Source organism: Microbulbifer discodermiae, from assembly GCF_040742695.1.
Taxonomy (GTDB): domain Bacteria; phylum Pseudomonadota; class Gammaproteobacteria; order Pseudomonadales; family Cellvibrionaceae; genus Microbulbifer.
This window is the reverse complement of the sequence record NZ_JBFLAB010000019.1, coordinates 1-57671: the sequence shown is the minus strand read 5'-3', so window position 1 is coordinate 57671 and position 57671 is coordinate 1. Positions and strand designations below refer to the sequence as shown.

The window sequence follows — 57671 nt, the reverse complement described above, 5'->3', positions numbered from 1 at the left end:
GTGACCAGGCGGAAAAAGCCTCTTCATCACACCACCAGAAATCGGCGCAGTCGGGGTTGATGAATGACGCCGGCGCCCCCGCACCGCGGTTGAGCGGTCGGAACAGGCGGCCGGGCAGCAGTGCCCACTGGCGGTCGATCGCCAACTGGTGGCGGCTGAAAAATCTGTCGGCTGCGCTGTGTCGGGCGACCGGTAACTGGTGCTCCCGCATCCGCTGCAGCTTGGCATCGAGCCGGTCCTGCAGGCCCGGCCCCAGCCAGTGTTCGGTGCTCACCTGCAAGTAGAACTTTACCGCCACCTCCCAGTGCTCTACGGCGTTGTCGGGCAGATATTGCACTACAAAATCCAACTCCCCCAGTGTCTGGCCGCCGACACGCAGAGGCAGGTTGCGATACAGCAATGCGTAGTCCGGGTGATGGCTGAAAGTGAAGGCCCACAGGTGTTCGAAGTAGATACCCAGACGCCGGCTGGGCAAAGCGGCAAGGAAACGCTCCAGCTCAGGCCGGAGGCGCAGGCGGGTTTCCGGTGCGTTGAAATAATGCCAGAGCGCGCGGCGGCGCGAATCCTCGAGCAGTGGCAGACCGCAGTCGCGGACTATGTGCGGTGAGCCCATAGACCAGAGCAGATTGCTCCAGTGGTCCGGCACCGCTTGGGGCAGGTCCGGCGACACCGGCATTTATTTCCCCCGCTCGAACAAGGCGATGGATTCCACATGGGCGGTTTGCGGAAACATGTCCACCGCCCCCGCTTTTGTCAGGCTGTAGCCCAGCTTGCTGAACAGTGCCGCATCGCGTGCCAGCGTGGCCGGATTACAGGATACGTAGACCACCCGGCTCGCTCCGAAACGCGCCAGCTGATCCACTATTTGGTGGGCGCCGGTGCGGGGCGGGTCCAGCAGGATCTTGTCGAACCCCTGTCTGGCCCAGGGTTCCTTCGTAATGTCCCGAGTGAGGTCGGCGGTGTGGAAGTGCGCATTCGCCAGGCCATTGTAGTCAGCGTTGCCAATACCCCTCTGCACCAGAGCATTGGCACCTTCCACACCCACTACTTCCCGGGCGCGGCGCGCCAGCGGCAGGGTAAAATTGCCGAGACCACAGAACAGGTCCAGCAAGCGTTCGTCCGCCTGCGGGTCCAGCAGGGTCAGAGCCAGCCCTACCAGTTTGCGATTGATAGGGAAATTCACCTGGATAAAATCCAGCGGGTGAAAGCGCATCGCCAGATCAAATTGCGGCAGAGTGTACTGCAGCAGCATATCGCCATCCTGGGGCCACAGTTTGCGCACACTCTGGTCGTCGCCGGGTTGAAGATAGATATGAAGCCCGGTATCGCCGCTGAAAGTGCGCCAGCGCTCCAGGTCCGCCTCGGGCAGGGGCTCCAGGTGGCGCAGAACCGCCGCAGCGGTATCCTCACCCAGGGCCAGCTCGATATGGGATATGTGGGACCGCCCCGCGCAGTCTTCCAGTGTGCGGCGCAGTTGCGCCAGATGCCGGTCGAAGTTCTGCGCCAGTATGGGACACTCCTCGATAGGAACCAGTTTATTGGAGCGCTTTTCGCGAAACCCCACAATCACCCCTGTGCGGCGCGAAGCGCGCACGCCCAGTCGCGCCCGGCGCCGGTAGCCAAAATCCTCCCCCACCAGGGGCGGCAGTATCTCCGTCACCTCCAGTCCGCCGATGCGCCGCAGCTGATCCTGCAGAATTTCCTGCTTCGCGCGGATCTGCGCGTCGGACTGCATATGTTGCAGGGCGCAGCCGCCGCAGACATCTGCATGGCGGCAGAGGGGCTCGCACCGGTGCGGTGACGCCTGCAGGACTTCCACCGCCACTGCTTCATCAAACTTCGAGCGGCTGGAGGTGTACTGAACCTTGACCGTCTCGCCCGGCAGGGCATTGTCGACAAACAGGGTCTTGCCTTCGTGTCGCGCTATGCCGCGCACTTCGTGGCTTAGTTTTTCAATCGTCACACTGGGCTTTCGCACCGGTGGTCGGCGGTTTTTCGGTTTCATTCCTGCTACCGGGAGGATGGGTGCTGCGGGGTGGGGCAATGATAGATAGCCGCGCCGGCGCTGTCATCCAGCTGCGGTTATCGGGGTTCGGTGGCGGGCACCCGCGCCAGCACCACCGCCCCTGCAATGAACAGCACAATCACGGACAGCATCGAGTAGCGCACATCCCCGAACCAGGTACCCATCAGGCCAAACAGCGGCGGCCCGATCAAGGCGGCAAATTTTCCCATCAGATTGTAGAAGCCGAAGAACTCGCCACTTTTTTCCGCCGGGATCAACTGGGCATAGAAGGAGCGGCTCAGTGCCTGCACCCCTCCCTGGACCAGGCCGATCAACACGGCGATGGCGTAAAATTCCCAGGGGGCGCGGATGAAAGCGCCCCAAACGCAGACGATGGTATAGATCGCCAGGCCTATGTAGATACCCCGCTTGGGGCCTATCCACTCGCCCAGGCGGCCGAATAGCACTGCCGCGGGAAAGCCGACAAACTGCACCAGCAGCAGTGCCAGAATCAAATGGGAGCGCTCAAATCCCAGTGCCCGGCCATAGGCCACCGCCATGCGTATGATGGTGCCCACACCGTCGATATACAGCCAATAGGCGATCAGGAACACCAGTACAGTGCGATGGCGGGGCAGCAGTCTGAGGGTGTGGCCCACCTCGCTCAGTACCTGTCGCAGCAGGCCGCCGCTGTTCCCGCTGGTGGACGGCGCTGGTTCCCTCACCCGTCGCAGCAGCGGTATCGAGAAAAACCCCCACCACAGGGCTGTGAGCAGAAATGCAGCCAGTACCGCATTGGTGCTGGTGCTGAAACCAAAAGTGGCGGGATTGAGGGCGGCAATCACACAGATCAGATACAGCAGGCCGCCGCCCAGGTAGCCCAGGCCGAAGCCGAGACCGGACACCCGGTGCCAGAGGTTGCGTGGCGCGACGCTGACCAACAGTGCATCGTAGAGCTGGTTGGCGGCCTGAAAGCCGATAGTGGCGATCACAAACAGGCAGGACGCGTAGAGCCAGGCCCCCTGCGGCACACCCATCATCAGTCCGGTGGCGATCATACCGGGCAGGGCAAAGGCAAACAGCAGGCGCTTGCGGGCCCCCAGACGGTCCGCGAAGGCGCCGATCAATGGCGCGCTCAGCGCTATAACCAGCGAAGCCGCCGCATTGGTCCAGCCGAGGCGCAAATTGGACACTTCCGGCGTCGTGTCCGCACTCCAGAAATCCTGGTACAAGAGCGGGAAGAAACCTGCCAATACCACTGTGGCAAATGCGGAGTTGGCCCAATCGTACAGGGCCCAACTCCAGATTTCGCGCTTGTTGTTTGGTGTGTCCCCGTTTGGGCGGGCTTGTGTCTCGTTTGTCATCTTATTGGGGGTGCTGTCAAAGAGGGCGTTTGCGTACGGCCGGGAGTTGGGCAGCACCGTCGGCGCAAACTGTTACCCGGATCGCTGGAGCCGCGTCGACAGCCGCTGTGGGTTTTGAAATTGCGATGGCGGTTCACGATTATTCCCATTTATCGGGTACACAGAATTAATCAGGGGTTCCCTAGCAGATTGTTGAAAAAGCCTTGCATGGATTTCCACAACCCGGGCTTGCGGTGTATGCCCGCAAACCCTCCACGACAAATGAAGCAGTTACACGCTTGATTTGCGACTCGAACATTCTTGCCCTTGGCAGCGGGCTGTTAGATACATCGCAATCAAACACCAAAACCGCGGGTGAGGACAAGGGGATTGTTCATTAACCGCCCGGTGGGCCAAATGGATGTGAAGGAAGAACTGGTTCCCTGGCAGATTGTTGAAAAGACTTCCCTGCTTTTTCCCCAACCTGGATTTGGGGCGTATGTCCGCAAACCCTCCACGACAAATCAAGCAAATACACACTTGATTTGCGACCTGGACATCCCTGCTAGTCCGCGCTGGATTGCTTCGGGGCAGCACTGTCGGGCTTCGCATCGTTATCCACCTCTGTGCCCTGCCACATGGGGCTCTTCACCCTGAAGGCGGCGCGCGCGATCATATGGGCGCCCAGGGGAACCGTCAGGAGCAGAAACAGGATTGCCGCCAGTGCCCGGGCGGTTACCTGCGGATCCCGGAACAGGGTGGCTACAGCTGCCAGCAGCAAACCGCAGCAGAAGGTTGCCGCCTTGCCCGAAGTGCTCATGCGCGTATAGATATCGGGCATGCGCAGCAGACCGAGGGCCGCGGTAAAACCAAAAAAGCTGCCTCCCAGAACTAGCAACGCCACCAGAGTTTCAGTCATCGGCATCGCCAGTTACCTCCCGTTCCCGGTTCACCTGTACGCCTCCGTACTCGATATACCGCGCAAAGGCCACCGTAACCAGAAAGGCCACCAGTGCCAGAGCGATGGCCACGTCCAGGTAGACGGCGCGCCCGGAGGCGATTGCCAGCAGTGCACAGTAGGCGACTGCGATGATGTTCAGCACATCTAAAGCTACCACCCGGTCTGCCAGTGTGGGACCGCGGGCGACACGGATAAAGGACAGCCCCAGCGCGGTCAGCAGCAACCAGGATGCCGCCTTGACTGCGTATGCTAGCACCAACGGGTTTGTATCTGCGATGGTCATTACGACATCACTTCCCGCACCCTGCGTTCAAACCCCCGCTGCAGTTCCAGCCGGAATGCTTCCGCATCCTGCGCAAACAGCGTGTGAACATAGATGGCATCTTTGCCGCGGGCCACATCCAACACAAGCGTGCCCGGTGTGAGCAGCAATAAATAAGTGAGAGTCAGTATCTGCCGGTTGTCGCGGATTTCCAGGGGCACCCGGATAATGCGCGGCTTGCTGTTGGGGGGTGGCGACAATACTTCGTAGATAGTGCGCAGGCTGGATACCAGCAGTTCGCGCAGAAACAACGCGGCCAGTCCCAGGGCGCGTGGCAAGCGGCGGAAATACTCCCGGTCGCGCCCCTGCCGGTGGGAGATCGCAAGCGCCAGATATCCCAGCAGAAAGCCGGCGACAAAATTCAGCAGGGTCGCGCTGGCGGTCAGCGCCGTCCAGGCGATTGCCAACAGGATATTGAGCAGAAAAAGTCGCATCCCAATGCACCTCCGGATTGTCTGCCGTCGCACCCTGCCTCACATCCATACTTCAGCTGAGTGGGCCGGTTGCAAGGCGGGTGATCACTAGCAGGTTGTTGCAAAAGGCATCCTGCCTTTTGCAACACACGAAAAGCGAAAAATGTGATTTTCACTTTTCTCTCAAAATTAACGACCTAAGCGTCGCCGATTTTGCCGGAACATCCATATTCCGGTAGCAGGTGTCGAAATTCTTCGAATTTCAACAGCCTGCTAGGTTCCCGATGTCAGTACCGCCGTCAGATAGTCACTCGGGTCCAGCAGTTCCTGGGCGGCGGACAGGCAGAAGCGGATAAAAGGCTCTGGTGCCAGACCCAGCAACAGCGTGATCAGGGCCAGGGCGATTGCCGGCGCCAGCCGCTGCACACGCTCCCCAAAGCCCAGTGCGCCAACCCCCTGGCAGTTTCCGGTGGGGTGGCGTTTCCAAAAAGCTTCGGCCCAGATTTTACTCATGGAAAAAAGGGTCAGCGCGCCGGTAACCAGCGCCACTGCCGTCACCCAGTAAGCCGCCTGGTCCAGACTGGCTTTTAGTAACAGAAATTTAGCCCAAAAGCCGGATAGTGGGGGAAAGCCGGCGAGGCTGAAGGCGGCGATAAAAAACAGTGTCGCCAGCAGCGGCGCGGCCTGGTAGAGACCGCCGGTCTGCACCAGTTCGTAACTGCCGCTCAAGCGGCTGGCAGTGCCGCTGATCAGGAACAGATTGGTTTTCGCCACTATGTTGTGAACCATGTAGAAAATTGCCCCCGCCAGAGCCAGGGGACTGTTCAAGGCCAGCCCCAGCACGATAAAACCGATTTGGCTGACAATGTGAAACGATAGAATTTTGCGGAATTCATTCTGCGCCGCGGCGCCCAGGACCCCGGTCAGCATGGTGGCCAGGGCCGCCGCCAGCAGCAGCTGGTGTCCGAAGCCATCCCCCTGGGGAAAAATCAGGGTAAAAGTACGGATAAGCGCATAGACGCCCACTTTGGTCAGTAGGCCGGCAAACACTGCGGTCACCACCAGGGGCGGCGCGTGATAGGAGGCGGGAAGCCAGAAAAACAGCGGGAAGAGTGCCGCTTTGATGCCAAAGGCACAGAGGAACAGCACGCGCAGCAGATCCATGGCCATCGGGTTGTCGGCCCGGGCGAGCTGCAGGTGCAAATCCGCCATATTGAGCGTGCCGGAAATTCCGTAGAGCAGACCTATAGCGGTCAACATCAGTAAGGTGGAGACGAGATTCATCGCCACATACTTGATTCCCCCATCCAGTTGAATGCCCTCGCTGCCCAGTACCAGCAGTGCGAAAGAGGCGATCAACATCACCTCAAACCACACGTACAGATTAAACAGGTCACCGGTGGCGAAGCTGCCGCAAACCCCGGCCAGCAACAGCTGAAAAAAGCAGTGGTAACCGAGTTTTTCCCGGCCAGTGTCGATATCCGATAGTGCGTATATCGCCACCGCCAGGCCCACCACAGCCGTTATCAGCAGCATTGTCGCGCTCAGGCGGTCCACCACCAGGGTGATGCCGAAGGGCGCAGGCCAGTCGCCCGGTTGCGCGGTAAGCACGCCTCCGGATTCCACCAGGGTGAACAGGGTCAGGGTCGTGCCCAGCAGTACAGTGCAGCTGCACACAGACACAACCCGACTCGCACGGGGTTGGCCGCGCGTAAGATAAGTGATCAGCGCGGCGATGATCGGCGCCAAAAATGGCAGAGACAGCAGCCAGCTCACCCGTCCCGATTCTCTTCAGGGGTCACGGGTTCGGCCACTCGTATGCGATCCGAATTCAGGGTGCCGAAGCGGGCGTAGCTCCGTGCGATCAGCGCCAGGGCGAAGGCCAGCAGGCCAAAGCCGATCACAAGGGCAGTAAGGATCAGGGCCTGGGACAGTGGGTTCGCCACCGGTTGCGGTGGTTCCGTCATCCCCGCAGGTACCAGTGGCGGAGTGGCCCGGGTCAGCCGGCCGGCGGCGAATATCGCCAGGTTGGCGGCGTTACTGAGCAACACCAGACCAAACAGGTATTGCAACAGGCAGCGCTCCAGCATCAGGTAGACACCGGTCGCCACCAGGATTCCAATCGCCAGAGCGACTGCCGTTTCCATGGCTAGGACTTCTCCTCCAGAGCAAAAATCAATACCAGGGCCGCTCCCAGTACCGCCAGGTAAATGCCGATGTCGAACACCAGCACGCTGCTCAGGGCCACTTTTTTGTCGCCGTCTGCGCCGCCAAGGAACAACCACTGGCCGGTAAACAGGGGCTCGCCGGCAAGACCTGCCACCATTGCCGAGGCGCCCGCCAGTAAAACGCCCAATGCCGCCAGTGTGCCCGGCTGAACACGCAGTGCGCTGCGTGCGGCGGTTGCCCCCCAGGCCAGGGCGAACAGGGTGAAAGCGGCCGCCGCTATCAGCCCGGCAATGAAGCCTCCACCTGGCTGGTTGTGTCCCCGTATCAACATGTACACGGAAAACATCAGCAACAGTGCCACCAGGGCGCGAGTGGCAGTTTGCAGCACTACGGAATTCATTTGCCCGACTCCCGGTTGCGGGCGGCCACCAGGGTTGCGGCGGCGATCGCGGCAGTGAATACCACCACTACCTCGCCGAAAGTGTCCAGAGCGCGGAAATCCACCAGTATCACATTGACGATATTGCGACCCAGCGCCTCCGGTACCGCCTTGGCGATGAAATACTCGCTCACCTCACTGTGAAAAGGTGCCTGGATCACTGCCAGTGTCGTGATCGTGAATGCCGCCCCCACCGCGGTGGCCAATAATGCGTCAAGTGGGCGCAGGAGTCGCCTGCGGGCACTGGATACCGCCGGCAGCTGGCGCAGGGCCGCCACAGCCAGTATCAGAAACAGGGTCTCCACCAGCAACTGGGTGATGGCCAGGTCCGGTGCGCCAAAAAACAGGTACAGAAGCGCCATGCCCACGCCCAGGGCGCCCAGCGCACAAATGGCCGCCAGCGGTGACCTGGCGGCAGTGGTTAGCACCGCTGCCGCCGCAACCAGTGCCAGGGCCGTCCATTCCTTGACGTTGAGCCCCGGCAGTGCCAATCCTGGGATCAGATCTGCATTGCGCCACAGGGCAAACGCCATGACGGTCGCAATGGCTGCGAAGATCACGAACAGGTAGCGTCGCAGCAGGCCCGATTGCAGCAGCTGTGTCTGTGCCGCAGCACACCACTTCAGTGTCGAGAGCCCCGCATCCCACAGGCGGTCGGATGTTGTCGGCAGCCGCTGCAACAATCGCCCGATACCCGCACGCAGTGGCCCCTGGGCCATAAAGGCAGCGATGCCGAAAACCAGGGTGATCAGGCTTAGCAGGAGCGGCACATTGATGCCATGCCACAGCTTGAACTGCACCACTTCCGGCCGCCCCAGAATGGTGGCCACCGCCGGCTGAACCAGACCCTCGGCAATAAGGGGGGTAAAAAGACCAAATGCCACACCCAGGGCGCTCAGTACCAGCGGCCCCAGCCAGAGTGTTGGAGAGCCGTCGCTGATATGGACCCGCTGTGTGCGGCGCGGACCGAGAAATGGCTTTAGTGCCAGAGTTGCCGCCACCGCCACCATCAGTACATTGGTAAATACCGCCGCCCCCACCACCAAAATGGGTTCCGTGGCGATGGCCAGGGCTCCCTCGTACTTCAGCTCCTTGCCGATGAACCCCAGGAAGGGAGGGAATCCAGCCATCGACAGGGCCGCAGCCATGGCGCAGAACCAGCAGATCGGCATCGCCCGTCCCAGTCCGCCCAGTTTCCTCAGATCCCGGGTGCCGGTCTGGTGATCGATGATGCCCACAACCATAAACAGCCCAGCCTTGTAACAGGAGTGCACCAGAACGAAAGTGATTGCCGCGGCGATAGCCACTGAATCATCGGAGCCGAGAAACATGGTCAGCAGACCCAGGGCCACTACCGTGGAATAAGCCAGGGCCAGTTTCAGGTCTGTCTGGCGCAACGACAGTACTGCAGCTATGACGCCGGTAGCCGAGCCCACCAGGGTCAGTGCCCACTCCCACAATTCTGTCGAGGCCAACAGAGGATGCACTCGGGCCAGCAGGTAAATTCCCGCCTTGACCATGGTCGCAGAATGCAGGTAGGCGCTTACCGGCGTCGGTGCCGCCATTGCATTGGGCAGCCAGAAGTGCCAGGGAAACTGTGCCGACTTGCTGAATGCCCCCAGCAATAATAGAAGCAGAATTGGTGTATAAAGCGGGTGCTGGCTAAGGTGGTCGGTGTTGGCGAGAATTTCCACCCAGTTATAACTGCCGGTCGCACTACCCAGTAATATCAGCCCGGCCAGCAAGCAGAGGCCTCCCAGTGTGGTCAAAAGCAGGGCCTGCAGGGCGGCGCGGCGTGCAGCCTTAGCCTCGTGATTGAAGCCGATCAGCAGGTAACTCGCAATTGTCGTCAGCTCCCAGAACACGAACAGCATGATAAGGTCGGCGGCCAGTACCAGCCCCAGCATGCTCACCATGAACAGCAGTAAATAGAGGTAAAAGCGCCGTAACAGCGGGTGTCCGCGCAGGTAGCCGGCGGCATAAATGGCAACGAAAAAGCCAATCCCGCTGATAAGCAGCGCGAATAACAGATTGAGCCCGTCGATAAAGAAGCTGGCGCTGATCCCCAGACTGGGCACCCACGGGATAGTAAAAGTGATGGTTTCGCCCGCCTCAGTCCGGGGCAGCTGTGACAGCAACCCCAGGAAGGCGCCCGCGGCCAGCGAAGGGACAAGGAACCCCAACCAACTTGTGGTCGGACCGCCTGTGAAACTGGAGCCATCCTCATGTTGAACAGCTGCCATTGACTCCTTTCCTTTATATAGGCTGCAAGACCCACACCTGAACCGGACAGGAGGAGGCTGATTCCCCTGTGTCTTTTTTAGCAGCTGGGTTAGCAGCATCAACTATAAGCGGCTGTTTGCCCGGCGATCACAGGGTTGTGGAGTACCTTTTGGGACTGCGGAAGGGGCAGCAACCTGGATATCGACACCACTCAGCCACAACTATAGTTAGTGCTGTCCACTGCGGGGGCTATTTAAAGGGGAAGAAATCGTCTAGCGGTTGATTCTGGCGCAGCAGTAGCTGCTTCTCCAGGGGGCCGTTGAACCAGCTTTCCCTGGTTTTCTCAATATGGGCTTGCGGCACAAAGCAGATGACAGTGTTTTTACAGAATGAATGGCTGCTAACCTGGCAACCTATTTGGTTGCCAGGTTAATAAAAGGCAGCTGGAGGAGGTGATCCGTTGTCCTAATTTAGCTTAGAGTACTTCCTTGCACACACGATCAAGTAGTTACTGCTTCCGATTCCTGCTGTGATATCTTGGGGAGGCTGAACTGCAAAATCATATAACCCGCCATGGCTGACAAGATGGAACCTATCAATATGCCCAGGCAATCGCGACTAAAGTAGTCGCCACTACCATGCTCAAATGCCAATCCAGCAATAAAGAGGCTCATAGTAAACCCAATGCCACAGGCCATTGCTACGCCCAGTAGCTGTGACCATGTAACTCTGTCGGGTAGTCGGGCAATACCCAGCGCTACCGCAGCTCCGACAAAACCGAGAATTCCGATAGGCTTGCCAACCACCAGGCCCAGAATAATCCCTAGGGTGACCGGGTGTGCTAATTCATCAAGTGAGATACCGCTGAGAGAAAGTCCAGCGTTGGCAAAGGCGAATATTGGCAGAATAACCAAGGCGACAGGAGCATGAAGTCGATGTTCCAGGATTTGCAGAGGTGAATGACCCCGGTCATCACGCATGGGGACACAAAAAGCAATCAATACGCCAGCCAGTGTCGCATGAACGCCAGACTTAAGGACCGCAACCCAGAGTATAACTCCCAACAGAACATAGGCGGAAATGCGTTTCACACCCTGGCGGTTCATTACAATGCCGACCAGCAGTAACATAGCACCCAGTGCGAGCGCCGTCAGGGAAAGGTCTGCGGAGTAAAATATTGCGATAATAGAGATCGCTGCCAAGTCATCAAAAATCGCCAATGTCAATAAAAAAACTTTCAGTGATACAGGCACACGTTGACCGAATACTGTCAATAGCGCCAGAGCGAAGGCGATGTCAGTAGCAACTGGTATCGCCCAGCCATCCAAAGCCACCCCGTCGCCCCAGTTAAGCCAGGCATAGATTGCCGCTGGAATCAGCATGCCGCCCAGGGCGCCTGCCCCTGGTAAAGCAATTTGTGAAAATGAGGACAGTTCTCCTTCGAGTATTTCACGCTTGATTTCCAGCCCAATCAGAAAGAAAAAAACAGCCATTAGCCCATCATTGATCAACAGCAGCAGAGATTTATTGATCTCCAAGGCTCCGATCTGAACGGCAATCGGTGTATCCAAAAAAGCCGCATAAAGCTCGGATAAAGGAGAATTGGCGATGAACAACGCTATAATCGCTGCGCATAGTAGTAGGATTCCCCCGGCGGATTCAAGCCGGATAAACTGTTGAACAGCGTTGGCTAGTGGCGATTTCGGTTGTGTCTGGTCCATTCTCTTTCTCTTAAGATCCCGCTGTTGTATCTCGGGCAGGCTGCACTGGCAGGTTGCCAAAAATGGTTTTGCCAATCACCCGCCATCCCAAATATGGGTGTTTAGGTCGCAAACCAGGGCCTAAAAAGCCGGGAAAGGATTTTTCGGCGACCTGCTAATAGACGGTAAAACTCTATTCCGGTTTGCATGGATAATGCTTTTTCAGCGACGCATAAACAATATCGCGTGCTGAAATGGTTAGGCACGGATCGCCCATTTCCTTCAAATCCCTGACGATATTTGAAATCACCTCTCTGAGTGGTTCAGGGCTCCCAAGGCAGGGTTCAGCATAACGCGCGGCCCGGAGGTAATTACTTCGGCTTGGCAGTCGGGTACGCAATGCGCGCTCGAAGAAATTCTGTTTATGTTGGTAGTCGGTTTCTATGGTGAGCATAAGTAGCATACGGCTATCGATTTGCTGAGTTGCTGCTATGATGTGTGCTCCGCCAGAGCCACGTCAGATTGCAGGCCAGTCACAACCAAAGGAAGCAGGATCAGTGATTGATACAGTCCCCCTGGAAAACTGGATGTAGGTGCGAATCAGTTCGCGAAGGGCGCCGAGTAAAAAGTATGAGCCTTCGATATCAACGGGCATGCGCTATCACCTCTCGCTCGTCAAGTCAGCTTTTTGCGGTTTCTGTGCTATAGGAAGCGCCAGTATGGGTCGCTGTTTCCGTTGTCGCCCTGTATTACGAGCGAGTCCAGCTAACATTGCGATCGCCAAACCCAGACCCGACAGGCTGCTACCAATACTGGCTTCCAAGGTCAGGATGGCTCAAGAGCCGGTAGCGCACCTGTGGCAACCAGGCTGAACGTGAATTGCTTGTCTGTCATGGATTAGGTTCCTGGAACTCGGTCATGGACAAAGCCGGCTGATCTCCCCCTTTGGGGTCGGTGTCTATTATGGGGATATCTGACATAGATTGAAATTGATTTTATCTATATGCAAAATAGACTAATCTCTATATGTGTTGGTAGCAACTGTCGGCTGAAATTGATGGGGGCACTATGAAATCGCGACTCCACGCCCATGTGGGTACCTTGCGGCAGCTGGAAATTTTACTGGCTGTGCACGATAACGGAAGCATCAATGGGGCAGCCAAAGCGTTGCACCTGACACAGCCCACAGTCTCGATGCAAATGAAAAAGCTGGTGCAGGCTATTGGTACTCCACTCTATGATATTTCACATCGGAAGTTGCTATTCAGCGATGCGGGGTTGGAGCTGGTCAAAACGGCTGTGGAGGTACTGGATTGCTTTTCCCGTTTGGACCAGTCCCTGAGTAGCATGCGTGAACTCAAGGCCGGCACTTTGCGATTGGCGGTAGTCAACACCTCACAGTACTTTATTCCACACCTGCTTGGCCCCTTTTGCGAACGCTATTCGGGTATTGATATCCAATTGAAAGTCGGAAACCGTAAACAAACTATTGAGCGCCTGAAGCAGGGAGTCGATGACTTCTATGTGTTCAGCCACCCGCCACAGGATATCGAAACTGAAAGTATTGAGTTTCTGGACAATCCGTTGGTTGCCATTGCCCATGAGGAACATCCACTGGCTAAGCGAAGTCGGCTGACGCTGAAGCATCTGCTCGACGAACCTTTTTTGATTCGCGAGCAAGGATCGGGTACTCGACATGCAATGGAAGAATTTTTACGTCGGCACAAAATACAGCTGAATATAAAAATGACCGTCGAGAGCAATGAAGCTATTAAGCACTTGGTTATGTCGAAATTAGGAATTTCTATCCTTTCCGCCCACACTCTGGCTTACGGTGGGCAAGCGGGTCTGGTAAAATTGCCTGTGCGTGAACTCCCTATCGATTCCCACTGGTTTTTTGTCTGGTCAAAAGCAAAGCGCCAAACCGTGATCGCGGCAGAATTCCTGCGATACGTTGAGGAGGAGGGCAGGAACTTGTTGCACGATGAGCTTGCCAGAAATTGACTATCAAGCGCCTGCGGATTTCGAAGGATTTTTTCCATAGGTGAGAGGTGCTGGGTGAAGGTAAAAACTGCGTGTTAGTAGTGTAAATGTATTGCCACCACTGTGCCAGCGGCACCAAAAGTCCCTACTCCAATACTGATGAGCGGCACTACTTCATCCACCAAAACTGTAATTAAGGTGTCTGGCTTCAAAGAAGCGGGGTCTTTGATCAATCCCGGGTGCATCTATAACCGGGTTAGGGTCAGTTTGATGTTCTTGCCTAAGAACGCTGATGGTGACGTGACTATTGATAGTTTATTAGATATATTTCCAATATATTTAATATAGGAGTTGATTGCAGTAGGAAATACTCATTCTCCTGAAAATAAAATAAGTCCCTTAAGATCTGATTTCCATTTAAGTCAGCTGGTGCTAATTTTATGTGCGGTTGTGAATAATTAACACTTGTGCGAGCTGTTGGGGCGGAGTGCTATATGTCTCATACATTTCGAGAGGTTAAGAGAATAGACCTCATTGTATGAATAAACTATCTGTATATTTTTCTGCCACTCATTGCTATTAATCTGGCAATTCAATCGAAAACCTCCTCTCCATTAATTTGTCGCACATGAATAGCTGGACAATGATACAAAATTACTTATTTTTCAATGAGTTGTATCGGTTTTCTCCGATGATGGCATGTTTTGTACCATATTAAGCGGATAAATTATTTAGTTGTCTGGTCAACAGCTTTTATTCTCGATATGTTTATTTTAATATCCAGTTTCCTTAGATCGTATTCCATTGAGCAGTTTGCTCCCTTTTGGGCGCGTGGGATTCTTTTGCCACGCCCGGGCGACAGCTTTGTCGTTTGTCGGAGAAAAGATCAGATGAAAAAATACAATATAGAGCCCAATAGAACTTCCAAGTTACGGTTGTGGCTTCATCATATTGGCGAATTTCCACTTCAGTCGCGCAATGCTTTGCTGGAGGAATTCAAGCGTTTGGGTATTGTTGTGGAAGACAGTGAAAAGTGTGGTTCCCTACCCGGAGTGCTCCTCTTCAACCAATTGGATTCTGAGGTGCAGGGGTTCCTGAAACAGATGCAGACGCTATACGCGCCGCCAATCCTGGCGGTCTCAGTAAATGCCAATGCCGTAGCAGGAGAATGCTCCTGGACGCTTTTACGTTCAGGTGCCAAAGATATTTTTGCCTGGGATTCCTGCCGTCAAGCTGCTCAGGCCATCGCTTCACGTATGAAACACTGGCTCGAAATAGAGGCATCGCTGAATACTGCCGATGTTAAGGCACGACTGCGCGGCAGGAGCCGCGCTTTACTTAAAGTATTGTATGCTGCCACGGAAGCCGCTGGATTCAGTCGTACAGCCGTTCTGATTTCCGGTGAAACCGGCACCGGTAAGGAGCTTCTTGCACGGATGCTTCACACACTGGATCCAGCGCCAGAAGCACGCCCCTTTGTGGTCTGTGACTGTACAACAATTGTACCCGAACTGTCAGGTAGCGAATTTTTCGGGCATGAGCGCGGTGCCTTCACCGGCGCTGTTCGTGCCCGGGATGGCGCTTTCGCAGAGGCGGATGGCGGCACCTTATTCCTGGATGAAGTGGCTGAGCTGCCACTCAGGTTACAGGCGGAGCTTTTGCGCGTAATCCAGGAAGGTACTTATAAGCGCGTGGGGAGTAACCAGTGGTTGCATACTGATTTTCGTCTTGTTTGTGCATCCCACCGCGACTTGAAAGATGAGATAAAGGCTGGGCATTTTCGAGAGGATCTCTACTACCGTATCGCCGGCTGTGTACTGCGTATGCCATCCCTAGGGGAACGGCGCGAGGATATACCCTGTTTGGTACAAGCGTTTCTTGCAGAAACCATGACGGATGAAACCATCCCTGTATTGGATTCATCGGTACACGATCATTTAATGCAACGCCCGTATCCCGGCAATGTGCGCGAATTGCGCCAATTGGTGCTACTGATGGGGCAACGCTATGTGCCACCAGGACCAATTACCCTGGGCTGCCTGCCTGAAACCGAACTTTCCTCTATCACTGATGGGCAGCCGGTTGACGCTGAGGATGTCTGGGAAAAGGCAGTGCACACGACCTTGACACAAGGCCGTGGGCTCGCCGAACTCCGTACTATTGTTGCCGATACCGCCTACCGTATTGTATTGAGAGAAGAGTGCGGGGACACCAGGCGCTCGGCGCGCCGCTTGCAGGTTTCACAGCGGGCGGTACAGCAATATTTGCGCACTCAGACGGCTTTGCCGTAACTGAATCCGCTGCTGATTTTACCCTGCCCAAAAGACATGATAGGCCTGCCCCCCACTAACTTTTCCCACTTCGCCAGGCTTCCGTAATTGGTTTTCCTGTTCCTATCTTGAAGCCGGGCCCGCCATCCTTGAGTCCCAGCCTGTCGATTGCCCACTGGCCCACATTATACCAGATGTCTGGACCGGGGCAGTTGGCACGGCTCTTACTTGCCTGCCGGTGAGCCAGTACATGAGTCAATCCAATTTTTCTAATCAGGTATTGTATCAGGCAGCGGCCGGACCGAATCTGCGCCTGCGTGAGTTGGTGGCAGCCGTATTTTTCCGCTTTCCAGCATCGTCCCCTGGTGCTGGGGAAGTTTCCGGCAAATTCCACCGCAACACTTTTCTTATTAAATCCATTGGAAGCATATAGGTAGGCGGAAATTGGATGCAATTGCAGAATCTTTCCGTCGGGCAGTATCGCAAAATGGGACTTTACCCGGTTGTAACGGTTTGGGTCGTTTCCACGGCTAAAAGCCATTTGATGCAGTACCAATGCATAAACGGTGGCCGGATCTCTCGAGCGAATTCGGTGCTCTTTCGGACTCAATTTTGTTCGATCTTCAATTCTACAATTGGTCAGCCAGTCCCAGATCACCGGCAAGCTGCCCAAAAACTGCTCTTCACCCCCCTCTTCTGCCGGAGAGTCGAGATCCATACTGTTACTATCAGTTAACATGGCCTCCAGTTCTGGAATCAATCTCGCTTCATTTTCTCTCTTGTGGTATTTCATCATCTACATCACCCCTCTTAAATTGCAAGTGATTGGTAATGGCCGGTGCAGTCGATAATTTGCTGCTTTAACAGGAGAATATTCAGCAGCACCAATAGGTCATACCGTATTTCTTTGTGAGCGTCGCTGCAGCAACTTGCTCGGCTGCATAGCGTTGACACTTGTTCGCTGTCCTGAGCTTGCGGATAGATCAACGCCGGTTACTGTGCGGTACGCTTCTATATAACCCTGTATTTCAGGGCGCCAATATTGAAGCCAGTTATTGGCCTGTTGAGGGTTGCTCGCTTGAGTCCAATTGCCATAGCGAATAGAAAGAAGAATCATTTCACCGAAACGGGCCAGGAGGTCGAAGTAACTGACTGATACATCGGACCAGCTCATTAACTTGTGCATGGCATCCACCTGACCCATCCAGGGTTCCGCGTAAGGCACCATCGCCCGGGAATGCAGAAATTCACGCATCGGTGGCTGAGCGATCAACCACTGAGCCATCATCATCTCCATACGGGCCGTGGAGGACAGCTCTCCGAATTGATTGTTTGCCCCCTTGGCCAGCTGTAAGTGAACTGTGCGGATTTTCTCCAGGATCGGGAAGGGGTCTGGGTTGACCATGGTATTTTGCAGGTCCCGATACCAGACGGCAGCCGCCTGCAGCAATGCATGGAATGATTCCAGGAACTGTCCACGCCGCTCGGCGGGGTGGATTTTTCCCACCGCCTTACCTTCGGTTAGAAGCCCATACTCATGTTCATACTCATAGGCCCGTCGCGCGACGGTGAGGCGTTGACGGCTGTCCTGTACATAACCCCACAACAGGTTATTCAGTGGCCGCAAAGGATCCAGCGCAAGATTAGCCAATGGGTCGATTACTGACCCTGGGTGTACCCGGCGGTTCTGAAAACGCAGAGTTATGGCATTGATCGTCTGGACCAGCCCGCCCTGCTCCTGCCAATAGGACCATATCAGCTCGAACATGCAGGGCTGGCCACGAACGCTCTGGCTGCAAGGATAGTTGGTCGACTCAAGCCCCAGTAGATCGAGGTTTTTTAGAATTTGCCCCAAATAGGGTAGAGTCTGGGGACTGGCGCTGCTACTCAGGTATTGGTTGAGATAATTTTGCATGTCTTCCTGGGTGGCGCTATGGCCCAAACGTGGAGATTCCTCTCTCGAACTGAAATTGTCACCGATGGTGTCAAAGTTACCACAGCAGGCATGGCATAGCAGAAAGGTCTCTGTTGCCGCTTTAAGTAGTTGGTATCCTTGCACCCCGTGTCGATAATTGCAGGAATCCAATCTCTCTCCTGGCGGTTCATAACTATTGCCGCACATGATTTCTGTAACCAGCGAGTCGTACATTTCAAATCGCCTGCCCTCGAGACACTGCCGGAGTTTCACCCATAGTCCCTGGTCGTCGGTGGGCGAGGTCTGACGGGTGGCGATACCAATGCTGTCCTGGCGGAATTGATGTGCCATGGCGGCCAGCGGTGCCTGCTGAACCGTAATCGCCAGCGTTGCCTGCAGTTTTTTGCCGGTTTTTGGGGTGGCATCAACTTTCACCGTATAGGTATCGGGCAGCAGTTCCGTGGTGTCCAAAAACTGCTTATAGTAATTTTTCTCTTTTCCTTCCAGTTTGAACAGACTCGCAGCTTGGTCCGGTACCCCCGTGTCAGACTCCAGTTTCCAGGTGTACTTGTACTCACCGCTATTGCGATCGGGCTTCGTTACCGAAGCCGTTAGCGCAACCGTATCTCCCTGAAAGGGAAGGTTAGGTTTCGCTTCCAGTTGCAGTTTCGGTCCAGTATTCTCATTCATAACTGTTCTCCCGTGATCATCAGTAGTTGTCGGGTGCGCTAAGCGCGTGACGAGTAATCCGAGGGGAGGCTTGGCAGTCGCAAATTGTGGTGCCAGCCGGATGTGTCAGGGTGCGATTTAACGCCCAGTGGCGAAGTAAAGCCGTTAACAGGCTGCTTTCCGCAGCAGGTGACAGCCGGTTATCCGCTGCGGCCTGGCCGATGGCCGCCATCGCGACGGTTGGAGCAACACTGCGCAGTTTGGCGGTATCTCCGGCCCACGAAGCAAACAGCCGGCGCAATCGCGCAGGCGAGCGCGCTGATACCGGCAGCACTTCTCTCAGTGAACGCCAGTGCAATCTGGCCGAGCGATGTTCCAACAACAAACTGACGAACTCGGACAAAGTGTCCAGCATCAGGCGAAGTAACTGGCGGCGGGCTGGACTCTGAGAAGTGGGTGGATAAAACTCTACCCACAGGCGTTCCAGGTGGGTCCACTGTGGATCCTGAAATATCTGACGTCCCATCTCGCAACTCAGAATCACTCTGAGCCATGGAAAGGGATGCGGGTCGTCGAGTCGCATTCTGAACACAAAAGGTTTGGGTAAACTAACGACACCGATCAGGCCATTGGTGGCGGAAATACCCAAAGTGCCGAGTGCCCAGAGGTCCGCTACTATCTCCGAAATCCAGCGCCCCCAGAGTTCCCAGGCCGGTCGGTCCCCTCTTGCCCGGTCCGTACGCTGCTGGATAAGGCTGCGCAAACTGGCCACCAGGTCGAGCAGGGCTGCTGCCTGGTGCCCCACTTCGTGCAGTAGAGAGGAGCCGATACCGCTACCCACCATGCGTTCTCTGGGTACCCGGATCACCGCTACGGGATTCCTGCCACGCCCCGGCAGGCGCGTGCGCGCACGGCGAATCGCAGCGCCGTGGCCACGGTCGAGGTAGGTAACAATAGGCGGGATTGTTGCGATCCGGCTAAGACCGCTCAGGCCATCCGCAGCTACCGCATCCAGCCCTCCCAGCCACAAGCCGGTTCCATGTTCGCTGCGCTGATTGAGCACATCGGCAAAGATATCCAGCGAATCCAGTTCGGCATTGAAGCGCAATTTGAGCAGGGCGAACCGCCGCTGTTGCTCCGCAGGCGAAGCCTGGTGCCCCGGCACGCCCTCACACCAGGTTAAAAAGCCTTGAATGTCACGCTGTAATGCGCATCGCTCCTGCGCAAGGTGTGCCTCTATTGCTCTAATGGCTGCTGGAGAAATACTTGCAGCGGGCACCGCCGGCACACGGAGCGAAAAGGGGCCAAGTTGTTCCAATCGCGCCAGCAGCGCCCGAGCCTCACGTGCCAAAAAGGGTGAGGACCACTTGAGGTTTGCCATGCTTAAACGCCGCTCAGAATAACCTGGCTGCCCCGGCGCACCCAACGACCACTCGCCCCCGCCGCTTGTGCGCGAGACGGGCGGTGATCCCGCAGCAGGCCTGGCGCGTGACGACGCGCTGCCATCACTACACCGCGCCGAAGCGCCCTGGCCGAAGGTATACCGCGCTCAGTGTCCTCGACTGCGGCATTGGCGGCTCCTGCCGTAAAACGTACAACTTGGCGTGCAACTTCAAGCTCCTGGTCCTCGGGGCTCAACCCCTCAAGTTCCAGGCCGAGGGAGCGACCGATACGGTCTGCAACGCCTCCACCAATGGCACCGCCCGCCGGTCCTCCAAAATAGCTGCCCGCCGCGCGGCCGGCCCACCGCAGCCCCCGCTGTGCCACGCCCCTGGCAATCCTCTTCAGCCGACGTCCGGCCCGGCTACGCAAGAATTTTCTGCCTCGCCTTGCCACTTTGCGAACACCGCGCGCTGCTCGTTTAAATAGACGGCCCAAAAATTGTTCCAGTTCCTCGTCGTCGCCTACTTCCAGCAATTCCATGGCAAATTCCATCTCCTCTTCTCCACTCAAGGGGGATGCCACAGATTCGGGGTGTTCATCCAAGTCCTGTTCGAACTCGTATTCTTCTTCGCCCTCCAGCTCGAGGGCTTCCATTTCTTCGGCGCCCCATTCGGCCTCATCATCCTCGGCACTGGCGGAGAAACGCGTCTCCAATTCTCCCTCCATCTCTAATTCATCCAAGGTGCGGTCAATATCGTGGTTCATATTCCCTTCCTCATTCAGTTTTAGTTGGGGTGGGCCCTAGCAAGAGCCGTGCCTGGCCTGTTGTGAAGGATTGCGGACATGCGCCGCATACCCGGGTTGAGAAAAGCCAAGTAGGGCTGTCTCAGCGTGCTACCGGGTAGAGATTTGCAAGTCGCGGGCCAACTTCCGTTAATTCGGTTGTCAACAGGACAATCCAAAAAATGAATAGGCTTTCTATTGATATGTCGCCCCTGTAATTTTGCAGAATTGCCACATTTTCAAGGGCTTGAGTCAGACTGTGTCTTGTGGCGGAACATCCTTCTATCCCATTGACAAGGCGAGTTATAGAGTTCCCTTTGCAATAATTCAGACTACTGGTAGATTGTTGGTGCGAAGCGGACTTCGTTTGCGTCTTAAGAAAGGAAAAGTTGACGAAGGCACCTTCGCTAACCCTCTCTTTTAGGGTGGCGGGCAATGAAACGATTTCACTTTAGATCGCGCGGGCAAAGGTGACCTGAAGCTGCGTTGACCAGGCTCTATCCTGAAGTCTCTGATGAGATAAGCAGTGGGACCACAATATTTCTTCGGCGGTGCCCCAGAAGCCCATCAACTTTTGTGTTTGAACAGTCGCTGGGAGTGACACATTTCCCTATAGCTACATCCTCATAAAACAGGCGGGTGTCCTAGCTAGTCTGGATTTGGACAAAGCCCATCTGGGGTAGGGCACCGGTATTTACTCTGGTAGCCGCCTCAATAGGCAGTCCCCTGGGTATTGGCTATCGATTGGTAGAGCGAAGTCGAGAAAAAGGCGCACAAATCAACATAAGTTGTCTGATAGTCAAGCTTCCGGATGAAAAATGACCAGCGTTGCTGGCGCGATTGCATTAGAATCCGGATGTCCTGACAGGCTAATAGGCTACCGATTGAGGTGTAAAGCATGGGAAACCACGCCGCGAATGAGAGCCGCTCTCATGAAGAGAGAGGGCACTATCTGACGAGCGAAATGTCAATTCCCATTTGTTCCGCACATATCGCAAACTTTTTCCTGGACAGAGCCAAAACCGCAGGCGAATCGCTTACCATGCTGAAGCTGATGAAGCTGGTGGCGATAGCCTATGGTTGGGCGCTGGCGGCTTTGGGGCGGGATATTTTGGATGGTGAAGGGCTTGAAGCCTGGAAGTTTGGCCCTGTGGTAGCGTCTCTTTACCATGAATTCAAAGGGTATGGCCCGCGCCCAATAACTCATAGGGCGGTTGAGTTTGAGCTGATGGAGATGGAAGATGGCTCTCTGGCATCTAAAATGCTCACTCCAAGTATCCCTGACGATGACGAGGACCTGCTGTTTATTTTAAATTATGTTTGGGAGGTATATAGGCAGTATTCGGCCTTCGATCTGGTAGATATGACACACCAGCCGGAAACCCCCTGGGCGGTTACCTACAAACCAAACAGTAAATACGAAAAAATTCCTGATAATTTGATTAAAGAACATTATAAAAAATTTATACAAGACGTCATTGTCAAGGAAGATAACAGTGCAGGAGCTAGACCAGCAGCATGAATTAGTAGATGACCTGAGAAATAAAGGAGCAGAACAGGCATCTGAAGCAGTCAGGGAACGATTTCCACCCAGCCAGAAAGATATCACAGATTTAAATCGATTACGGGAAGAGGACGACTATGGTTTGTCAAAAACCCTAGTCAATGTGAAACGTCATATTTATTGGATGTTGGGATACACAGCAATCCTGCTAATTGTATTGGCAACCTCATTCGTATCATTTTTACTGCTCAACTACGGAATTTATCTGCTGGATAATCCTGACAAGGTGATTGCCCTGATCAAGGATATTGGCAAGATTACTAGCGGGGCCTGCGCCACTATAGCGGTACAACACCTTATATGGAAAGCGAGGGCGCGCGGGAGCAGCTAAGTTTCTTGACAGGCCAATGAAGTCGGTTGCTCACCTCATACTAAAGCACAGTTTTTACACCGTTTTACGGTCATAAGGTCGATACACCAGCTTTGATAGGATGTAGGGGTAATCTGCAACCAATTGAGCTTTTTTCCGAAATGGGTTCGTACATATTTCTTGCTAGTGCATCAGATGCTCGCGGTCCAATAAACTATAATTGTCAAGGATTTTAAGCCTGATCTCCGAGATAACCACTACATGCTACAGTTACATGACGTGGAGTAGAAGAGGTGTTTCTCTTAGATCTGCTTGGCAGTTGTTGAGTGTTTTGATTTTGAGGAGAAATAATGAAGAGAATGCAAGGAAAATGCCTGTGTGAGGCTGTGAAGTATGAGATATCCGGTAAATTAGGTGCAGTATTCAACTGCCACTGCTCCAAGTGCCGGCGCTGGCATGGGGCTCCATTTCGGTCCCGAGCTTCAATAGACGTTTCCCAATTTAAATTAGTATCTGGGAAGGAGTTGCTAAGTACATTTAAGTCGTCGGATAATGTGACAAAGTTTTTCTGTAAAGTCTGTGGGTCATCATTGCATAGTACCTATGAAAATAAGCCCGATGTGGTAGGTGTTGCACTGGGCCCTCTGGAAGGCGTGGAGTCAAAACCGGAGGCGAATATCTTTACCGCCTCAAAAGCATCCTGGTATGAAATATGTGATGGATTGCCGCAGTATGAATCCTGGCCGGGGAGTGAGGATCGGGTGAGGAAAACAAATCTATAATCGGACTAAATTATCACCGATGACCCTTAGGCAGGATAGGCCCAGTATATTTGCAGGCTCTTTGTCCGCAATTACATCAATGGAGAGTGTTGTATTTAGAACAAGCCAGGCGTGAAGTCATGCCTTTGTAGGTTTTAAGGGCGCCGCTTTGAGCTGTGGATTTGACAGATTTTTAACCCGACAGCTAAATAGGCCGCCGGATTAGTGCAGTACAAGGATGGGCCCTCGCCGGGTAGCGGTCGGCGCAAGCCATTTCGCCAAATTGCGCAGGTTTTTAAGGGCGGCAATCCAATCGCGAGGGATAGTCTATTGGATTGCTGAGTTAGCAGTTGGAATATTAATATGAAATGGCTTGAGTTAAAAATTCCGCCGGTCTTGTTGGTTTTTTTATTTTCGATATTTATGTGGATAGTTTCTCTGGTATTGCCAAGGGTTGACTTGAATCTGTATCTTGAAAATATCGTCTTCGGATTGCTTAGTGCCATATCTGTATTAATAGTTATACTTGGCGTTGTCAGTTTTAGGCGGGCAGATACCACTGTCAATCCAATAAATCCAGGTTCCTCTTCAAGTCTGGTGCAAACGGGTATTTACCGGTACAGCAGAAATCCGATGTATCTTGGTTTTATGCTGTTTCTGTTGGGATTTTCGGTATTTTTGCAAAGCGTATTTGCCATGTTTCTGCTTCCAGTTTTTATTGCCTATATGAATTCCTTTCAAATAAAGCCTGAAGAGAGGGCGTTGGCGTCTATTTTTGGTGAGGAATTTATAAGGTACCAGAGAAAAGTGCGGAGGTGGATTTGATCCCGGCGCCTCTATCAGGTTGTTGAAAAAGGCATCCTGCCTTTTTCAAAACACGAAAAGCGAAAAATGTGATTTTCACTTTTTCCCTCAAAATCAACGACTTAGGCGTCGCCGATTTTGCCGAAACATCCATATTCCGGTAGCAGGCTGTTGAAATTCTTAGAATTTCAACAGCCTGCTATGCAATGGGTGAACAACCCAAAATGGCGCAATGCCTCGTACTCTATGTTGTTTGAACTCGTTCGCACAAAGGTTTAAATAGGGGCCCGGGCAGGGCCTGCCTCTGGATGTGTGAGATCTTTCCTCTTGGCTGCTTATTTTTATCCATGTGCTGAATGGATTCGCTGGACTAGTACATCATTCAGTACACTACTTTAAATTGGTATTGGCGACTGAGAAGGCAGAAAGCTCCTGTTGTCACCAGTTATTTCCTGCCGGCACTTACCGGCAGTGCGCTGCCCCCTTGCCTTTATATCTCCATATCCCAATTCCACAATCTGTGGGTCCGGGACTTCATTGACAGAGTATCACCTGGATGCGTCAGGGGCGGCAGCCCTATGGTGATGAAAAATGCGTCGATGCCAGCCCAGGATCTTGGGGCCTATTAGCCGCTATATGCGCTTTTTAGCGGGTGTTTGGGATCCTGGCAGGCGTGTTGCCATGGACGCAAGCGGCCAATACAGCAGCGATAACGGGATTCAGGGGCGGGGTTTCGGTCAGAGCTGAATATGGCTTGTTCTATAGTAGTTGGGTGGTTGATTGGGAGCGGACCATGCCCCGGGGCTGGACAGGATCACCTTTGGAGGCCATTCTCACGCCCCTAGTGAATTGTCCCCGGCATCAATAACTGCCACCCGGGGCTGGGTGGACACGAAGCTAGGCGAAAGGGGGTGCCGGTGACAGATTGACCAATTTTCGGGGTTATCCGCGCTCTGCCCGGTTCCCTCACCCTGATGGACAGGGTGAAGTATGCAGAACTTTGTAATCCGCTTTGGAGAGGTACATTGACGAAAAATTTCGCAAAAATTATCGACAAGCCCACTTTTTTTGGTTCATTGGCACTATTGCTGCTGGTCACTGTACCTTTGATTTTGTTTCCTGAAGCGGGGGCGCAACAGGTCACCGCCGCGAAGAATTTCGTCACTGATAAACTCGGGGTTTTTTATCTGCTGCTGGGTGTCGGGGCAATATTGTTTATGATCTATATCATATTTAGCGATATTGGCCAGATAAAGTTGGGAACGCCGGAGGAGGATCCGGAGTTCTCGACCCTTTCCTGGGCCTCGATGTTGTTCTGTTCCGGAATCGGGGCATCGATCCTCTATTGGTCAATGGTAGAGTGGATCTATTATTATCAGACCCCGCCGTTTCAGGTGGAGGGCGGTACACCTGATGCGGTGCGCTGGGCGGTGGCCTACGGAATATTTCACTGGGGCCCGCTGGCCTGGTCCATTTACCTGATACCAGCCCTGCCCATAGCCTATTTTTACTATGTGAGAAACCACAGTGTCCTCAAGATCAGTGAGGCGCTGATGCCGGTTCTGGGCGAGGAACGGGCCAAGGGCGGCATAGGCAAGCTGATCGACGTACTCTTCGTTTTCGGTATGCTGGGAGGGGGCGCCACTACTCTGGGTATCGCCGCGCCCCTGATTACCGAGGGGGCTCACGAGCTGCTGGGCGTGCCCAATGACCTGGGTACGCGAATCCTGGTACTGATGATCTGTACCCTTATTTTTGGCTACAGCGCCTTTGTGGGCTTAAAAAATGGCATTCGCGCATTGTCCAACATCAATATGTGGCTTTCGGTCGTGCTGCTTGTTTTTGTATTCACCGTGGGGCCCACACTCTTCATGCTGAATACCGGCCTGGATGCCCTCGGCAGAGTATTGGACAACATTTTCCACATGGCGTCCTGGACCGAGCCCTTCTCTCAATTCGAACAGTTCCCGGATACGCATTTTCCGCAGGACTGGACCATTTTTTACTGGGCCTGGTGGTTGGTTTTCGCACCCAGTGTCGGCCTGTTTATCGCGCGGATATCCCGTGGCCGAACAATCAGGGCCATGGTCGTAGGGTCTATATTTTTTGGGACTCTGGGCTGTTTTCTGTTTTTTATGGTTCTCGGAAATTACGGTGTCTACCTGCAGTTTTCCGGCGAATTGGATGTGGTGCGGATGCTCAATGAGCAGGGGGCCACAGCGACCATATTCGCAATACTGCAGACGCTTCCCCTCAGCAGGCTGGTTATTCTGGTTTACACCGTGCTCGCGCTGATCTTTACTGCGACGACCTTTGACTCCATCTCCTACATTCTCGCCGCCGTGGTGCAAAAGGAGGTGGATGAGGAACCTGCGCGCTGGAATCGGGTATTTTGGGCGTTTGCCCTGTCTGTGATGCCGATTACCCTGATGTTCCTCGGCGGTCTGGAGACGCTGCAGACCGCCAGTGTCATAGGTGGTGTTCCCCTGCTTGTGGTGGCACTCCTGCTGTGTGTATCGATTGTCAAGGCCGGAAACTACGATGTGCGCTACCAGCCGGATTACGAGGAGAAGGAAATCTACATAGAGGATTTCCCCGAGGACGATCCCTGGAGCAAAGAGGGGGACTGGGAAATACCCGGCCCGTCCGGGCATGGTGTATCACATGATGACAAGCCCCATATAGAGGGTGATCCCGGCAGCCACCCCTCCCGCCTTTAACCCAAGTCAATTCCTGTTCAATGGGGCTGGGTGCCGATGGTACCCTGTAGTCCCCCTAATTCCCGAGCTTCGGCGATACGCAGCGCTTGTGGACCTTTCCGTTGGGGAAGGCCTAAGTCAAGTCCACATCCCTGCGATGTCCTAGATTTGACCTGACGCACATTTAACAACTGGCTTACTGTATACAATTCCGCCTGTTCAGAACCCGCTCACTGGAGCCATTGCCGCGCTTGCGGTAGGTGGTGTCAATCGGGCGGCGTCTGTTTGTTAGAGGTGGGGTCAGGGGTAGATCACATGTGCAGAATTCTACAGTTAACAGTATTTGCGCTGCTGGCAACGGTCGGTTTGGCACAGGATATCGATCGCAACGACATTCGCGGCCTGGACGAACAGATTCAGGATGTGAAAAAGGATGTGATCGACCTGACTTCCGAGTTGAGCCGCCTGGAGGAGAAGCTGCTCTTTCCCTCCAGCACCCAGGCTTCATTCTTCGTCTCTCTGGAGGGGCCCGACGGGTTCGACCTGGAGTCGGTGGAAGTCAAGTTGAACGGTGAGGTGGTTGCGCACCACCTCTACACTTTCCGGGAGATTGAGGCTTTGCACAAGGGAGGTGTGCAGCGCATTTACACCGCCAATGTCCAGGCCGGCAATCACCCACTGGAAGTGAGCTATATCGGCAGGTCCGGGTCCGGCAGGGACTACCGGGCTACGGCGAGCTATGCCGTCCACAAGGAGGTGGGGCCCAAGTTCGTGGAGATCAAGATCGCTGGTACCGAGTCCAAGATCGACTTCAAGGACTGGTAAGCATGTCTTCCCGCCCGGTCTCCCTTCTGGCAGGCGCACTCGCGCCCCTGATCGCCGCCGCAACGCTGGCCGCACCCACCGCGGTGGCTGCCGTTGATACTGAGGATCAGTTGAGGGATCTGTTTTTTGGCGAGGCCATGTTCGAGGCCTATCAGGAAAACTACTTCGACGCGATCGCAGAACTAGATACCGAACTCAACCAGTATCTGTCTCTGGATGAGCCGGAGCTGGACCCTTTCACCGCCCACTTCAGCCAAGCGGCATTTTCCGTCGGTGATTTCGAGCTTTCCTACCGTATGCACCGGGAGGCGGGGCGCGCCGTGCAGGCGGTGCTGAAGGGCAATGTGCCGCAACCGGTGCGCAACGAGGCCGCCTACCGGCTGGCAAAGATACACTACCACAAGCAGCAGCCGCTCAATGCCCTGCATGCCCTGGAATTGATCGAGGGTCGGGTGCCCGAGCGGGTGCGCGCGGATGAGCAGTTTTTGCGCGCGCGGGTGTATATGGAACTGGGGCGTTTTGAGGAGGCGATCACACTGCTGCAGGACCTGAAGGGGGAGGCTTCCCTGGATGGCTTCGTCGAGTTCAATCTGGGCATTGCGCTGCTGAAATCGGACCAGCCCCAGCGGGGTGTGGTCGAGCTGACGGCGCTGGGCCGGCGGCGCAGTGACGACCCGGTGCAGCAGGCCCTGTACGACAAGACCAATCTCCTGCTCGGCTCATACCTGATGGAGACCGGTGAGCTGGCGCTGGCGCGGCCCTATTTTGACCGGGTAAATCTCAAGGGCCCCTTTTCCAACCGGGCCCTGCTCGGCGCCGGCTGGGTGGAGGCCCGCTCTGAACGCTACGACCGGGCGCTGGTACCCTGGAAAATCCTGCAGGGTCGCAAAGGCACCGACGAATCGGTGCAGGAAGCCATGCTCGCCGTGCCCTTTGCCTACGGCAAACTGGATGTGCACAGTACTGCGGCCATTAACTACGGCCGCGCGCTGGATGCCTTTGGCGGTGAGGTGGATATCCTGACCGCTTCCATCAACAGCATCCGCCAGGGAAAATTTTTGCAAGCGCTGCGCCGCAAAGAGGCCGCCCAGGTACAGAACTGGGTGGTGGCACTGCGGGATATTCCCGGTGCCCCCGAGACCCATTATCTCCTGGACCTGATGGCGTCCAATGATTACCAGGAATTCCTGCACAACTACCGCGACCTCAACGATTTGTTCGAACGCAATCAGGACTGGCTCAACAGTCTCGATGCCTACGTCAACCTCATTGCCCTGCGCCGCGCCTACTATGAACCGCTGTTACCGCAGCTCGATGGGCAGTTTCGCCAGTTGGACGCGCGTATCAAGCTGCGCACCGAGCAACGGGACAAGTTTGCCGCGCGGATCGAGCAGATGCTTGTCACCCGCCGGCCGGAATTCCTCGCCAATACGGGGGAACAGGAAGCGAGGCTGGAGTTGCAGCGCCTGCGCCGGGTCATTGAGCGCAACCCGGCCGGCTACGGGGCTGGGATCGGGGCGCGCCTGGCCCGCCTCGAGGGGCTATTGCAGTGGCGCCTGGCCACTGAGTACGACGCGCGTCTCACCCAGGCCTACAGGCACTTGCAGGAACTGAATACAGAGATCGCCAAATTGCAAACGGTGTATCGGTCATTCGTGCGCAGCCGCCAGGCGGCCACCCACAGTTATGTGGGTTACGACGGAAGCATCACCGGGTTGCGGGGGCGCCTGCAGCGAGCGCAGGAGCGGCTGGAGCTGTTGATGGCGCGGCAGGGCAATATGCTGGAAACGCTGGCTATCCGCGAGCTGGAGCGGTGCCGCAGCCAGTTGGAGAGCTACCAGATCAAAGCGCGTTTTGCGCTGGCAGACAGTTACGACCGTGCCAACGAACTGCAGGAGCGCAACGCGGATCAGCGCAAGATAGAGCAGCACCGGAAAGAGGATGGTGAGCCTCTGCCCGGCGATACACCGCCGGAATTGACGCCGCCGCAGGCAGGCGGGGAGAACGAGGAATGAGAGCCTGCAGGAAAAAAATACTGGGCGACGCACTGGGTAATTACCGCGCGCTGGCAATGGTCTCGGCAGCGGTGTTGCTGGGCGGTTGTGCCACCAGCGACAGCGGTACTATCGGCAGTCTGCACAGCGTCGATATTGAAATCAAGGAAGAGTATATCGATGGCAGTCTTGAAAAGGCCCTGGCCAGCTACCAGCGCTACCTGCAGGAAACCCCGGAATCCGGTCTGACGCCCGAGGCGATGCGCCGTATCGCCGACCTGAAAATCAAACAGGCCCACAGGGCGGAGGAGAGTGACATAGATGCGGCGGCGGGCGCGACCGGTACATCGGGTGAAGTGGTATCCATCGACGCGGCGCAGCCTGCCAGTCCTGCGGGCATCCCGCTGGAGGCGCCAAAGCGGGCCGGTGCCCCGGTGGTGGTTGCGAGCGCCGGCGACACCCCTGTTGCGCCGCCGGTAAATACCGGTGGCGAATCGGACAGTGAATTCGAGGCCCGCGTCTCAGCTGGTATCGAGGTGGCAACGGACGCTGCACCACTGCAGGTGCCCGGGGCCGATACGGATGCGCTGCTGGCGGCGAACACCCGCGATGCCATAGCGCTGTACCGCGATCTGCTGGCCAAATACCCCCTGTACGACCGCAATGACCAGGTGATCTACCAACTCTCGCGAACCTACGAGGAGAGTGGGCAGATAGAGGAGGCGGTGACAGTGTTGCGCCAGCTGGTGGCGCAATACCCGGATTCGCGGCATCTCGATGAAGCCTGGTTTCGCCTCGGTGAATACTATTTTACCCGCAAGAAATACCTGGACGCGGAGGAGGCTTACGGCCGCGTGGTGGGGATGGGGGTTGTCTCCAGTTTCTATGAGCTGGCGCTGTACAAGCGCGGCTGGGCGCTGTTCAAGCAGGATATGTACGAGATGGCGCTGGACGATTATGTCACCATGCTGGACTACAAGTTGGCGCAGGGGTACGACCTGGAACAGCAGACCAATGAAGTGGAACGCAAGCATGTCGAGGACACATTCCGTGTTATAAGCCTGAGCTTTTCCTACCTGGGCGGCGCGGAATCCGTAGTCGATTACTTTTCCCGCAGGGGGGAGCGCAAATACGAATCCTATGTGTACAGCCACCTGGGCGAATACTATCTGGACAAGCGGCGCTACCAGGATGCGGCGAAAGCCTATGACACCTTTGTGCAGCGCAACCCGCTGCACAGAGTCGCGCCGGATTTTTCCATCCGCATCATCGAGATCTACCAGCAGGGCGGCTTCCCGAAACTGGTGCTGGACGCCAAGAAGGAGTTCGCCACAACCTATGCGCTGCAGGCGCCCTACTGGGAGGTGTTCGATATTGGCGAGTACGGTCCGGTGGTTGAATTCTTGCAGAGCAACCTGATCGACCTCGCCGGCCACTACCACGCTGCGTATCAGAACAAGCGCCTGAAAGACAAAAAAGGCGAGCACTACCGCGAGGCCATTCACTGGTACCGCGCTTATCTCGCCTCCTTCGGCGACAAGCCCCGCGCCGCGGACATGAACTATCAGCTCGCGGGTCTGATGCTGGAAAACGGGGACTTTCACCAGGCCGCGCAGGAGTATGAGCGCACCGCCTATGACTATCCCGCCCACAAGGACTCCAGCGAGGCGGGCTACGCCGCGGTCTACGCCTATCGCCAGCACATGGATGTCGCCCTGAAGGATGCCCCGGCGGCCACGCGGGAACCTTTCAGCCGCGAGATCATCCGTTCGTCGCTGGCTTTTGCGGATAGATTCCCGCAACACGAAAAGGCGCCGCAGGTGCTCCTCGGCGCGGTCGAGGACCTCTACGGGCTAAAGGATTTTACCCCCGCCATTGCCAACGGCCGGCTGCTGCTGGAGCGATTTCCCGCGGCCGACAGCAGCATTCGCCGTTCCGCCTGGATTACGGTGGCCCACGCTTCGTTTGAAACCGGGGCCTTCGCCGATGCAGAGGCGGCCTATGGTGAGGCTATCGCTATGGCCGGTGTCGATGCAGAGGACCGGGCCGGTCTGATCGACAACCTGGCCGCTTCTATTTACCAGCAGGGCGACCGCGCCCGCGGGCAGGAGGACTATGCGGCGGCAGCGCAGCACTTCCTGCGCATCCGCGGTGCTGCGCCGGGGGCATCCATTTTGGCGACGGCGGAATACGATGCGGCGGCCGCGCTGATTGCGGTGCAGGACTGGCAGCAGGCGGCGGGGGTGTTGCGGGCGTTTCGGCAAAATTTCCCCGACCACGAGCTGATCAAAGAGGTAACCAAGAAGCTGGCGGTGGTTTACCAGGAGGCCGGCGAACTGCTGCTGGCGGCGGCGGAGTTCGAGCGCATCGAGCGCGAGTCCGGGGACGAAGCGGTGCGCCGCGAAGCCCTGACCCAGGCGGCGGACCTCTACCTGGCGGCCGACAGCGATGACAGGGCAATGGCCGTTTGGCAGCGCTATGTCCAGTTGTTTCCCAGTCCGTTGGAGCCGGCACTGGAAGCGCGACAGAAAATTGCCGACCTGCACCAGAGCAGAGGCAATACCAACGCCTATCTGGCTGAGCTGAGGTCCATGGTCGCCGAGGAACTGGAGGCTGGCGATCAGCGCACCGACCGCACCCGCTATCTCGCCGGTCACGGGGCTTTGGTGTTGGCGGAACCCAGCTTCGAGGCGTTCACCGGGATTCGGCTGGTGAACCCCATCGAGCAGAACCTGAATCTCAAGCGCACCCGTATGAAGGCGGCGGTCGGCGCTTTCTCAGCCCTGATCGACTACCAGGTGGCCGACGTGACCGCGGCCGCAACCTATTACCTGGGCGAGATTTACCTGCATTTCAGCCTGGCCCTGAAGGACTCCGAACGGCCCGGCAACCTCAGCCCGCTGGAGCTGGAGGAGTACGAGCTGGCACTGGAGGAACAGATTTATCCGTTTGAGGAAAGAGCCATTTCCGTGCACGAGAAAAACGTCCAGCTGCTGGGTTTCGGTATCTATAACGACTGGATCGAAAAGAGTATCGCCGAGCTGGCGGCGTTGGTGCCGGCCCGCTACGCGCGACTGGAACAGGTGGGAGACTATATGCAGACCCTGGTGCCCGGGCCGGTGACACAGGAGCAGCCGCAGGAGACCACTCCGGCCCTGAGTGCAGCGCCCGCCGCGGACGAGGTGAGCGCGGACCTCTCCCGGACCGGTGCGGAGCCGCAGGGGTGATGGTTATGGTCGCGAAATTCTCATCGTTGAGCGCCGCATTGCTGTGCGTCATGCTGCTCGCATCCTGCGCCTCGGCCCCATCCCCGGGGGGCAGGGTGGGCGATTATGCCTCAGTCCGGGTCGCCGCCGGCGTAACGAGGGATTTTCAGAGGTCGCTGGAGTATTTGCGCGCGCAGGACTATGCAGAGGCGATAGAGCTTCTGCAAAGCGTCGTCGAGCGCGAACAGCGGCTGCCGGCACCCTATGTCAACCTGGGTATCGCCTATTACAAATCCGGTCTGCGGGAAAATGCGCAGAAGGCTTTCCTGCGGGCATTGGAAATAGAGCCGCAACATCCAGTGGCCACAAATGAACTGGCTGTGCTTTATCGCAAGCAGGGCGAGTTTGAACAGGCCCGATCGCTTTATGTGAGCGCTTTGGCAAAACATCCGGATTATGGTCCGCTAATTAAAAATTTAGGAATATTGTGTGATCTCTATCTGCAGGATGTGCCTTGCGCTTTGGCACAATTCCAGCACTACCTGCAGTTGCAGCCCGAGGATAAGGACGTGACTATCTGGGTAGCGGATCTGAACAGGAGGACAGGCCAATGAGATGTACCGGTGCAATGGGAAGCTGTGTTTGCCTGGCAATGTCGCTGGCTTTCGGTGCCGCTGCCCAGGAGCAGGCATCCGACGGGGATAAAAAGGTCGATAAGGAGGTCAAGGAGCTTTCCGGTATATCGATCATCGGTAACAAGGAAGCACCAAAATCGCTGTACATAGTGCCGTGGAAAAGTTCCGAGGTGGGTGTCGAGAGCGATCTGGTCTCCAGTTTGATGGACGGCGAACTGAAACCACTGGACAAGGAGGTTTTTTCCCGGGAGCTGGTATTTTATCAGTTGAGCCTGGAGCAAAAATAATCAGCCTGGCGAGCAAATTTCGCGGGCGGGAACGCCGAAGTTACTGCAGTGTATTTTAAGAGGGTTTGCAATGAATTTTTTCAATAGCGTTATCGCGTTCTTCCAGACTGGCGGTGCCTTCATGTACCCCATTCTCGTGGTGCTCGCGCTTGGCGGAGCGGTGGCCATAGAACGCTATATTCGCCTGCTCTATGAACGCCACACCAATCGCGCCATATGGGACAAGTTGCAGCCGATTCTCACTTCCGGGGATTTTGATCGCGCGCGCAACCTGGTCAAACAGGACAATTCCGGTGTGAGCAAGCTGCTGAGTATGGGGCTGGCCCGTCAGGGCGCCGTTCGCCGCCGCGAGGATATAGAAATCGCGATGGAAGAGAGCATGATGGAAATCATTCCGCAGCTGGAGAAGCGCACCCCCTACGTTGCACTCTTTTCCAACATCGCCACGCTGCTGGGCCTGCTGGGCACCATTATGGGTCTGATCGAAGCCTTTACCGCGGTGGCCAATGCCAACCCAGCGGAAAAGGCGGATCTGCTTTCCGCCAGTATCTCGGTGGCGATGAACACCACTGCGTTTGGCCTGATGGTGGGTATTACGCTGCTGATCCTACATGCCCTGCTCAACTCCCTCACCGGTGAAATCATCGACAGCCTGGAAATGGTGTCCGTCAAGGCGCTGAATATCATCAGTGTCTCCTCACGCCGCCGCGGCGACCTACAGGCCGGTGGCGGTGAGACCGCTGCCCCGCGGCCTGTGCAGAAGCACCAGGTCGCGAAGCCGGACAGCGCGGTCAAAGATCAAGCGACGGAAAAAGTGTGATGAGAAGGCGGCGCCACGGGAGAAGTAAAGAGGCTCCCGAGCTGGATATCACTGCCTTTCTCAACCTGATGGTGGTACTGGTGCCCTTCCTGCTGGTATCGGCGGTATTTTCCCGGGTCACAATTCTGGAGCTGAATATGCCCAGCGGCGCCGGCGGCGGCGCCCCGGACGATCCCACCGTGACGGTGGAAGTGGTGGTGCGCAAGTCGGCGCTGGAAATCAGCGATGGCGAAAAGGTAATCGCGCGGTTTCCCAACCTGATAGACCTGTCGGCGGAGGTAAAGGCTGGAGAAGATACAGCTTTGGCCGGCACTGGCGGTGACCAGCCGCAGGCATTGCCCTTCACCGACGAGGTTTACGACCTGCGTCGGCTACGGGAATTCCTGCTGGAGGTAAAAGCCAGTTATCCGGACAAGACCGATAGCATTCTGTTGATGGAAGAGGACATCGCTTACGAATACCTGGTGGGCATCATGGATACCGTGCGCAGCGCCGACGTTCGCGCGGAAGGCAGTGATCCGGATGACCCGGACGCGGTGGAGCGAGTGGCGCTCTTCCCGGATATTTCCATAGGAGATGCGCCGTGAGACGTGAAAGCCGACGCATGAAGCGCATGGCGCGCAGCCACAAGCGCAAGAAAACCGCCGCTATGAACCTGACGTCCCTGATGGACGTGTTCACCATCCTGGTGTTTTTCCTCTTGACCAACACCTCCAGCAACGAGGCGCTGGAGCCCCCTAAGGTGATCACCCTGCCGGACTCGGTGGTGGAATCCAAGCCGCGGGAAACGGTAACCCTGATGGTGACCGATGAGGAAATTCTGATTGAAGCCAAACCGGTAATTGCCACTGCGGAGGTGATCGGCAGCGAGGGCATCATTATAGAGGCGATCAAGGAAGCCATGATTGCGGAGATGGACAAGGCGATTCTGGTGGCGACATCCAGTGCCGGCGATGCACAGGCGGGGGAGGGCGACGGTGCGACACCGGACGCCGGGCTGGAAGTGCCGCCGCCGGAGGTGAATATTCTCGCGGATCGCGGCATACCCTTCAGCTTACTCAAGAAAGTCATGTCCAGCTGTACCGAGGCCGGTTATACCAAGGTCTCATTGGCGGTTATCCAGAAAGCGGCACAAGGTTAACGGAAGTCTGTGAGTAATTTTTTGCAACAGAGGCGGGTGCTCAGCGATGAGCAGGAAGAGGTTCGCCGCCGCGTTGGTAAATTTGCGCAAGAGCAACGGCAGCTCGATGCCAGGCTGGCGGAACTGGAACAGGACGGGGAGAAGCAACAGCTGCTGGGTGAAATCTCCGCGCGGCTTTCCAGGCTTGAGGATATCGGTGCCGGTGAACTCTTCTGGGGCCCGGATTACCGCGACGGTGCTTCGCGACAACTGCTGCAGCGCCTGCAGCACACAGTAGAGGGCTACCAGGACAGTATCGGGGCTCTGCGGGAGCGGCGCCAGTGGCTGAGAGATGCCATCGCCGCGGGCGAGGAAGACCTTTTCGACCTGGATGAGCAGGCGCAAAAACTCCAGCAGGAAGAGCAGGAGGCGCAGTTCGAGTTCGAGGTGACCCGCGAGCTGAAACTCTCCGACGGCCGCATCTCGGTACTGCCATGGCACACCCAGGGCGACGATGAGCGCCGATTCCGCCGCTGTCTGCTGGCCTCGCTGCTGGTGGCCTTGCTGCTGGGCTGGACTGTCCCCATGTGGACCCTGCCGGAACCCGAGGATCAGGTGATAGAGATTCCCGAGCGCCTGGCCAAACTGGTGATCGAAAAGAAAACCAAGCCCAAGCCACCCCCAAAACCTGAGCAGGCCAAGCCCAAGCAGGAGGAGAAAAAGCCCCAGCCCGAGCCGGAGCAGAAAGTGGCCAAGCAGGATCCGAAGCCCGCTCAGGAGGAGAAGAAGCAGGCGCGGAAGAAAGCGGAGCGCGCCGGAGTCCTGGCGTTCAAGGACAATTTCCAGGACCTGATCGAGGACGATCTCGACTACCGCCTCGGCCAGCAAACCCAGCTGAGCACCGCCGGCAAGCGGGAAAACCGCAGTCAGCGCTCACTGATCACCGCCGCCGCCACCGCTGGCAGCGGTGGTATCAACACCGCCAAGCTGAGCCGCAATGTGGGCGGCAGCGGCACCGCGCTGGAGGGGGTTGCGTTTGCGCGGGTGGAAAGCGCCATCGGCAGCGAGAGGGATTTTGCCGGCGAGGACCGGCCGCTCAGCGACGGCGTCGGCCCATCCCGCACCGACGAGGAAATCCAGATTGTTTTCGACCGCTACAAGGCTGCGCTGTATCGCATCTACAACCGCGAGCTGCGCAACAATCCCGCCCTGCAGGGCAAGATGGTGCTGAAGATCACCATCGAACCGGACGGCTCCGTATCCCTGGCGCAAGTGGACTCCAGCGATATGGACTCGCCGGCGCTCAACGCCAAAATTGTGGCGCGGGTGAAGCGGTTTAATTTCGGCGAAAAGGCCGGTGTGCCCACCATCACCATTCTTTTCCCGATCGATTTTCTGCCCAACAGCTGACCGTCGGGCAGCCTTTTCCCGCGTGGAAAAAAGCTGCCGGCCGACGGCGCTGCTGCCTTTCCCTTCGCCGGGGCCCGGGGTGAACGGCCCCGGCAAAGCCCTCCCGGAACCACTTGGCAATCCCGCAAAATTGTGCCCGCCGACCAGTTATTTATGACCTGCTTCACGGCCATTTTTTTCATTTGTAATTAAAGTTGCCGCACCGGGCAGTGTCTGCCCGGTGGCACGGTGTGGGCACCTTGCCAATGAGGTTTTCAATCGAGAGCGACGGCTAATCAGTGATCATGATGTTGGATGCAACTGGGCACAAATCCTGGAAACAAGCGCTGCTGGGGCTGCTTCTGGCCGGCTGTTGGGCACTGTTGTCCGCACCCTATGCCCGGGCCGATCACAACTGCCCCACTTTTCCCGATAACCCGGCAAGCTTCAATATTCTGGATCACCGCGCTGCAAGCAGCTGGTGTGTGCTGTGTGGCGATGGCCAGGTGACCCTTGAAATCCGCGTACCCTCTATCCGCAGTGGCGGCCAGGGAATCCAGCATATCGAAAACATCGTGGTCAGCGAAAACCTGGGTACTTCGCAGCTGGAATATATTCCCGGTTCCACTTCCGTGAGCGCCGGGGTAGTGCTGGGCGAACCCACCATCAGCGGCACTACCATTCGCTGGGATCGCACGGACCTGTCCGCGCTGGCCGCGCGCAACGAAAACACCACCATGACCATCACCTTCGGTGTGCGCAGCCGGGTCAACCGGGAGGAGGAGCTGGTGGTCAACAACCGCACCCTGAACGCCAGTGCATCCTTCGACTACTGCAGCTATCCCACCACCACGGATACGGACAGGTTGGAGCTGGCTATCCGCGAGCCGCTGCCGTCCATGGACAAGCGCGGGCGGAATGTGGATGCGGCCCAGAGCAACTACACCAATAACGTCTACGGCAATATCCATGATGATGTTATCTGGCGTATCCGCATCTCGAACAGTGGCCTCGCGGCTATGCAGGATGCGCGCTTCGATGATTTGATGACCAACCCGAATATGGACATCAACTATGCCTGCTCCAGTAACGCCGCCGCGCTCGCAGTTGCCAATAACAATGGTAACAATCCCGGCGGTACCGGCTGTGTGGCGGCGGGCAATAACATCAATAATTTCTCACTGAACGGCAACTTTGCCAGTGGGCCCGGACGTACCGATGTGCCGGCGGGAGGCAGTCGCGACATCTACCTGGTGGGCAAGGTGAACAGTTCCTGCAGCGACGGCACCAATCGGGTTTCGGATCTGCAGTGGGGCTGTGAAATTGATGCCGATACCGGCGTTGGTGGTATCTCCTCTCCAGCCACCGGCAGCGCGCCGGGCGCCGATACGGAGACACTGTTTGCCCGGGTGGCAACGGATCTCACTGTTACCCAGGCGATAACCGGTACCAACCTCAATCAACCACTGGGCGCCGCCGGGTTTGTCACCATTACCCTCAACAACCGGACGCGGGGATCGGTCAGGGATATCCAGTTTGTCAGCGACCTGCCCGATGAGTATGTGGTGGACACCACCTATACGCCGCGGATCACCCGCCAGCGGCGGGGTATTGACGGCCACGGGGCCAACTACGGCGCAAACTACCCGGGCATGGCGGACACACTGCAGTGGCGTGTGGGGAGTAACTGGAATCAGTGGGACCCCAACCCGCTCAACAACAACCGCCCGGAGTTTCGTCTGCTGAGCAGCGGTGCGCATCCGGACTATGCCGACCAGCGCAATATGATGCGCTTTGGGGATGAAATCCAGATCCGTTTTCGCATCGTCACCACCGAGCCGGACTTTTACGACAAGACCGCCGACCTGGATGTCGAGGAGGAGACGGCGGCCAATGGCCTGGACCCCAACAGCAATCTGCGCCTGGCCGACAATGTGCTCAGCATCGATTACGAGGATTTTTGTCCCGGCACCAATCCGCCCACGCAGATCGAGCGCCAGCCGGTCACACCGGACCCGGAAGATCTGGATATCAGCACCGTCTATCCCCTGTATATCGTGCGCGACAGCGGCACTTCGGAACTGACCGTGGACGTCACCAACAACGGCGCCCACGACGCGGACAATTACGCGGTGTATGTCACCTTTGGCGAGGCCATGCGGGTGCTGTCCAATAACCGCGCCTGTACGGCTGTGGGAAATCCAAACCCCGGCACAGTGCCCGCACACCCGCTGTGGAACCAGCCGGAGTACCTGCCCGCCTCCGCAACCGTGTATCGCTGTAGCAACCTCGGTGGTGTGATCGAACCGGGCACCACCGAGCGCATTTTATTCCAGGTGGAAAAAAATCACTCCGCCACCGATGACGATCTCACCTTTCGTGCGGATGTGGTGGGGGAGATTGCGCTGTCTGATGGCACTCCGCTGACCTTTCCCGAGCCGGCCACCCTGGCGCAGACAACCCCCAGCAAGCAGCTGGCCAACAACTATACCCTCGACGGTATGCGCGCGCGGGTGATGGGTTTTAATCTGCGCAAAGACCGCGCCGACGCCTGCAACGAGCTGACCGGCGAGGCCGCTTTCCCCAACAGCAGTGTCCTGATCGGCGAGGAGTGCCGCTTCGAAATCCAGGCCGGTGGTTGGTTTGGTTTTGACACGCCGGGATTTACCCTGATCGAGGTGCGCGATATCGATGTGCGCGACGACCTGCCGGACGGCCAGGGCTATATCGCCGATACACTGCTCAACTGTGCCGACGTCACCCTGCCGCACCCGGTCTCCCAGGCCAACTGTGTGGTGATTCCCGGCAGCGATATCGTCGAGAGCGGCGGCCTGAATATCCCCCTCAGCGAAACGGACCTGCTCTGGGATATCAGCGCCAGCATCAGCGCGCGGGATCGCTGGTTTCTCTCGGACATGACCACCCGTTTGCTCAATGATCCCGTGGACACGGAAAACGTCGACCCCAACCAGCACGCCAACCCCAGCACCGACTATGGGCGGGCTCAGTTCACCGCGGTGTTCGATAGCGAAACCCTGGTGGTGGACAATTACAACACCAGCGGCATCCTGACCAATATCGACGGCGTGCCCACCACAGTGCCGGGCTTTCCGGATATCAGCGAGTGGTCGGAATCCGTGACCGTTACCGAGCCCCGCATCGAAGTGGATAAAAAAGTCTGTAACGAAAACCTCTACGGTGCTGGGATCAGCTGTAGCAATTTTGTCGACTTCACCAACGAGGGCCACCGGGACCAGACCTATATCTTCCGCCTGACCCTGACCAATCGCGCCGCCGACAGTGGCGTCAACCGCGGACCGGCCTACGACCTGGTGGTGACCGACACCCTGGATGCCAGCGGGCAGATGTGTGTGCAGCCGCTGGCTAGCGACGGCCTGGACAACGACGGCGACGGCGCTGCGGAAACTGCCGCTGGCGATGACGGCCTGGTGGGCACCGCCGCCGGCGCGAATGATTATGCCATCGCCAGCCACTGCAGCGATGGCGGCACCCCGGCCATTGTCACCTTTACCTACGAGCACTCCTCCGCCCTGGAGCGCATCAACCCCGGCGACTCGGTGACCCTCTACTACCGGGTGAAACCCCATCCTTCCGTAGCGCCACTGCAGACCTTTAACAACAGCTTCTTCGCCCGCTACGACAGCCTGCAGGGGGATTTCGGCAACCAGAGCGCGCCGCAGATCGACAGTGACGGGGATAACGATGGAGTCGGTGACGGCATCCCCGCCGCCGGGCGCGCGCGCCACTACCGGTCTGCGGATGCGAATGCGCAGATGCAGATTATCTCCGTGCAGGCGGAGCCGAAACAGGCTGTGGCATTGTCCAATGGCACTGCCAGTGGCAGCGGCAGTGATACCGCCGTGGTGGGTGAGGAAGTCCGCTACCGGCTCACCGCGAAAATACCTGCGGCCAAATTGCGCAATTTCGTTATCCGCGACGAGCTGCCGGCGGGCATGCGCTGTATCGAGGGGCAGACGGTCAATCTCGATGCGCCCCCCTATGATGCGGCAGGATTTATACCCGGCGGCACTGTGAGCGCGACCTGTACCGATACCGGTAGCGCCGACTATGTGGCGTGGGACTTTGGCGATCAGGAAGTCACCATGGTGACTGGCAGCCTGTTTGATTTCCCGGTGGAATTTATCGCCCGCATCGACAACAGCAGCAATACCAATGACGGCGACCTGCTGCGCAACGGCGGCAGCTACACCACTGCCCAGCTGCGTTACGTGGATGAGGCGGGGTCAACCGTGGTGGTGCCTTTCGATGCCCACGAGATCAGGGTGCAGGAGCCACAGATCCGCTTGAGCAAGGCATTTGCGGTCGCCAACAGCGATGCGGATGACATCCTGACCGTCACCGTAACGGCGGAAAATACCGGCACCGCGGCCGCCTATAACCTGCAGCTGCTGGACGATCTCACCGGTTCCAAGTTGGTTTATGCGGGTAATATCGGCGGCGCCGACCCGCCCCAGAATGTGGATGTCACGACCCTCGGGGCCAATGCCCCGATTTTCAGCTGGAACCGCGGCCATGGGGATTACACCATCGCCACCGGCGAGAGCAGATCCTTTACCTTCGATGTCCGCGTCGGGCAGGGCGTAGAGCCCCACGAGATTCTGGACAACACCCTCCAGGCCCGCTGGCAGTCCCTGCCGGGCGCGGATGTGGCTTTGAACAGCACCAATCGCATAGGCCCCGATGGGGCGGCCGACGGTATGCGCATCGGTGTATTGCCCAACGCCGGCGACGCCATCAACGATTATGAAACCGCCGCCGGGGCCCAGACCCAAGTGCCGCCCCTGCAACTGGTCAAATTCGATCTCGAGCCCACTGTCATTCCCACCATCGGTGCGCACAAACAGTTCCAGCTGGAAATCCGTCTGCCGGAGGGCGTCAGCCGGGACCTGGTCATTGCCGACCAGCTGGGCAGCCCGGAAGGCTATGTGCTCAGTCACAATGCCGACTACGACATCACCTACGCGTTTGTGGGTATCGAGAGCATCAATGGCAGCGCGCCCGCCGAGGCGGCATTCAACAGCTTCCCCACAGATAACACCGCCGGCAATGCCACCTGGAATATCGGCACTGTCGACACCGCCAGTGAAAATGATACCGCCGGCAACGCACTGCAGCCGCTGATCCGCATCACCTATTTTGCCCGCGTCGACAATGACCTGGCCACCAATAGCGGCGACAGCCGCCAGAACGGCGCCGCGCTGAGTTACCGCAACGGCGAATCCGGGGCGACGGAAAGCCGCAGTGACGATACGCCCCCAGTTACGGTGGTGGAGCCGCAGCTCGCGGTCAGTAAAACCGTGCGCAACGCTACCAACCCGGGCAATCTGCCGGTGGGCGGCGATGTGCTGGAATATGTGATTACCGTCACCCACGACGCCGGCTCCAGCGCCGCCGCATTCGATCTCAACCTGGTGGATACGCTGCCCCCAGAGCTGCGTTATGACAGCGGCTTTACCCCCACGGCAAGCATTGACGGCACCGCCGTTGCCGGCTTTGTGGCGACGCCGGCGGGGGCCCCCAGCGGGCCCCTGGTGTGGGGCCGGGGCAATGGCGACAACAGCCTGGACCTGCCCCTGGGTCAGACGCTGGTGGTCACCTACCGCACCCAGGTGGCCGGGGTATTCGGCTCCCCCATCAGCAACAGTGTACTGCTGGACTGGACCTCCCTGGACAACAGCCACATCAACGATCTGGCCTACGAGCGCGACGGCGCCGGCTGCCCGGCCATTGCCGCACCGGATGATTACTGTGTGGGTCCGGCGGAGGCCAGTATCGATACGGTGGACAACACCAGTATTGCCAAAACCGTTATCGCGGACACGGATACCGCTTCCCCGGTGGGAACCCTGCGGATCGGCGACAGGGTCAGCTATCGACTGGCCCTCAACCTGCAGCCGGGCACCACGCCGGCGGTCACCGTGAGCGATGCGCTGCCGGCGGGGCTGGCGTTCGATGCCATTGTCAGTGTCAATGGCGATACCAGCGCCCCCTACGATGCCAACCTGAATGGCTTTACCTATTCCGCCATCGCGCTTCCCACCGCGGGGGCCACCGGTACCCTCAGCTGGAACCTGGGGGATATCCGCAGCGATTTTGGCAACAGCAATCCCTTTGTGCTCGAGTACACCGCCGAAGTGGTGGTGGGTGCCGGTATCGCCGCGCCCAGCGCGACTTTGACCAATACCGCCGTACTCAATTACTCCGGTGCCGCCGCCAGTCTGCAGGACAGTGCCACTATCACGGTATTACAGCCGCTGATCGACGCCCTGACCAAAACCGATGCCACCTGGCCCAACGCCCACCTGAATGTGGACCCGGCCAACGACCTGATGCGGTTTACCCTGCACGCCTGCAACTCCGGGTTGGCGCCGGCCTACAACCTATCCCTCACCGACGACCTGGCCACCCAGATGGACGAAGGTTCCATCGCCAATCTGCAGGTCACTGCCGGCGGCACATTGCTGACCCAGGGCAGCGACTACACCTATACCCCGCCGGCCAGTCGCGGCGACGCTATGGGGTTCAGCTTCCAGGCGCCCGTCGCGCCGGGGAGCTGCCTGGATATTGATTACGAGATCGGTTTTTACACCGATATCGGCGGCGGCGAAAACTGGATAAACACCTTTGCCGTCGACGAATTCTGGTCACTGCCGGCTAACACTGGCGAGCGGTATGCACCGGTTCCCCTCGGTACGCCTTACCCCATGGGCACTGTGGCCACTGCGGTTACCGTGCCGCAGAAAACCTTGCAGACTGCCGCTACCGCCGCAGTGGGGGAGGAGGTGGTGTACCGCATCCAGGTGCCCGGCAGTGCCACCACGGCGGCCATTTACGATGTGGACATAACCGATGCCCTCGACCCCGCCCTGGAACTGGTGCAGCTGCGGGAGATCAACGGCCTTGCCTTTACGGATAACAGCAGCGGCAACAATATCGCCCTGGGCCTGGAACTGATTCCCGCCGGCACAGTGGCTGTGTTCGAACTGCGCGCCCGGGTCGCCAATAACGCCACCGCCCAGGCGGGCTACAGTGTCGGCAACCGGGCCGCCTATACCTATGCCGTCAGCAGAGGGGGAGCGCCACAGGCCGGCGGCAGTGGCACTGCGCCCACTCTCACCATTGTGGAACCGGAGTTGTCCGCAACGGCAACAGTTGTCAACCAGACCAGTCCCGGCAGCGACCCGGATGCGGGCGATATTCTGCGCTTTACCCTCGATATCGCCGCCGCCGGCGATCCACAGAATGCCGATGCCTATGACCTTTCCATCCGCCAACAGCTGGCCCTGGGTCTCGCCTTTGTGCCGGGCAGTGCCGCCTTTGGTGGTGCCCCCCAGGCCGATCCCATCCTCAGCGGGGATGGTGTCGCCGCGGCGCAGTCACTGGCGTGGAACCGCAGCAACAGCGACCTGGATATCGCCGCCGGCGGCAGCAGCCAGCTGGTGTTCGACGTGGTGGTGCTGGACAGCGTACTGGCCTCAGCTTCCCTGTCCGCTGCGAGCCGTATCGAGTGGACCAGCCTGAATGAAGACAACAGCAGCCCCTATGAGCGCGACGGCGCCGACGGTGTCGGCGGCCTGAACGACTATGTGCTGGAAAATATTGCCGCACAGCTCACCGCCGCCAATAACAGCGCATTGAGCAAAACCCGTATCGATGACAGCTACGGCAGCGGCGATGCCCAGTTGCGTGTAGGCGACCTGGTGGACTATGAGCTGCGCCTGTCGCTGCCGGAAGGCAGCGCCCCCGGGGCGGCCATTGTGGATACTCTGCCCCGGGGCATGGTGTTCGAGGGCACACTCGCCGTCAACGGCGTGACCACAGCCCCCTTCGCCGCCACAGCGCCCTTTGTGCACGGCGATATCGCCGAGCCCGTCCAGAGCGGCGACCCCGCCACTGGGCCCACCACCCTGCGCTGGTCCATCCCGGACCTGCGCAACAGCGGTGACAACAATGCCGCCAACGATGTGTTTGTACTGCGCTACCGGGCGCGGGTGCTGAACCGGGATGTGCATCCCTGGCCCGCCGACAGTACCCCCCTGACCAATCGGGTGCAGTTCAGCTTCGGCACCGCCACCGGCACTGAGACCCGCGCCGACAGTGACAGCCTGGACCTGCGCCAGCCGGAACTGGTGGTGGGCATCAGCTCCAGCCCCGCGGACGGCAGCACCCTCGCCGTGGGGGACAGCATCGATTACACCGTTACCCTGACCAACAACGGCTCGGCGCCGGCCTACGATCCGGTGTTCCGGGATAGTATCCCCGCCGGCCTGCGCCAGGGCGGTATCGATGTGCAGTCCATTCTGGTCAATGGCGCCGCGGCCCCGCTGCTCGCCCCCGGTTTCGACAGCGCCACCGGCGCGGCGGTGTGGGATTTCTCCGCCGGCACCGGCTACGCCATTCAACCGGGCCAGGTACTGCAGATGGTGTATCGGGTGCAGGCGGATGCCAACCTGGGGGCGGGCCTCAATCTGCAAAACGCCGCTTTCGTGGAGGTCTATTACTCCCTGGACGACGACAACCTGCCGTCTTTGGACGCCACTGCGGTAAGCCAGGCCATGCGCGAGGACTATGGCCCCACCGCGCCGGTCAGTGTGCGGTTCAATACCCCCAATGCGGCGCCGCTGTCGATTGCCAACACCCAGTCCAGCGCGGCTATCGGCGAACCGTTCAATTACCGCATCACCATTCCGGAAACCCCGCAGCCCACTGCCCTGCACGATGTCAGCCTACTTATGGACCTGGGCGCCTCTGCCGCGGAACTGGAATTTGTCGGCGCCGCAAGGGTGTCCGGCGGCAACCCGTTTACGCCGCAAAACACCGGATCGGCCACAGCACTGGTAATTGCCGATACCGGCGACGGTATCGATGTGCCGGCGGGGCAGCAGGTGGTGATGGATGTGACCCTGCGCCTGCGGGACAGCAATCCGCCCAACCTGGACGGCCTCACCTTCACCAACAGCGCCAGTTACCGCTACAACTACGACAATGACAACCCGGCCGCGGGGCAGGGCACCGGTGCCGGAAACACCACCCCGGCCATGAGGGTGGTGGAGCCCACCGCGATTACCCTCACCAAAAGCGGGCCCGCCAGCGTGCAGTCGGGCCTGCCGGGCCGCTTTACCCTGGACCTGCACAATATCGGCACAGGTCCCGCCTGGGATATGCGCGTGTCCGACAGGCTGCCGGACAACAGTCCCGGCGGCATGTGCGCGACCCCGCCGGATAACTTTGCCGCGCAGATTACCGACGGCGCGGGCAATGGGATTGCCACACTGGCCGAGGGCACCGATTTTGATGTCGCCTTCGACCCGGCCAGCTGCACCCTCAGCCTGACCACCCGGGGGGCAGCGGCGATGCTGGCCGCGGACCACCACCTGCTGCTGCGCTACGACGCCTATCTGGATGCGGATACCCGCGACGGCGATACCCTGACCAACATAGCCGGTGTGACAGGCTGGCACAGCTGGGACAGCACCATGCCGGAAGTGCGCCAGTACACGCGCCCGGCACCCACCGATGGCACCCCCGGCGTCCTCGACCATGAGGATGCCTTTACGGTCAGCGCCTCGGTGCCCAGGGTGACCTTCTATAAAACGGTGGAAAATATTACCCGCGGGGACAATCCGGCCAACCTGGCCAGCCCCGCGGAGGTTTTGCGCTATACACTCACCCTCGCCAACCTCAGCGGGGCCGCGGTCAGCGGTATTGCAATCAGCGACGACCTCGGCCGTCTCAATAGCCTGCCCCTGTTCCGTTCGGGTTCACTGCAACTGATCTCGGTGCCGGCGGGCGCTGACAGCAGCGGCACCAGTGCCACCGGTGGTACCCGTGGCAGCGGCCTGCTGCAGGTGAACAGCCTGGACCTGGCGGCGGCGGGCAGCGCCGGTGACAGCCTCCAACTGGTCTACCAGGTAACCCTGGCGGATGTGATCGACAGTGGCACCCAGGTGCTCAACCAGGCCCAGGTGCAGCTGCCCGGCCAGTTGCTGCGGGACAGTGACGACCCCAATATCAACGGCGTCGACGACCCCGACCTGGCCGGGGATGAAGACCCCACCCGGGTGGTGATCGAGTCGGGGTCGCTGCTGCTGGTGCACAAAACCTCGGCGGACTTAACCGGCGACCCGGACCTGCTGATGGTGGGGGATACCCTGCGCTACACCCTGCGGGTGGAAAATACCGGCAACGAAAACAGTGTCGATGCGCTGCTGCGTGACCAGGTGCCCGCCAACACCACCTATGTCGCCGGCTCCACCAGCATGAACGGCACAGCGCTTGCGGATGTTGGGGGCGCTTCGCCCCTCGTCGCCGGCCTGCAGATCAACACCGCCGGCGAGGCAGCCGGCGTTATCCTCGCCGCGGCCAGTGGCGCGACGGCGGCGGTGATTACCTTCGATGTCACCATCAACGACGTCAGCGACGGCACCATTATCTCCAACCAGGGTTTTTTGAATGGCGAAGGCGCGGGCAGCGGTCCCTTCGCGGAAGTGCCCTCCGACGACCCCGACACCAGTGTGCCCAATGACCCTACCATCGATATTGTGGGCGATGTGCCATTGCTGGTCGCCCACAAGACCGTGGCCATTGCCGTGGACAACCTGTCCCCCGGGATAGTGGACCCCGGCGACGTACTCCGCTACACCATTGCCATTCACAACCAGGGCGGCGTGGATGCGACCCGGGTGGCACTTGTGGACCAGGTGCCCGCCAATACCACTTATGTAGCCGGCAGTACCCGCCTCAACGGTATCGCCGTGGCCGACAGCGGCGGCGCACCGCTGGAATCCGGGCTGCCGGTTTCCTCCGCCGACCTGACGCCGCCACTGCCAGCGGCGGACGGCGGCGTGATCACTGCCGCCCGCAGCGCCACAGTGACCTTCGAGGTGACGGTCGATAGCGGCACCGCCATCGGTACCGTGATCAGCAACCAGGGCAGCGTCACTGCAGCGGAACCGCCTTTGACCCTCACCGATGCGGACGGCAACCCCGCCAATGGCGCCCAGCCCACCCAGGTGGTGGTGGGCGATGCGCAGCTGCTGTCCATCGTCAAGGAAGTGACGGTGGTGGGCGGCGGTGCCGCCGAGGCCGGCGCGGACCTGGAATACCTGGTGACCATTGCCAATATCGGTGCCGTGCCGGCGACCCGGGTGCGCATCAGCGACGACCTGGCCACTGCCGGCGACGGCGTTCTCAGCTACGTTGTAAATTCCGCCACGCTCAACGGCCGGGTTGACGGCATCAGTGTGAGTGGCACGGTGATCAGTGCGGATTACGCCGCGGTTTATGGCGACCTTCCCCCGGGCCAAAGTGCCAGCCTGCGCTTTCAGGCCAGGCTCTCGGACAGCCTGGCCATCGGCTACCGGGTGCTCAACACCGCCGAGGTGCAGTGGAACAATCCCGCCTCCAGCAACCGGGCCAGTGTCGCCATCGATGTGGGCGGCACCCCAGGTATCGCCAACCTGGCCGGCTACCTGTGGCACGACGTGAATTTCAATAGTCGAGCGGATGCGGACGAGCGCCTGCTGTTGAACTGGAGTGTGGATCTCTATTTCAATGACGCCCTGCTGGAGACGGTGCAGAGCGATGACAGCGGTTATTTCCAGTTTCGCGGGCTGGCGCCCAACGGCGCCGCCGGTCCCAGCTATGAGATACGCTACCGGGCCCCGGATGCCGGGGAGAACACCGCCTCCCTGGGCAATACCAGTTCCAACTTCACCAATGGCCCGCAGCGCATTGGCGATATAGTGGCCGGGTCCGGCGCCAATCCGCAAAACCTCAACCTGCCCATCACCCCCAATGGTGTGATCTACAACTCGGTGCTGCGCCAGCCCATCGCCGGCGCCACCCTGACCCTGCTGCGCGCCAGTTCCGGCCAGGCGCTGCCGGATCGCTGTTTCGACGACGACAGGCAGCAGGGCCAGGTGACCCGCGCGGGCGGCTACTACAAATTCGACATCAACTTCAGCGATGCCGCCTGTCCGGCGCGGACGGATTACCTGATCCGGGTGAACATGGCCGATGACAACTATGTGGGTGGCGAATCCCTGATCATCCCCGCGCAGACCCATGGCGAAACGGCCGGTTTCGACGTGGGCGCCTGTCTCGGCAGCAGCGCCGACCGGATACCGGGCACCACGGATCACTGCGAGGTGCAGCTGTCCGCCCAGCTTCCACCGCTGGATGTGGCGGCCCGCGATGCGGCCACCGATTACTACCTGCGCCTGACCCTGGACGACGACCGGATTCCGGGGGAGAGCCAATTGTTCAACAACCATATTCCCATGGACCCCCAACTGGAGGGCGCGCTCTCCATTACCAAAACCGCCGCACTGCTGAACGTGACCCGCAGCCAGCTGGTGCCCTACACCATTACCTTCGGCAACACCCTGTCGATACCGCTCACCGACCTGCAGCTGGTGGATTTCTTCCCCGCCGGCTTCAAGTATGTGGCCGGCTCGGCGCGCCTGGACGGCGAGCCGGTGGAGCCGGTGATGAACGGCCTGCAGCTGATCTGGCCGGACCTGCGCGTGGAGGCCGAGCAGACCCGCGAACTGAAACTGCTGCTGGTGGTGGGCTCCGGTGTGGGGGAAGGCAAATATATCAACCGCGCGCGCCTGTTCAACCAGCTCTCCGGGCAGCTTGCCTCCGGCGAGGCCTCCGCCACGGTGCGCGTGGTGCCGGACCCCACCTTCGACTGCACCGACGTGATCGGCAAGGTATTCGACGATAAAAACAGGAACGGCTACCAGGATGCCGGCGAGGGCGGCCTGGCCGGCGCGCGGGTGGTGAGTGCTACCGGCCTCAATGCCACCGCCGATGCCCACGGGCGTTTTCACATCACCTGCGCGGTGGTGCCCAATGCCGACCGCGGCTCCAATTTCGTGCTCAAGCTCGACGACCGCAGCCTGCCCAGCGGCTATCGCCTCACCACGGAAAACCCGCGGGTGATGCGGGCCACCCGGGGCAAGATGGTGAAGTTTAACTTCGGTGCCAGCCTGCACCGGGTGGTGCGCCTGGATATGGCCGAGGCGGTGTTCGAGCCGGACAGCACCGGCTTGCGCCCCCAGTGGCGGTCCCGTATCGACCTGCTGCTGGAAAAACTCGGCGAGGCCCCCTCCGTATTGCGCCTGTCCTACCTGGCGGAAAATGAGGCCCCGGACCTGGTGGAAGCGCGTTTGCAGGCCATCAAGGCGGAGATTGCCGATGACTGGGCGCGCGCGGATAGGGACTACGAACTGACGATTGAAACTGAAGTCTTCTGGCGGCGCGGCGCGCCGCCCGGTAAGGGGGGGTTGCAGTGATGTCCTCTGCAATAGGTAATAAAACCGCCAGATCCGGGGTGTTCAGTGGCCTCAAAGCCTGCGTCCGCAGGGGTCCACACCACTGTCTCGCCAGTGCTGTCGCCCTCGCCCTGGCCCTGTCCCTGCCGGCTCAGGGCCGCGCCGCGGACGCGCAATCCCAGCCGGAGGAGTCCAGCTGGTGGCAGTTGTGGCAGAAAATTCCCGGCCTGGCGCCGGAGGTGGAGGAGCCAGAGGCCGCATTCGAGGAAAAACCCATCGGCAGCAACACCGAAGGCATGTTGCTGCGCGCCCCCGAGCACCAGTGGCTGCAGGATGCCACCAGCTTTATTGCCGCCGCCGACCCCGTCGTGGTGGAGGACTTTATCCAGCCGCTGACCTTTACCGGGGTTGAGGACAGGCTTGCCGACGGTGCCGTGGCATCACTGCGGGAAAAACTGCGCGAGCTGGGTCCACAGCCCAACTTCAAGCTGCACTTTATCGGCCACACGGACGCCGACCCCCTGGATCCGGCACTGGTGGCGGAATACCGGAGCAAGGAGGCATTGACCCTGGCCCGCGCTCGCTTTGTGGCGGACTTTTTCCAGCGCGCCCTGGCACTGCCCGGCCAGAGGATTGCGGTTGAAGGCCGCGGTGATAAGGAGCCGATCGCCGATAACATCACCACCGCGGGGCGGCAACTGAACCGCCGCGTCCAGGTGCTGGCCACCTATGACGCCCTGGACGAGGAAGCCATGGCCGAACGCGCCCGCGCCCAGGCGCTGGCATTGAACCGCGTCCAGGTGTGCCGCCAGGAAACCGTGTGCAGGCTCAGTTACACCGCCGGCAGCGAGCAGCGCGCGCGCTTGAAAAACTTGCTGACCCCCCTGCGCCTGGCGCCGGGGCAGGTGGACCTGCCCGACGGCTTTGTGCGCCGCCTGCGCGAGGTGCGCGCCAACCTGGCGGACAAGCACAACCTGGTGATGCACTTTGTCGGCCATACGGACGGGGCTCCACTGCCGGAGGGTCCTGCGCAGCGCTACCGGGACGCCGCGGCGCTGTCGCTGGCGGAGGCTCGCCGGGTGGCTCTGGCGGTGCGCGACAGCCTGGGATTGCCCGATAGTGCCGTCACCTACAGCGGCAAGGGCGCCAGCCAGCCCATCGCCGCCAACGACACCCCCAAGGGGCGCGCCCTCAATCGCCGTGTGGCAGTGGAATTCTGGTACGACGACCCCCTGGAGATTCAGACCGACGGCGTGCAGGCCTGCCCCGAAGCGGCGGCCGCGGAAACCATCACCATCGCCCACGAATCCCCCTCCGGGCCACTGCCACCTATCCGCTTTCGTGATGGCGACCCGGAGATTACCGCAACCCAGTTGCAGCGGATGCGCAGTGTCATGGCCGAGGTGGCCGGCAAAGCCAATGTGCGCCTGAGCTTTATCGGTTACAGCGACAACCAGCGCATGGAGCGTCGCGAGGCCATGGTGTATGGCGATGATGTCGGCCTGTCCCGCGCCCGCGCCCGCCGCGCCATGGCCCGGGTACAGCAACAGCTGGGGCTGGACGACACCCAGGTGACCTTCGACGGGCGCGGCTATGTGCAGTCCGACGATGTGGTGCGCGACGGCTTTGTACAACTGGACGACGCGCGGGTGGAAGTACAGGTGCTCTACGATGAGCTGGCCGTGCTGGCCGACAGCGACCGCCTGGCAATAGAGCGCATCAACCGCGAGGCCCTGGCCAACAATCCCTATGCCCTCAACCTGATGCGCATCACCGTGGATGGCAGCCCGGAATATGACCCCTACAAAAACTCCGCCGACCTGCAGCGCTGTACCGACGTGGCCCTGGACCATGCCAATATCCAGTTCCGTTTCGACAACAAGACCATGCAGCCGCGCCTCAATGTCACCGCCTGGCCCAACAGCATCCGCTACGCGGACAATCCGGATACCGAAATGGCGGATAACCGGGTCCAGTTCCGCAGCTATACCAACTATCCGTCCTTTATCGAGCGGGCCGAAGTGCGCCTGTTCGAGGCGGACCAGTCCCCCCGCGATACCCCTGTCGCCGTGGTGCCCCTGGACAGCAATGGACGCGGGGCCTGGCAGGCGGAGTTCAGCGCTTTTCAGGCACCGCTGAAAAAACTGCACTACCTGCTGCGGGTGTACGACCAACAGGGCCGCTACGACGAAACCGATGCACAGACACTGTGGCTGGTGGACACCATCGAAGCCCCCGCAGAGGCGGTGGATGTGGGCCGGGAACTGCTGGTGGGCTACGGCGAAAACCGCCTCGCCCGGCGCAATATCCCCCTGGACGGCAACAGCGTGCTGGTCAACGGCGCCCAAGTGCCACCGGGCCACAGTGTCTGGCTGGCGGGCAACCCGGTGCCGGTCAATCCGCGGGGGGAGTTTGTTGCCGAACAGATATTCGCGCCGGGTACCCACACGGTGGAAGTGGCGGTTCTGGATGGGGGCGGCAATGGCGAACTGTTCTTGCGCGATCTGGAATTTGCCCGCAGTGACTGGTTTACCGTGGGGATTGCCGACCTCACCATCGGCTATGACAAAACCAATGGCCCGGCGGCACTGGTCACCGGCGATGAAACCCACTATGACAATGCCGTCAGCTATGACGGGCGCCTGGCGTTTTACACCAGCGGCGGTTTCGGCGAAGGCTGGCGTCTCTCCGCCAGTGCCGATACCGAAGAAGGGCCGGTGGACGACCTGTTTTCCAACTTTATGGAAAAATCCCCCGATGCGCTGTTTCGCCGCCTGGACAGCGATCTCTACTACCCCACTTTCGGCGACGATGCCACCGTGGTGGAGGACGCGCCCACCTCCGGCAAATTTTATCTGAAACTGTCCAAGTACGATGACTATGGCCTCTGGGGCAACTTCAAGGCCACCTATGCCGACAACGAACTGGCACAGATCGACCGCGCCCTCTATGGTGCCAACGGCCATTTTGAAAGCGACGATGTGACCAGCTTTGGGGAAAAGCGCTTGCAGGTGGATGCCTTTGGCGCCGAGCCCGGTACCGTCGCCGGCCGCGACGAATATCGCGGCACCGGCGGTTCCCTGTATTTCCTCCGCCACCAGGATATTCTGAGCGGCTCCGAGCGGCTGCGTATCGAAGTGCGGGACAAGGATTCCGACCTGGTGCTGGGGGTGAAAAACCTCTCCCCGGTGATCGATTACGATATCGACTACCTCCAGGGGCGGGTGCTGCTGAACAAGCCCCTGTCCGCCCTCGCCAACGACAACCTGCTGATCCAGGACGGCTCCTACAACGGCAACCCCCAGTACCTGGTGGCCCGCTACGAATACACCCCCGGTTTCGAGGAAATCGATACCCTGGCCTTTGGTGGCCGCGCCCACTACTGGTTGGGGGACAGCGTCAAACTGGGTATCAGTGGCACCCGGCAGGACGAAGAGGGCAACGAGAGTGCCCTGCAGGGATTCGATCTCACCCTGCGCAAAAGCGCCGGCAGCTGGCTGAAAGTCGAAGTGGCGGACAGCACAGGGGGCAACCTGGACAGTACCAGTTCCCTGGACGGTGGTTTCAGCTTTGACAACGGGCAGACCTTCGATCCCGAAGCCGGTGCGGGCGCGACCAAACTGGAGGGCAGCCTGCAACTGGGCGACCTGTTCGAAAGCCTGCCCGGTTCCGCCAACTTCTATCACCAGGAGCGCCAAGCCGGCTTCTCCGGCCCCGGCCAGTTTGTACAGGGCGACACACTGCAGTACGGGGCCGGTGTCAATCTGCCCCTGGGCGAACGCCTGGACCTGGGCCTCAAGGCCGACAGCAGGGAAGAGGAGTTCGGGTTGCAAACCCGTGCCCTGGACCTGGCTCTGGGCTACCGCCTCAACGACCGCTGGCGCCTCAGCTCCGGGGTGCGCAGGGACCGCCGCGAGGACTTCTCCACCGCGGTTCCCGCCACCCAGACCCAGGGGGAGCGCACCGATATGGCGGTGGAGGCGCGCTACGATTCCGGAGAAGACTGGAGCGCTTTCGGCTTTGTGCAAAACACCCTGGAAGTAACCGGCAGCCGCGAGGACAACAATCGCATCGGCGTCGGCGGCGCCTACCGGGTCAGCGAACGCCTGGCCCTGGACAGCGAGATTTCCGGCGGCGATACCGGCATGGCGGCACGCCTGGGGTCCGATTTTCTGGTCAGTGACAGGACCAGCCTCTACCTGAATTACACCCTGGATAACGAGCGCAGTGATACCGGCGTGCGGGCGCGCAAGGGTAATATGAGTACCGGCTTCCGCAGCCGCTACTCCGACAGCCTCAGCATTTACGGCGAAGAGCGCTACAGCCACGGCGATGTATCCACCGGCCTGACCCATGCCCTGGGGATGGATCTGGCCCCCAGCGACCGCTGGACCTACGGCACCACCCTGGAGGCGGGTACCCTGGAAGATCCGCGCACCGGTGCCAAAACCCAGCGCAACGCACTGGGCTTCAATATGGGCTACAGCCTGGAGACAGTTCGCCTCGCCGCCGCAGTGGAGTACCGCACCGACGCCATGGAAACCGCACTGGATGAAACCACCGTGACGGAATCCCAGCGGGACACTTGGCTGTTGAAAAACACCCTCAGCTACCAGCTCAATCCCGACTGGCGCCTAGTGGGCAAACTCAATTACTCCGACAGCCGCAGTTCCCAGGGGGAGTTCTACGATGGCAGGTTTACCGAAGCGGTGATGGGCTACGCCTACCGCCCGGTGCATCACGACCGCCTCAACACCCTGATGAAGTACACCTACTTCTACAATGTGCCGACCCGGGACCAGGTCACGGTGCAGAACACCTCCGCGGAGTTTATCCAGAAAAGCCATATTTTCTCCGTGGACGCCAGCTACGATCTCACCCGCCGCTGGACCCTGGGGGGCAAGTACGCCTACCGCCTCGGCCAGCTCAGTCTCGACAGGCAGGACCCGGAGTTCTTCGACAGCCGCGCCAGCCTGTATGTGCTGCGCGCCGACTGGCACTTCGTGAACCGCTGGGATCTGCTGATCGAAGCCCGCCTGCTGGACCTGCCCGATGCCCAGGACAGCCGAAGCGGTGCCCTTGTCGGTTTGTACCGGCACCTGGGGGAGCAATTGAAACTGGGGATTGGCTATAACTTTACCGACTTCTCCGATGACCTCACCCAGCTGGATTACGACAGCCAGGGGGTGTTTGTGAATATGATCGGGAAGTGGTGATTACAGACAGGGAACCCCTGATTAATTCGGTGCAACCTCAGGCTTTGCTTTGACTTCGCCAGTAAGGCGCACCCTGCAGGCCACGTCCATGCGGGAGTAGGAGGGTCTGCTGTGAATACGCATTTTGCGCGTGCTGATGGACGTGATTTTGCAGAGAAGGTTACGGCCTATAATTCCCACCGAACGCCGACTGACGGTCGGCTCCCAGTTTTACGAGTATCCGGGCCACTGGCCCCAGCGACCCGCGAAGCAAACACCCTGGTTGCGGATGGGCGGCCACTGGCTCGCCGCCGGATTCAACATATAAACCCCCGTGCGCGTGCGGGTGATGCAAGGCTGTCTGGTGTTGACCGTGGATCAACCCGAGCAGGAAAGCGGCAAGGGGTGAGTCTTCCAGAACAATAAAGCCCCGGCAGCTTGTCCCTGCCGGGGCTTTGGTTATGGGGTCGGGAGAAAAAAAGCGTCCCCTTTTCCCTTGGGGCTTTAGTGGGTTTTCGTGCTAAAACTGTAATGTCAAGACTTGACCCCTACGCCTTTAGTGGCGCTCTACAGCGGTGAAGAACAACTCGGGTTTGACTTTGACGATCAGATTCCATTTTAAGCCGAATATCCGCCAGCCTCAATAATCAACTAGGGGCCGAAAGGCTCCGCCTTTGTATCCGGTTTTTTTTGAGCTGGCTGCCAATATCATCGCACCGATCACCAGCCCACAAACTCGATACCCACCTCGCAAGCAACCGATTCTGTCGTAGCCCCGATACAGATTGGGGAATCCTACGATAGGAGGCTGGTAAAAACAATGATGAAACCTGAGAAAGACTACGGTAGAAATTTGGCAAAAGCATCGCTACGCTACGATCAAAAGTGGGAAAACAAGCGAAAAATTTTGAAATCCTACGCTCGTTAATTTGGCACAAACTACGATCGTAGCGTGGCGCTCTGCATCTAAAATAGCGTGGTGCTCTACACTCAAACTCAAGGATTCCCGTGCCATCGGGAGAATTTTTTTGTGCCGGAACTTGACTAAAAGCCTAGTGGGAGACCCCTACGCCCTCGGCCGCCCACCCAATCGATCTTCCTGGGTGGGATTGGCTGAGCGCTTACCTACAAGTTACGATCTTCCCACTCAGCAATAAGACCGTTAATAATTAACGCAAACCCAATAATTGATGATGAAACCCAGAAATTTAAATTAAAAATATAGCTTCCAATTGCTCCTACTACAAAAGTAATCGCAGCCCAAATCAGCAAATATTTTATTCTCTTCATTGTTGGCAATCGCAATCATTAGCTGCACCCACAGAACCGCCTATTGCTAGGTTGGCCCCTGTGGCATTAAAGCCTCTATTTGTTCTTCCAGAAGCGGCTTTAATTGCATCATCTGAACCATAATACGCAAACAAATCATCATAAGATTTGATTTTATAGTTGGAGCCTGCCAATGGGCCGCGCATAGTTCGTTTAAGCCCATTTCTGAATGCCATAGCACCGGCACCATTTGCAGCCATAGCGGAACCGGCTTTTGCTATGCCCGCATATGCCAACCTTCCCGCCCCAAGAACCAAAGATGCCCAAGTGCCAGCAGCATAAGCTTTTGAGCACCTATTTACGCCCCCATCAATCCCAAGCCCATTTCTAGCTAAAGGCCCAAGACCAAGCGAAGCTGCGTCTGCGACACCAGTTAGGAAATCATAAGCAGGTTGAGGTATAGAGGGTGGGACCCATAGTCCATAAGGATCATAAAATATGATCGGATTATTTAGCAGGCTGTTGAAATTCTAAGAATTTCGGCGCCTGCTACCGGAATATGGATGTTCCGGCAAAATCGGCGACGCCTAAGTCGTTGATTTTGAGAGAAAAGTGAAAATCACATTTTTCGCTTTTCGTGTTTTGAAAAAGGTAGGATGCCTTTTTCAACAACCTGTTAGAGCGTAACTGTAGGTATTAATGCCTCCAGCGAGGCCAATCGGATCACTGGTGAGATACCTGCCCGTCTCCGGATCATAATCCCTAAAGTAGTTGTAATAAAAACGGCCCAACGCAAATCCGCTACAAGATTCACTACAACCCCAGTAACATCAATCACTTAAAGAACATGCAGCCCAGTGCGGAGGATACTTTATCAAGTTACAGCCCCCGAC

Annotated in this window: 36 protein-coding genes (1 of these 36 running past the window's edge); 18 read left to right on the top strand and 18 right to left on the bottom strand. The window is 58.3% G+C overall.

Annotated features, from left to right (window positions below):
- The 11 genes from AB1S50_RS09025 to nhaA all read right to left on the bottom strand — a co-directional run.
- On the bottom strand, window positions 1–676 hold the 5' portion of the coding sequence (locus tag AB1S50_RS09025) for a DUF1853 family protein (RefSeq protein WP_367150271.1). It extends 227 nt beyond the left edge of the window; the window shows 676 of its 903 coding nt (coding positions 1–676); it begins with the start codon at window positions 674–676; its stop codon lies beyond the left edge, outside the window.
- On the bottom strand, window positions 677–2005 hold the full coding sequence (gene rlmD, locus AB1S50_RS09020; protein ID WP_367150270.1) for a 23S rRNA (uracil(1939)-C(5))-methyltransferase RlmD: 1329 nt from the start codon (window positions 2003–2005) through the stop codon (window positions 677–679).
- 77 nt (window positions 2006–2082) lie between these two features.
- Window positions 2083–3369, bottom strand: a complete 1287-nt coding sequence (locus tag AB1S50_RS09015; protein WP_367150269.1) for an MFS transporter — start codon at window positions 3367–3369, stop codon at window positions 2083–2085.
- A gap of 544 nt (window positions 3370–3913) precedes the next feature.
- Window positions 3914–4273 carry a monovalent cation/H(+) antiporter subunit G gene (gene mnhG, locus AB1S50_RS09010; protein WP_367150268.1) on the bottom strand — a complete coding sequence of 120 codons (360 nt, stop codon included), beginning with the start codon at window positions 4271–4273 and terminating at the stop codon, window positions 3914–3916.
- Window positions 4260–4592: a monovalent cation/H+ antiporter complex subunit F gene (locus tag AB1S50_RS09005; protein ID WP_367150267.1), complete on the bottom strand. Its 333-nt coding sequence runs from the start codon at window positions 4590–4592 to the stop codon at window positions 4260–4262. The genes mnhG and AB1S50_RS09005 overlap by 14 nt, the downstream gene beginning before the upstream one ends.
- Complete coding sequence (locus AB1S50_RS09000) at window positions 4592–5065, bottom strand: Na+/H+ antiporter subunit E (RefSeq protein ID WP_367150266.1); 474 nt, start codon at window positions 5063–5065, stop codon at window positions 4592–4594. Before AB1S50_RS09000 ends, AB1S50_RS09005 begins: the two co-directional genes overlap by 1 nt.
- A 252-nt stretch (window positions 5066–5317) precedes the next feature.
- Window positions 5318–6820: a Na+/H+ antiporter subunit D gene (locus AB1S50_RS08995; RefSeq protein ID WP_367150265.1), complete on the bottom strand. Its 1503-nt coding sequence runs from the start codon at window positions 6818–6820 to the stop codon at window positions 5318–5320.
- Window positions 6817–7191 (bottom strand): Na+/H+ antiporter subunit C, encoded by a 375-nt coding sequence (locus AB1S50_RS08990; RefSeq protein ID WP_367150264.1) that lies wholly within the window; start codon window positions 7189–7191, stop codon window positions 6817–6819. Before AB1S50_RS08990 ends, AB1S50_RS08995 begins: the two co-directional genes overlap by 4 nt.
- A gap of 2 nt (window positions 7192–7193) precedes the next feature.
- Window positions 7194–7613, bottom strand: coding sequence for a Na+/H+ antiporter subunit B (locus AB1S50_RS08985; RefSeq protein ID WP_367150263.1), 420 nt, complete (start codon window positions 7611–7613; stop codon window positions 7194–7196).
- Complete coding sequence (gene mbhE / locus AB1S50_RS08980; protein WP_367150262.1) at window positions 7610–9895, bottom strand: hydrogen gas-evolving membrane-bound hydrogenase subunit E; 2286 nt, start codon at window positions 9893–9895, stop codon at window positions 7610–7612. The genes AB1S50_RS08985 and mbhE overlap by 4 nt, the downstream gene beginning before the upstream one ends.
- A 480-nt stretch (window positions 9896–10375) precedes the next feature.
- Entirely contained in the window at window positions 10376–11596 is a 1221-nt protein-coding gene (nhaA, locus tag AB1S50_RS08975) for a Na+/H+ antiporter NhaA (protein WP_367150261.1), read from the bottom strand.
- Between the two features lie 1047 nt (window positions 11597–12643).
- Between nhaA and AB1S50_RS08970 the strand changes: the two genes are divergently transcribed.
- The gene (locus tag AB1S50_RS08970; RefSeq protein ID WP_367150259.1) at window positions 12644–13579 is read left to right on the top strand and encodes a LysR family transcriptional regulator; all 936 of its coding nucleotides are present in this window, start codon (window positions 12644–12646) and stop codon (window positions 13577–13579) included.
- A gap of 869 nt (window positions 13580–14448) precedes the next feature.
- A complete protein-coding gene (locus tag AB1S50_RS08965) occupies window positions 14449–15849 on the top strand; it encodes a sigma-54-dependent transcriptional regulator (RefSeq protein ID WP_367150258.1) in 1401 nt (466 codons plus the stop codon).
- Window positions 15850–15904: 55 nt separating this feature from the next.
- Here AB1S50_RS08965 and AB1S50_RS08960 read toward each other — a convergent pair whose 3' ends face one another.
- From AB1S50_RS08960 to AB1S50_RS08945, 4 genes are all read right to left on the bottom strand, one after another.
- Window positions 15905–16624, bottom strand: coding sequence for a peptidoglycan recognition protein family protein (locus AB1S50_RS08960; protein WP_367150257.1), 720 nt, complete (start codon window positions 16622–16624; stop codon window positions 15905–15907).
- Window positions 16625–16720: 96 nt separating this feature from the next.
- Window positions 16721–18433 carry a hypothetical protein gene (locus AB1S50_RS08955; protein ID WP_367150256.1) on the bottom strand — a complete coding sequence of 571 codons (1713 nt, stop codon included), beginning with the start codon at window positions 18431–18433 and terminating at the stop codon, window positions 16721–16723.
- 19 nt (window positions 18434–18452) lie between these two features.
- A complete protein-coding gene (locus AB1S50_RS08950) occupies window positions 18453–19793 on the bottom strand; it encodes a hypothetical protein (RefSeq protein WP_367150255.1) in 1341 nt (446 codons plus the stop codon).
- 2 nt (window positions 19794–19795) lie between these two features.
- Window positions 19796–20560, bottom strand: coding sequence for a hypothetical protein (locus AB1S50_RS08945; protein WP_367150253.1), 765 nt, complete (start codon window positions 20558–20560; stop codon window positions 19796–19798).
- 916 nt (window positions 20561–21476) lie between these two features.
- Here AB1S50_RS08945 and AB1S50_RS08940 point away from each other — a divergent pair.
- From AB1S50_RS08940 to AB1S50_RS08865, 16 genes are all read left to right on the top strand, one after another.
- On the top strand, window positions 21477–22100 hold the full coding sequence (locus AB1S50_RS08940) for a Panacea domain-containing protein (RefSeq protein ID WP_367150252.1): 624 nt from the start codon (window positions 21477–21479) through the stop codon (window positions 22098–22100).
- On the top strand, window positions 22075–22473 hold the full coding sequence (locus tag AB1S50_RS08935; protein ID WP_367150251.1) for a hypothetical protein: 399 nt from the start codon (window positions 22075–22077) through the stop codon (window positions 22471–22473). Before AB1S50_RS08940 ends, AB1S50_RS08935 begins: the two co-directional genes overlap by 26 nt.
- Before the next feature lie 329 nt (window positions 22474–22802).
- Entirely contained in the window at window positions 22803–23234 is a 432-nt protein-coding gene (locus AB1S50_RS08930) for a GFA family protein (protein WP_367150250.1), read from the top strand.
- A 342-nt stretch (window positions 23235–23576) separates the two neighbouring features.
- Window positions 23577–24038 carry a methyltransferase family protein gene (locus AB1S50_RS08925; RefSeq protein ID WP_367150249.1) on the top strand — a complete coding sequence of 154 codons (462 nt, stop codon included), beginning with the start codon at window positions 23577–23579 and terminating at the stop codon, window positions 24036–24038.
- A gap of 1004 nt (window positions 24039–25042) precedes the next feature.
- On the top strand, window positions 25043–26737 hold the full coding sequence (locus AB1S50_RS08920) for a BCCT family transporter (protein WP_367150248.1): 1695 nt from the start codon (window positions 25043–25045) through the stop codon (window positions 26735–26737).
- Between the two features lie 294 nt (window positions 26738–27031).
- Window positions 27032–27541 carry a hypothetical protein gene (locus tag AB1S50_RS08915; protein WP_367150247.1) on the top strand — a complete coding sequence of 170 codons (510 nt, stop codon included), beginning with the start codon at window positions 27032–27034 and terminating at the stop codon, window positions 27539–27541.
- Window positions 27542–27543: 2 nt separating this feature from the next.
- A complete protein-coding gene (locus tag AB1S50_RS08910) occupies window positions 27544–29556 on the top strand; it encodes a tetratricopeptide repeat protein (RefSeq protein ID WP_367150246.1) in 2013 nt (670 codons plus the stop codon).
- Entirely contained in the window at window positions 29553–32762 is a 3210-nt protein-coding gene (locus AB1S50_RS08905; RefSeq protein WP_367150245.1) for a tetratricopeptide repeat protein, read from the top strand. Before AB1S50_RS08910 ends, AB1S50_RS08905 begins: the two co-directional genes overlap by 4 nt.
- 5 nt (window positions 32763–32767) lie before the next feature.
- Window positions 32768–33355, top strand: coding sequence for a tetratricopeptide repeat protein (locus AB1S50_RS08900; RefSeq protein WP_367150244.1), 588 nt, complete (start codon window positions 32768–32770; stop codon window positions 33353–33355).
- Window positions 33356–33369: 14 nt separating this feature from the next.
- A complete protein-coding gene (locus tag AB1S50_RS08895) occupies window positions 33370–33663 on the top strand; it encodes a hypothetical protein (RefSeq protein ID WP_367150243.1) in 294 nt (97 codons plus the stop codon).
- A 70-nt stretch (window positions 33664–33733) separates the two neighbouring features.
- Window positions 33734–34483 (top strand): MotA/TolQ/ExbB proton channel family protein, encoded by a 750-nt coding sequence (locus tag AB1S50_RS08890; protein WP_367150242.1) that lies wholly within the window; start codon window positions 33734–33736, stop codon window positions 34481–34483.
- A complete protein-coding gene (locus tag AB1S50_RS08885; protein WP_367150296.1) occupies window positions 34483–35070 on the top strand; it encodes an ExbD/TolR family protein in 588 nt (195 codons plus the stop codon). Before AB1S50_RS08890 ends, AB1S50_RS08885 begins: the two co-directional genes overlap by 1 nt.
- Entirely contained in the window at window positions 35067–35624 is a 558-nt protein-coding gene (locus tag AB1S50_RS08880; protein WP_367150241.1) for an ExbD/TolR family protein, read from the top strand. The genes AB1S50_RS08885 and AB1S50_RS08880 overlap by 4 nt, the downstream gene beginning before the upstream one ends.
- Window positions 35625–35633: 9 nt before the next feature.
- The gene (locus AB1S50_RS08875) at window positions 35634–37013 is read left to right on the top strand and encodes an AgmX/PglI C-terminal domain-containing protein (RefSeq protein WP_367150240.1); all 1380 of its coding nucleotides are present in this window, start codon (window positions 35634–35636) and stop codon (window positions 37011–37013) included.
- A gap of 287 nt (window positions 37014–37300) precedes the next feature.
- On the top strand, window positions 37301–50335 hold the full coding sequence (locus AB1S50_RS08870) for a hypothetical protein (RefSeq protein ID WP_367150239.1): 13035 nt from the start codon (window positions 37301–37303) through the stop codon (window positions 50333–50335).
- Complete coding sequence (locus AB1S50_RS08865) at window positions 50335–55530, top strand: OmpA family protein (protein WP_367150238.1); 5196 nt, start codon at window positions 50335–50337, stop codon at window positions 55528–55530. Before AB1S50_RS08870 ends, AB1S50_RS08865 begins: the two co-directional genes overlap by 1 nt.
- Before the next feature lie 1104 nt (window positions 55531–56634).
- On the opposite strand, the gene AB1S50_RS08860 is transcribed toward AB1S50_RS08865, so the two are convergent.
- From AB1S50_RS08860 to AB1S50_RS08850, 3 genes are all read right to left on the bottom strand, one after another.
- Window positions 56635–56799 carry a hypothetical protein gene (locus AB1S50_RS08860; RefSeq protein WP_367150237.1) on the bottom strand — a complete coding sequence of 55 codons (165 nt, stop codon included), beginning with the start codon at window positions 56797–56799 and terminating at the stop codon, window positions 56635–56637.
- Window positions 56796–57038, bottom strand: coding sequence for a hypothetical protein (locus AB1S50_RS08855; RefSeq protein ID WP_367150236.1), 243 nt, complete (start codon window positions 57036–57038; stop codon window positions 56796–56798). The genes AB1S50_RS08860 and AB1S50_RS08855 overlap by 4 nt, the downstream gene beginning before the upstream one ends.
- A gap of 405 nt (window positions 57039–57443) precedes the next feature.
- Window positions 57444–57569 (bottom strand): RHS repeat-associated core domain-containing protein, encoded by a 126-nt coding sequence (locus AB1S50_RS08850; protein WP_367150234.1) that lies wholly within the window; start codon window positions 57567–57569, stop codon window positions 57444–57446.
- Window positions 57570–57671: the final 102 nt, after the last annotated feature.

What these genes read in the sequence shown, in the direction of transcription:
- AB1S50_RS08865 (WP_367150238.1), top strand. Translation starts at nt 50,335, where the DNA reads ATGTCCTCTGCAATAGGTAATAAAACCGCCAGATCCGGGGTGTTCAGT.
- AB1S50_RS08855 (WP_367150236.1), bottom strand. Translation starts at nt 57,038, where the DNA reads ATGGCTGCAAATGGTGCCGGTGCTATGGCATTCAGAAATGGGCTTAAA.
- AB1S50_RS08960 (WP_367150257.1), bottom strand. Translation starts at nt 16,624, where the DNA reads ATGATGAAATACCACAAGAGAGAAAATGAAGCGAGATTGATTCCAGAA.
- AB1S50_RS09015 (WP_367150269.1), bottom strand. Translation starts at nt 3,369, where the DNA reads ATGACAAACGAGACACAAGCCCGCCCAAACGGGGACACACCAAACAAC.
- AB1S50_RS08940 (WP_367150252.1), top strand. Translation starts at nt 21,477, where the DNA reads ATGGGAAACCACGCCGCGAATGAGAGCCGCTCTCATGAAGAGAGAGGG.
- AB1S50_RS08965 (WP_367150258.1), top strand. Translation starts at nt 14,449, where the DNA reads ATGAAAAAATACAATATAGAGCCCAATAGAACTTCCAAGTTACGGTTG.
- AB1S50_RS08905 (WP_367150245.1), top strand. Translation starts at nt 29,553, where the DNA reads ATGAGAGCCTGCAGGAAAAAAATACTGGGCGACGCACTGGGTAATTAC.
- AB1S50_RS08860 (WP_367150237.1), bottom strand. Translation starts at nt 56,799, where the DNA reads ATGAAGAGAATAAAATATTTGCTGATTTGGGCTGCGATTACTTTTGTA.
- AB1S50_RS08885 (WP_367150296.1), top strand. Translation starts at nt 34,483, where the DNA reads ATGAGAAGGCGGCGCCACGGGAGAAGTAAAGAGGCTCCCGAGCTGGAT.
- AB1S50_RS08900 (WP_367150244.1), top strand. Translation starts at nt 32,768, where the DNA reads ATGGTCGCGAAATTCTCATCGTTGAGCGCCGCATTGCTGTGCGTCATG.
- AB1S50_RS08990 (WP_367150264.1), bottom strand. Translation starts at nt 7,191, where the DNA reads ATGGAAACGGCAGTCGCTCTGGCGATTGGAATCCTGGTGGCGACCGGT.
- AB1S50_RS08955 (WP_367150256.1), bottom strand. Translation starts at nt 18,433, where the DNA reads ATGAATGAGAATACTGGACCGAAACTGCAACTGGAAGCGAAACCTAAC.
- AB1S50_RS08945 (WP_367150253.1), bottom strand. Translation starts at nt 20,560, where the DNA reads ATGAACCACGATATTGACCGCACCTTGGATGAATTAGAGATGGAGGGA.
- mnhG (WP_367150268.1), bottom strand. Translation starts at nt 4,273, where the DNA reads ATGCCGATGACTGAAACTCTGGTGGCGTTGCTAGTTCTGGGAGGCAGC.
- AB1S50_RS08910 (WP_367150246.1), top strand. Translation starts at nt 27,544, where the DNA reads ATGTCTTCCCGCCCGGTCTCCCTTCTGGCAGGCGCACTCGCGCCCCTG.
- AB1S50_RS09000 (WP_367150266.1), bottom strand. Translation starts at nt 5,065, where the DNA reads ATGCGACTTTTTCTGCTCAATATCCTGTTGGCAATCGCCTGGACGGCG.
- AB1S50_RS08895 (WP_367150243.1), top strand. Translation starts at nt 33,370, where the DNA reads ATGGGAAGCTGTGTTTGCCTGGCAATGTCGCTGGCTTTCGGTGCCGCT.
- AB1S50_RS08915 (WP_367150247.1), top strand. Translation starts at nt 27,032, where the DNA reads ATGTGCAGAATTCTACAGTTAACAGTATTTGCGCTGCTGGCAACGGTC.
- AB1S50_RS08930 (WP_367150250.1), top strand. Translation starts at nt 22,803, where the DNA reads ATGAAGAGAATGCAAGGAAAATGCCTGTGTGAGGCTGTGAAGTATGAG.
- AB1S50_RS08870 (WP_367150239.1), top strand. Translation starts at nt 37,301, where the DNA reads ATGTTGGATGCAACTGGGCACAAATCCTGGAAACAAGCGCTGCTGGGG.
- AB1S50_RS09005 (WP_367150267.1), bottom strand. Translation starts at nt 4,592, where the DNA reads ATGACCATCGCAGATACAAACCCGTTGGTGCTAGCATACGCAGTCAAG.
- AB1S50_RS08890 (WP_367150242.1), top strand. Translation starts at nt 33,734, where the DNA reads ATGAATTTTTTCAATAGCGTTATCGCGTTCTTCCAGACTGGCGGTGCC.
- rlmD (WP_367150270.1), bottom strand. Translation starts at nt 2,005, where the DNA reads ATGAAACCGAAAAACCGCCGACCACCGGTGCGAAAGCCCAGTGTGACG.
- nhaA (WP_367150261.1), bottom strand. Translation starts at nt 11,596, where the DNA reads ATGGACCAGACACAACCGAAATCGCCACTAGCCAACGCTGTTCAACAG.
- AB1S50_RS08925 (WP_367150249.1), top strand. Translation starts at nt 23,577, where the DNA reads ATGAAATGGCTTGAGTTAAAAATTCCGCCGGTCTTGTTGGTTTTTTTA.
- AB1S50_RS08970 (WP_367150259.1), top strand. Translation starts at nt 12,644, where the DNA reads ATGAAATCGCGACTCCACGCCCATGTGGGTACCTTGCGGCAGCTGGAA.
- mbhE (WP_367150262.1), bottom strand. Translation starts at nt 9,895, where the DNA reads ATGGCAGCTGTTCAACATGAGGATGGCTCCAGTTTCACAGGCGGTCCG.
- AB1S50_RS08950 (WP_367150255.1), bottom strand. Translation starts at nt 19,793, where the DNA reads ATGGCAAACCTCAAGTGGTCCTCACCCTTTTTGGCACGTGAGGCTCGG.
- AB1S50_RS08985 (WP_367150263.1), bottom strand. Translation starts at nt 7,613, where the DNA reads ATGAATTCCGTAGTGCTGCAAACTGCCACTCGCGCCCTGGTGGCACTG.